The sequence below is a fragment of the Shewanella algicola genome, assembly GCF_014648035.1.
Taxonomy (GTDB): Bacteria; Pseudomonadota; Gammaproteobacteria; order Enterobacterales; family Shewanellaceae; genus Shewanella; species Shewanella algicola.
This window is the reverse complement of the sequence record NZ_BMQI01000038.1, coordinates 1-48812: the sequence shown is the minus strand read 5'-3', so window position 1 is coordinate 48812 and position 48812 is coordinate 1. Positions and strand designations below refer to the sequence as shown.

Below are 48812 nucleotides of genomic sequence, written 5' to 3'. Positions count from 1 at the left end.
TTTAGCTCCCTGATTTCAATTTGTTCGGGTGTTATTGGAGAGGCTTTAGGGCTTCCTCCTTGATGTTCCTGTTTAAGCTGACGAACCCATTTATCCATTGTAGACTTGCCAACGTTCATCGCCTGTGCGGCTTCAGTAACTGAGTAATTTTGGTCTAAAACTAACTGAGCTGATTCGAGTTTAAATTCAGCACTAAACAGTCTTCTTGTTCGTTTTTTCATAGTGTCACCTGTTAACTTATGAGGTAATGATATCACCTCTAACTAGGTGGCCAAATTCACCGTACCACTACACCGGGAGCGTCCATATATGTCTTATTTATTAGAAATTGCTAGTAATGATGAAGTTAGTGAGCAACTATAGGCTGCTCGCTAAAAAGATTAACTATATGACTCTAGGAAGTAATCAAACTTAACGAGGTTTATAGTCATATCTACCCTTTCGGATAAATGCTTCGCTGCACCTTCTTTAACTGGCCAGCACCCCTCTAATGGATTGTCAGCCTCTACACCAAGCACTTCTCTGATTTCGGGTAGAGTTAACGCAATTGATTGTTCACCAATCATTTTTTCGCCATTCTTCTCGTACCATACGACATACCACTTACTCATATTATTCACCTAAAGGAATTTCTTGATATTTCTGGATTTAATCGCATCACCTAATTGCTTGCCTGTTTGCGGGTCAAATGAACCTAGGTGCTTACCTGATTTATTGTACATTTCCAATTCGCCATGCCTCGAATCCCATTCGTAAATTTTCCCTTTTTTGTCTTTCCATCTTTCCCTAAGGCCGCCTCCACCCTGAATTGGGGTCTTAGATTTGACCCTATTAAGACCTGAAATACCGGGGATTTCTTTGGGAGCACGAATGACGTTGCTAACGTGATTTGATTGCCTAATAGTCTGGGTTGCGGCATCACCCACGGCTTCAGCGACATTGCCTAGCTTTCTAGCCTCACTAGCGAATGGTATTAGCCCAGCCCATCTCCATAAGCCAGATACATCCTCGCCAGTGAAGAAGTCTTCACCAGTTACCGCAGTATATACATCGGCTGCTATGCCAGCAGGAGTAAACCCAACCCCAATGGAAGCGGCATCATCAGCACCAAATCCTGAGTTGTCTTGGTTTTGATTTACATTGGTACTACTGTTTCCTTTATGTAAGCTAACGGTTCCTGTAGTTTTACCAACCTGCGCGGTGCCGCCACCATTACCGTCAAATGATATGGAAAAGTTCTTCTCGCCATTTGAAACTGAAGTTAATTTATAAGTATCCCCATCAGCTGTTACATAAAGATTCCCACTTTCATCTTTCTCAAGCTTCTCAAACGTCTTTCCTGATATATCCTCATCTAATTCTTCAGATATATACCCAGTCGGGTCAACCCCACTCATCGGGTTATTCAAAATATACGAATACGGATTAGCGCTCTGACTATTCTCTGGGAACTGCAAAAACGGGTCAACACTTAAAAAACGGCCGATGTTGAAATCGTAAATCCGGCCGTTCATGTGAATAAGCTCTTGCTCATTCAAATGCTCATGGTCGGTGTAGCCTTTAGTGACGCCTTGCCAGCTAGTTAACAGGTTATTACCTGCAGCAATGTCTCTTGGACGACCAAATACATCATAACCACGGTGCTGTAATACGGAACCGGTTTTGGCATCCATCAAGGTATCAACACTGCCTAAGTGGTCTCGCAGTACATGCTGGAACGGTGATTGATTACCTAAGCTGCCCACATGGGCTTTCATCTTAATGGTGTGGTCACCAATATAGGTTTTATCTACCGTACTGCTTAAGGTCACTTCACGCTCAAAACTGCCCACATAATACATGGTCGATACACACTACCACTTTGCTGTTTAACCTGTTTATAGCGGTTACCATTGGCATCGTAACTGAATGTACTTTTTACATTATTGCGGTCTACCGTTAACGGCTTGTTTTGGTCGTTATAGGTTAACGTTACGCCATCACCCGTGAGCCTGTTACCGTTATTGTCATAGGTGAAGCTTGGGTGCGATTGCGCTCAGCTGTGTTTGGCTTTTGGGGTTCAAAGGGGTTTCCCCTTGCCCGAGCTTGTATCCGACCTTTTTGGCACAAAAAGTGGGATACAAGCGTACCGGGTTTCGCTGTAGTCCCACTTAGTAAGTGGGCTGCTTTGGCTTCGCACTCACTGAGTGCGAGCCATTTTCAATACCTTTATATTTCGCTCTCTGCTGTAGCGAAATAATGACAGCTTTGACAGTGTTTGTGCCTCAACTGGCACTGTTACTGCCAATTGAAACAGATTGTTAATTTAGGTTTAAAGTTTATTTATTAACCACACCCGATCATCAAATTTGATAGTCAATTCTCTCAATATCCTTAAGCAATGCAGCAACGTTTATATCTTTGCCGTAACGACTGAAAGTGATGTTGGGATTAGCGTGTCCGACGATTTGCGCCACGATATGCTCGCTGATATCCAGTTGCTTCATTTCATCGATAAACGTGTGTCTGAGGCCGTAGGCGGTTGGGCGCTGATTCGCTAGCATGCCGATTTCGGTTTGAAGCTTGGCGAGCTGTTTGCAGTAAGTTTTTGACCAATCTTCAATGATGCCCACGGGTTTATAATCAAACAGCTGGGTATGAGTTGATTTTCTTTGCTCAACAAACGCAATAATGCCTAGCTCAAGCAAGCATTTGTGAATGGGCACATCACGTTTAGCGTTGATGTTCTTTAATCGTTGTACAGCGCCACTGTCATCAATGCTAATGCAGTGTATGCCGTCGATTAGTTTGATATCTCCAGGTTTGAGCTGGCAGGCTTCTGAAGGCCTTAAACCACCATAAAGCATTAATCGGGTGACCCATTTGAAATCGGTTGTTGAAACCTTGAATGATGAGCTGCGAAGTAGTCGTTTAAGTTCAATGTGCGTCCAGCGGTCTCTAGCTTGATTTGGTTTAGCTTTTGGTTTTTGTCCGACAGTAACGCTTTCAAAGGGGTTGTGGTTGCAATAGTTCATTAACTGACACCACTTAAAGAACTGAAATATAGCAGCTAAGTACTCTTTATTGCTTTTGTAGCTTCGGCCTTGAGTCAGTAAAGCATCTCGATAGGTCATCGCATCAGCACTGGTGATGTCATGCACACATTTATCATCAGTTTTAAACTTGGTTTTAAGAATGGATTTTGATGATACGGTATCAATAAAATGCCGAGTACGCTGCTCAAGCTGCTTGATAGACAGAGGCCTAATAGCTGATTTTTGTTTCGAGATAATAAATGCGCTTAATGCTTCGTTTAACCCAATAACAGGCTTTGCTTGCGCCACAGCGGTAGTTTCACGATGCTGAGACAATTTAGTCTCTCTAATGGGAATGGAATGAGGTTTCGGCGTGATGTTGGATGTAATATCAGGATCAGCTGCATCAAACTGAGCTCTAAGATGGTTAATGACCTCATCAACGTAGCGAATAAAGTCATTAATACGGGTTTGATGGTCAATAGACTTGATGATTTTTTTGAGTGTTCCGGCAACATCAATGTTACGGATGACTGCTTCTGCTCTGTCACGAGTCAGTAATGAGACTTTTATGTCAAAAGGGAAGCCCTTGTCGCGTAAATATTTGGCTAAACAGATACGCGTGAAGTATACGTTGTTGGGTGCTCTGCTCATGTAAAGAGCGGATACATTGTCTGAGTCAATCCTTATGGAGAGCCCCTTAAACGCCAAAAACAAAAAAAGCCGTTGATAATCAACGGCTTTTCTCGTATTTAATGTGGCGGAGGGATAGGGATTTGAACCCTAGAACGGGATAAACCGTTGCCGGTTTTCAAGACCGGTGCATTCGACCACTCTGCCATCCCTCCGAACGCGGTGAATAATAAGGGTATTCACGAAAATGTAAAGCCTTGAAGTGTGCGATGGCGCAACAAATGTGCAATATCGCTCAAAAAGGGCTGCGTTTGGGTGATTTTTACTCTTTTTATTCTTTCAATGCGTTTTAGCGTGTTGTTTCTATCGCTATTTGGCTTTGCTGTATTCTGTTTTGTTTGTGGGCAACCTCTGCTGCCAAGTTGATTCAGCTGCAGAGGTTGCGACAACAAATAGTGCTTAGTGCACTAAACCACGGCGCTTTAATAACGCGTCTGTTGAGGGTTTTTTACCAGCAAAGTCGATGTAGCTTTGCATTAGATCCTGGCTGTTACCTTTTGACAATACGGTGTCGCGGTATTTTTGGCCGTTCTCTTGGGTTAACCCACCGTTTGCCATCATGTGGGCAAACGCGTCTGCTGCAAACACTTCGGTCCACAGATAGGCGTAGTAACCAGCAGAGTAACCGCCGCCGAAGCTGTGGCTAAAGTAGGTGGTTTTATAGCGCGGTGCGATTGGGCCGTAGTCTAAACCGTGTTTTGCCAGTGCTTGTTTTTCAAAGGTAGCAACATCGGTGATTTCAGTGCCAGCAGGAATTGAGTGCCATTCCATATCAAGCAGTGCAGCGGCTAGGTATTCAACGGTGCCAAACCCTTGGTTAAAGGTGTGCGCCTTTAATACTTTAGCCAGTAACTCAGCAGGAATCGGTTCGCCTGTTTGGTAGTGCTTAGCGTAGTTTGCTAGCACTGCAGGGTCGATGCTCCAGTCTTCGTTAGCTTGTGATGGAAACTCTACAAAGTCACGTGCCGTTTTGGTACCGGCTAAGCTTGGGTAGTTAACTTGTGAGTATAAACCGTGAATGGCGTGGCCAAACTCATGGAATAGGGTACTCACTTCATCAAAGGTTAACAACGTAGGTTGGCCTTCAGCAGGTTTTGGCACGTTAAGCGCGTTGTATACAACTGGTTTAGTATTTTGTAAGAACGACTGGCTGACATATTCGTCCATCCATGCGCCACCACGCTTGCCAGGGCGCGCGTACATATCAAGGTAGAACAAGCCTAGCGAGCTGCCGTCTTTGTTAAAGATTTCATAAGCGGTGACATCTTTGTGCCATACCGGTAAGTCGGTGCGTGACTTGAAGGTAATGCCGTATAGTTTTTCCATAGCAAAAAACAGACCGTCGGTGAGAACGGTGTTCATCTCAAAGTAGGGCTTAACAAGGCTGTCGTCTAGGTCATATTTTGCTGCGCGTACTTTTTCAGCGTAGTAGGCCCAGTCCCATGGCTCTAGGGTAAAGTCTTTACCGTCTTTAACGATTTCTGCTTGAATATCGGCTGCTTCAACTTTGGCTTTTACCAGGGCTTTAGGGGCTAAGTCATCTAAAATGCCATAAACCGCTTCTGGTTTTTTAGCCATTTGATCGCCAAGCGAATAAGCTGCCCAAGTTGGGTAGCCTAATAGTTTGGCTTTTTCGGCACGTAGCTGGGCGATTTTGATGTTAATTGGGCTGTTGGTGTCCATTGCGCGGTAAGCCGAGGTTTCCCATAGCTTTTGACGTAAATCGCGGTTTTTAAGGCTAGACAGTAGCGGTTGGGTGGTAGTGTTAACTAGGGTAATTAGGTAACCGGTTTTGCCTGCTGCTTTTGCTGCCGCAGCTAATGATGCGATTGCGCTTTCTGACAAACCGTCGAGCATGGCTTTGTCTTCAACTAAAATCATGTCGTCTTTAAACGACTTTAATACATTTTGTGAAAAGCTGGTTTCAAATTTGGCAAGCTCGCCGTTTAGCTCACGCATTTGTGCTTTATCTTCTGCTGATAATTCAGCTCCTGCACGCACAAACCGTTCGTAATAGACTTCAATTAAGCGTAAATCTTCACCTTTTAATGTCGCTTTGTTTTTGTAAATGGCTTGAATGCGAGCAAACAGCTTTTCATCCAAATAGATGTTGTCCATGTGCGCGGTTAACTTAGGCACAATCTGTTCTTCAACACTGATGAAGTTGTCGTCTGAAATTAACCCAGAAAGATTGAAAAACACACGTTGAGTGCGATCTAAAATAGCGCCGGTGTTTTCAAGTGCGACAACGGTGTTGTCGAACGTTGGAGCGTCAGCATTATTGGTAATTGCCGCGATTTCAGCTTTGTGCTCTTTCATGCCTTGTTCAAAGGCAGGTAAAAAGTCACCGGCTTTAAATTTGTCAAATTGCGGTGCCATGTATTGCAATGGGCTTGGGACTAACAACGCGTTGTCGGCAGTTGCAGGTGCTTTAGTCATTGTTGTTGGTGCCTCTGCGGTATTTTTGCTCGCCTTTGCTGTGTCTGTCGCTTGCTCAGAACATGCACTCAGCATCAATGCCGCACTAACGGCAGTAGTAATAAGAGTTTTACGCATTGAATTATCCTTGGGGTTAGCCCGTTTGAAACGTTTTTAAGCCTATTTCAAATGTGGTTGTTACCGTGAAATAGTGACAATAAAAACAAAAGTAAACACCATACTACTCTACCAAGCCTATGGGTTTTGTCATAGATTAATGCGATTAACTCAAGGGATTTTTTGTAACCAAACTTACCAAGGGTGATGTTTGTTGGATTTTAGTGCTGTTTATGGTGAATTCTAGTGGCTATTTGTGAGTTTTCACGTAGTTTAAAAGATAGCAAAAGCATGATGAGGGCACTAAATGAAAGCAGGTAAGCATGATACACAACTGCTCAAGCTCGCAATGGAGATTGGGGTAGGTTACGCAAAAAAACGTGGCTTTGACGATTTTGGTAAGGGGATTTCACCTAAAGATAAAGTGGAATGTATTTATCGTTTATTAGTGCAAGATAAGCTAATACAACCATTAGCTGAAGATAAAGATGATGGCCCTAACCGTAAACATAAATTAATATTGTGGATAAGTAAGCAGTTACCTAAAGATCATGAATTATTGAATTAACATTGATGATGTTTAAAAAGCCCAGTTGAAATACTCTTTCATCTGGGCTTTTTTAGTTTATTAACGCTTGGTTTGATCACTGCCTTAGCGCGATTCAATTTCAACAATTTTTAAGCTGATGAGCTGTTGTTGCCATTGCTGTTGGTTAATTCCTTCTACCCACAAAACTGGCGATTTGCGGTGCTGGCCTTTGCGTAAATAGGTTTCTGGCATGCGGAAAATGGCTTCCCAAGCTTCTAAGGTTTCGGTTTTGATTAAGCCGCCTTGGTCATTAAAGAAACTGGCTTCAACATTGACCACCGTGACATGCTCGTCACTGCTGCTGTCAAAATCAAAGATAAGCCCCAATTCATTGTCTTTCCATTGGGTGCCAGCCAAGGTGATTTTAATACCATCTTTTGCTGTACTGCCCAATAACCCAGGCTGTGCCATAGCGGTTGCGGTTAGTCGAGTTGTGGTGTTTGCTGCTGTGGTGGCCACAGCTGTAGTCACCGCACTGGTTTGTTGGGTAGCGCTAAGGTTTGGCATCGATGCATCGACAACCTCAGTTGCGACTGCAGGAGCTTGGATTATTGCCGGCTGTGCGACCGTTTCGGTGATGATGTATTCCCAGGTGAAGTCATCTTTTAAGCGAACATTGGCGCCATTTTCTAAGGTGATCACTGCAACATCTGCAGCCATTGCCGCAGGGGCAAGCAATAAAAAGAGGGCTGATGCTATCGCATTGAGTTTGGTTTTCATCTATTCATCCTGATTTGAAAGTCGTTAATGGGGTAATTCTACGTTTTTTTAAAGGTTAACAGGAAAATATTTTAAGGCGAGATATACGTCATATTTTAAGTTTATAGCTGCGGTAAATATCAAGAAAAGTGCGTTATGACTCATAAAAAAATGCGTAATAGTGATTAAATTTGTTTGTTTATATCAGTAATTGCTTAAGGTGATTTGGCTCATAAAACGCAACATTGACATTAAAAACGGGTTTCGATTTACAGAGTAAAGAGTAGACTCACCCTTAACATGTAAAATTTATACATGAATAAACAATATTTGAGGAGTAGAGTTATGTTTTGTGTGCAATGTGAGCAAACCATTAGAACACCAGAAGGCAATGGCTGTAGTTACTCGCAAGGTATGTGCGGCAAGTTAGCATCAACGTCTGATATTCAAGATTTATTAATTTATATGCTACAGGGCTTGTCTGCTTATGCTGTTAAAGCACGTGAGTTTGGCATTGTAGACAACGACATTGACACTTTTGTGCCTAAAGCCTTTTTTGCCACGTTAACTAACGTAAACTTCGACGATGAACGTTTAATTGATTATGCCTACCAGGCACAAACGTATCGCGACCAATTAAAAGCGGCTTACATTGCTGCTTGTAAAAGCAAAGGTGTAGAGCCAGAAATGGTGAGTGGCCAAGGTGAACTATTACTGGCTACATCAAAACCTGAAATTTTAGCTCAAGCACCCATTGCACTGCTTAATCGTGGTGACATCAATGAAGACATTTTAGGCTTACGTTTATTATGCCTATATGGCTTAAAAGGCGCCGCGGCTTATATGGAGCATGCACGCGTATTAGACCAAACTGATGTCGATGTGGCTGCTGAGTTCCATAAAATTATGGCATTTTTAGGCGAAGACTCAGTCGATGCTGATAAGTTGTTTGCCACTGCAATGGAAATTGGCCAATTAAACTATCGCATTATGGCGATGTTAGATTTAGGCGAAACCACTTCATTTGGTCACCCAGAACCAACACAAGTGAATACCAAATCTGTTAAAGGTAAAGCGATTTTAGTGTCTGGTCACGACATGAAAGACTTAGAACTTATTCTTGAGCAAACTGAAGGTAAGGGCATTAACGTCTTTACCCACGGCGAAATGTTACCAGCACTTGCTTACCCAGCATTTAAAAAATACTCGCATTTAGTCGGTAACTACGGCGGCGCTTGGCAAAATCAGCAAAAAGAATTTGCCACTTTCCCTGGTGCAGTAGTGATGACCTCAAATTGTATTATCGACCCTACAGTCGGTGAATATTCTGACCGTATTTATACCCGCAGTATCGTAGGTTGGCCTGGTGTGACTCACGTTGAAGGTGATGATTTCAGCGAAGTGATTAACAAAGCCCTTGAACTTGAAGGTTTTGCTTATGATGAAATTCCACACATGATCACTATCGGTTTTGCCCGTAATGCCTTAATGGCAGCTGCACCAACCGTAGTTGAAAATGTTAAGAATGGTTCTATTAAACACTTCTTCTTAATTGGTGGTTGTGATGGCGACAAGTTAGAGCGTAATTACTTTACCGATTTAGCGAAATCAGTGCCTGACGATTCAATTATTTTGACCTTAGGTTGCGGTAAGTACAAATTCAATAAATTAGACTTTGGTGACATCAATGGCGTACCACGTTTATTAGATGTGGGCCAATGTAACGATGCTTATTCTGCTATCCAGTTAGCGTTAGCGTTAAAAGATATTTTTGAATGTGACCTTAACGATTTACCGTTGAGCTTAGTGTTATCGTGGTTTGAGCAAAAAGCCATTGTGGTGTTATTAACCTTGCTATCGCTTGGTGTGAAAAACATCCGTACCGGGCCTACTGCGCCAGCGTTTTTATCTGACAATCTAATGAGCATTTTAGAGCAGCAGTTTGGTTTACGCGGCACTACTGATGTTGCGTCAGACTTAAAAGCCATGATGAAAGTGGCATAATTAGCCATCAAATCGTGCACTTATGTTAATCATATTTGCACGATAACGATTAAAGGCGATAAGGCATTGTCCTTATCGCCTTCTGTCTTTTTTACTGCGTTAAAGGTATCAAAATGAGTAGCTCTCCCTCTGTTGGTTTTTCTTTTTCTCAAGCACTTTCTGCCCAAGCGGCTAAATCACCTACTCCTGTCAGTGAGGCTCCGCCAAAAGTTGAACCCGTTGCTCACACAACCTCAGAAGCTCTTTTGGCTGCCGATAATTGGCAACGTGGTGAGGTGCAACTGCATTGTGTTGAAAAATGGAATGAAACCCACAATGTGGTGAGTTTTCGATTCCAAGGACTCACACCGGTTAAGTTTAATTTTAAACCGGGGCAGTTTATTACCTTTAAGTTAGATATAAATGGTGAAAAAATTTACCGCAGTTACACTATTTCATCGTCACCTTCACGACCTTTTTCGTTAGTCGTTACGGTTAAAAGAATCACCGATGGCTTAGTGTCTAATTATTTAGCCGACACCTTAAATGTGGGTGATGACGTTACGGTTACTGGTCCTGATGGTATTTTTAATCTGATCGATATTGCGGCTGATAAATATTTATTTTTAAGTGCTGGTTGCGGTGTAACACCAATGCATTCTATGTCGCGCTGGCTTTGCGATACCACCACCGACAGTGATATTGCTTTTGTACACAGTGCAAAAACAGTTAATGACGTTATGTTTGCCGATTCAATGGCATCGATGGCATCACGAAGCCAAAAATTCAACCTTAATTATATGCTTAAGTCAGATGACAACAGCCAAATGCTTACAGATAAACATGCGGATACAGGCTTTGGCATTGGTCGCTTAAATTTAGAAAGCTTAACTAGATTAGTTCCAGATTATCAACAACGTACTGTATTTGTTTGTGGTCCTGAATCGTATATGGCTGACGTAAAGTTACTGTTACAAGCCGCTGATTTTGATATGAGTCAGTTTAATCAAGAAAGCTTTGGTGACAGCAGCGCAATGGGCGTGAAAGCTGCGCTGGAAAGTAATCCATCAACTGAACAGTTTATGTTGAGTATTGGCGATAAAGACATTCCATTAACGGGCGATCAAACCTTATTGGATGGCATCGAATCTGAAAAGTTACCGATGATTGCCGCGTGCCGTTCTGGTGTTTGTGGCGCGTGTAAATGTCAGGTTGTATCGGGTACGACTCAGTCGACAAGTACAATGAACTTGACCGCAGACGAAATTGCCGCTGGTTTTGTATTGGCATGTTCAACTAAAATCACCTCCGACGTAGAGTTGAAAATGTAACGACTTGTTCGCCATCGTTAAATAATAAAAAACCCTTAATAGTGGCTCTATTAAGGGATTTTTATATGGGTAAGACTAGGGTGACGATGACTTGTTAGTGGCTGACTTTATTCGAGTTAGCTGTTATCCGCAGAACCACCAGCTTTGAGTGAAATAGCATACCGATTAAAGGTAAGTTCGCCTTCTTGATACTGCGAGTGATAAACCATCCCAAGCTTAGTGGCGACATTAATTGAGCCTGTATTAGCGTCCGCCGCATCGGCATACACTATGTCTAAATCCATATGTTTTTTAGCATAATCAATACAAGCCTGATTGGCTTCTGTTGCTAAGCCTTGGCCCCAATAATCTGGATGCAAGCGATAGCCAATATCGACCGCATTAATGCGGGTTTCATTTTTAAAGCCGCAAAAACCAATCACGGTATTGGTATCTTTAGCGACGACTGCCCAGCGGCCAAAACCGTATTGTTGGTATTCAACCAACCAAATATTGCGGATGATGTTTTCGGCATCCGTTAACGTAGTGCACACACCCGCATCGCCGGTATGTCGATTCACCTCTTCAGGGGTATTAAAGTGCAATACCGCGGGGGCATCTTCAAGGGTAAATTCTCGAATAATCAACCTGGGTGTTTCGGTAATCACTTTCATTGGTTTTCCTTATTTTTATTATGCATTGGCAATGATGTCGCTAATACGCCTTACCACCTAGCGTGAGCTTGTGCTAGGTTAACATACTCAATTCCCGACATTTAAGAATAATAATATGACCCGCCTACGTCTTGCTTACCCCATATTAGCGCTTGCACTTACTGCTTCGTCACTGTCACTTAGTGCACTTGCGAATACCAAGCTAGATCAATCAGTAGCTCAAGCCCTACCTAAGCTTGAAAAGCTTTACCTGCATTTGCACCGGCATCCTGAGTTGTCGTATCAAGAAAAAGCCACCAGCGAGCGTATGGCCGCTGAGCTGAAGCAACTTGGCTTTGAGGTGACGTCTAATTTTGGCGGTTATGGTGTGGTCGGTATATTGCAAAATGGCGAAGGGCCGGTAGTGATGGTCCGTGCCGACATTGACGGCTTACCGATTATTGAACAAACCGGAAAAGACTACGCCTCAACCGTCACCACTGTTGATGCAAACAATAATACCGTGGGCATTATGCATGGCTGTGGCCACGATATTCACATGACTAGCCTTATTGGTACGGCTGAGCAATTGGTTAAACATAAAGCCGATTGGCAGGGCACTTTAATGATGGTAGCTCAGCCAGCTGAAGAGGTCGGCGGCGGCGCTAAAGCTATGCTGAAACAAGGTTTATTTAAGCAATTCCCCACGCCCGACAGCATTATTGGGTTGCATGTGAGCGCGTCAATTCCTGCCGGCAAGGTTGGCACCGTTAGCGGTTATGCATTGGCGAATGTCGATTCGGTTGATATTAGCATTAAAGGTAAAGGCGGCCATGGCGCTTATCCGCATGCTACGATTGACCCTGTTGTGCTTGCAGCGCGCACTGTACTTGCATTGCAAACCATAGTGAGTCGTGAAGTGTCGCCATTAGAACCTAATGTGGTTACGGTGGGTTCGATTCATGGTGGCTCAAAACACAATATTATTTCAGATGAAGTAAAGCTACAGCTGACATTACGCTCATATAACCCTAAGGTGCGCGAACAACAAATAGCTGCCATTAAACGCATTACCGCAGGGATAGCGACCAGTGCGGGTTTACCCGATGACCTGATGCCGGTGGTGTATGTGCACGACGATGAAACCATTCCATCAACCTATAACGACCCAACGCTCGCTGCAAAAGTAAAAGCCAGTATTGAGGCTGAGCTTGGCAGTGATAATGTGCTTATTGCCCCACCGGTAATGGCGGGCGAAGACTTTGGTTTGTATGGTCTTACACCTGAAAAGCGTCCCATTACATTGTTTTGGCTAGGCGGCGTAGACCCTAAGCAATATCAGGCCAGTGTTGACTCGGGCGATGCACTGCCCTCTTTGCATTCAAGTCAATTTGCACCAGATTACAAATTAACTATTCGTACGGGTGTTAGGGCGATGACGCGGACTGCGATGGATTTATTTAATCAAACGGCGCAATAAACTCGAAGGTTTTCATTCAAGTCCGCTTGCCTCGGTTATTTAATCAAACAGCGCAATAAACTCAAACGAGACAGTCACAATAGCGGCTATAATGACCGTTATTGTTGTGTTTAACCTAGTGAGCAATTTATGATTATTTTTAGCACCAACCTTGGCGATTTTACTGTAGAGCTGGAAATGGAACGCGCGCCAGTCACCTCAAAAAATTTTTTAAAGTATTGCCAGGATGGCTTTTATGAAGGCACGATTTTTCATCGGGTGATTAAAGGCTTTATGGTGCAGGGCGGTGGCTTAACCGCCAAAATGAAAGAAAAGCCCACCCGCGACCCGATTGCCAATGAAGCCAATAAAGGCCTAAAAAATGTGATCGGTACTTTAGCCATGGCGCGAACAGATGCACCGCATTCAGCCACAGGGCAGTTCTTTATTAATGTCGCCAATAATGATTTTCTCGATCACACTGCCACAACCAATTCAGGCTGGGGTTATGCGGTATTTGCCAAAGTGACCGCGGGAATGGATGTGATTCAGCAAATGGAGCGGGTTAAAACCACCATGATTGCAGGGCACGATGATGTACCTCGTGAGCCGATTGTGGTTGAAAAGGTGACTATTGTTGATGAGCCAACGGTTGCTTAAGTGGCGATTGCTTTAGTCGCTTAAGACATAATTACCTAAGGGATTGCTACTCGCCCAATAAAAAAGGTTCGACATTACTGTCGAACCTTTTTTTGATTAGTACTTATATCTGTTAAACAGTACGACTTAAGATCACGCCACATTAAAGTGTATAGCGGATACCAATCGCTACGCCGTCGTCTTCAGACAGTTCCATTCTGGCTTGCTGATCTTTATCGGCGCTGGTGAAATCGCTGTAATCGCGACGCGCTTCTAAATACACGACAGTTTCTGGGTTAAATACATAATGTAAACCCATTACCACAAACTGACGTTTGAACACATCGTTAGGATCGGCGTTATAGTTAGGTTGAATCACATAGTCATCGCCAGCATCTAAGATGTTGTAAGACACAAAGGTACGGATTTTGTTTTCAAACATGTATGAAAACAATGATTCAACACCCACAGCTTTATCAATTAAACGGCCAATATTATCTGTGTCGTGGTTTTCGTTGCCGTTAATGTTTGCCGAACCATAAAAACCGAATTGGTCGAAGTTACCCCAGGTAACCCCCACACCGTAAATAATGTCTTCAGCCGTTGAGGTGTTACCGTTACCAAAGGTCACATCAAATTCGCCGCGGTTCAGACCTGCGGTTAATACTAATTTGTCTGTGGCCTGGTAGGTTACTGCGCCGCCGTAGGTATAGTTGTATTCAACTTGCTGCGCTTCTACTGAACCAGACTCCCATAACGTTACACAAGCATCCTGGGTGATATCTTCATAGTCACAGGTATAAAACTCGCTGTTTTTTAACTGCACTTGTACTGCAAAGCTCACATCGCCAAAACTGTTACGGTATTGCACGGTTTTGTCACCACGACCCACACCGTTTACAGCGCCATCATCTTTGTTATAAGTGTAAACACCTGCAGTGTTACCGTCCCATACAAAACCGTAGTTTGTGCCATATACCACGTCATACCAAGCACCCCATTGCTTGCCAATCGTGAGGCTACCGTAGGTGTCATGTGACAGACCGGCATAACCTAGGCGGTTATAAAAAAACTCATCTTGAATTGATTCAAAACGATTGTTGTAAACAATGTCAGTACTACCAACTGGGTTAACCCCCCACTCTAATTTTGCATACGCTTTCCAGCCATCTTGTAGCTGACGCTCAAAGCCAAAATTAATGCGTGAAGCACCGTTAACGACTTCAGTTTCGCCTTGAGTGTTGATCACACGAGCATCAACAAAACCACCAATTTGAACGGCGTTCACATCATCTTTAAAAATTTCGGTGGCTGAAACCGAAGGTGCAATTAGTAATGTTAAAACCAATGCTGCAACTAAAGTCTTGTTCATTTTCATCTCTTGTCTTGTTGTTTGAGTAAGCACTGTTTAGTCCATTAATACATCTGTCCATTGAGGCGATGGAGAGTAGCAAATACATTGTCAAATCACATAGTGAAATATGCTAAAAAAAGGCGATATTGTTCAAAAAATGCATTCATCAATGACTTATAAAAAAACACTGTTAACAGACGGTTAACATGTGTGGGTAAATGTTAATTTGTGGTTATGTATGCATTAAATGTGAATTTTTATCTGCTTATTGAGATAAAGACGCTTTTTTGAATGTTTATTTGATGTGGATCGCTATTTTATTCTGAAAATGGCATACGCTTACTTTATAGCTCAATACGTTAAAGGTGATTTTATGCAAATGACTTTACAGTTTTTCGGAGCGACAGAAGAGGTTACTGGTTCATGCCATTTACTCACCATTGATGGCAGGCAGGTACTATTAGATTGTGGATTAATTCAAGGTGGCAAAGCCGATGAGTTGCGCAATCATGATCCTTTTCCTTTCCAAGCAGAACAGATCCATGCCGTCGTATTAAGCCATGCCCACATTGACCATTCTGGTCGATTACCTTACCTCGTAAAGCAAGGATTTACTGGCCCTATTTACACCCAACGTGCAACCGCACAGCTGTGTAGCATCATGCTGCGTGACGCTGCGATGTTGCAGGAGCGAGACACCGACAGAAAAAACAAAAAGCGGGCTAAACATGATTTAGAAGCACTCGAACCATTATTTACCGAAGAAGAGGTAAATCAGGTCATGGCTCAGTTTGTGGTAGTTGATTATGACCAACGCGTTCAAATTGCCGATTCAATTGAAATCCGTTTGTCGGATGCCGGGCATATTCTCGGTTCTGCGATAGTTGAGTTGTGGCTAGGGCAGCAGCCTGAACAGAAAAAATTGGTCTTTAGCGGTGACTTAGGCCGTGCAGGTATGCCTATTTTAGATGACCCAACCTTTATCGATAAAGCCGATTTAGTGCTAATGGAAAGCACCTATGGTAACCGTTTACACCGCAGCTGGCATGAAACGCTGGTGGAGCTTAAATCGATATTTAAAGCGACCATTAACCAAAGTCGAGGCAATATTTTAATCCCAGCTTTTTCAGTGGGTCGTGCACAAGAGTTACTGTATTTGTTCCATTTGTATGCCAAAGAGTGGGACTTATCGAGGTGGCGTATTTGTTTAGACAGCCCAATGGCCATTAAAGCTACACAGGTTTACGTCAACAATTACCCCATACTGGACGATGACTTTAAGCGCTTTACCCGGATGTCGCCCGGCAAGCATCCATTACTATCGTGTGCTGAGTTTGTAAGCAGCACAGAAGAGTCGATAGAGCTTAACGACATTCACGAAGGGTTAATTGTGATTGCGGGTAGCGGCATGTGTAATGGTGGCCGAATTCGTAACCATTTTGTGCATAATTTATGGCGTAAAGAAGCCAACATTATTATTTGTGGTTATCAAGCGTTAGGCACTCCAGGGCGCTTATTGGTGGATGGCGCAGAAGAGCTGACCATTCATGGCCAAAGTGTCAAAGTAGCTGCGAGTATTCACACCGTAGGCGGTTTGTCTGCCCATGCCGACCAGGCTGAGCTGTTACGTTGGTATCATCATTTTGAGGATTCACCTGCCATTATTTTAGTGCATGGTGAGCCCGAGTCACAAAAAGTGTTAATGGAAGCGCTTAATCAAGATGAGGCTACTCAACCCAAAAGTAGTGCTATTGCTAAGTGGAGCGATTGTTTAGATTTAACCGCATTACCAGAGTTTGTTTGGCTTAATGCCGCCAGTGAATAATCACAAGTTTAAAATGAGATAGAGATAATGGATGCTTATACCATTGCGCGTTAGTAAGTGATCTCTCAGCGAGAATTTAAAAGGGCTTAAACAAGGCGAATGACTGAATGAATAGTTGTTCTCTTTCGAAGTTATGCAACGCAGTGTAAGCCCTTTTAAAACTCGCCTGAAAGGAATGCCCCAGCGGATTTTGCTTTGCGTTCTCGCTATTTGAAAGGGAACAACCATGACTACATAGCGACGCCTTAATCAAAAACCGCTGGATGCATTCTGAGTGGTCACTTATTAATTCGGAATGGTGTTAGCCTGCGGGTTAAGCATCAATTTCATTTTGCAGCTTTTCAATGTCGTCTAAAATCCGCATAAATTTTTGGCCAAACTCTGTCACCTCATACTCTACCCGTGGCGGAATTTCGGGATAATTAATCTTATTTAAAATCCCAAATTCGAGGTTTTTCTTCAGACATTGATTGAGCACTTTAGTGCTGAGCCCATCAACCGATTTCACCATCTCACCGGGTCGATTAATATTATTGGCGAGCAGCTGATACACAGTTAACGACCATTTACAGCCGTAAATCGTTTCGACCATACGGGCCGATTTTTCGGGTGCAGTTTTACGTGGAAATATTTTTTCTTTTGTATTCATCAATATGTACCTAAAAGTACCTATGGAACTAAATTGTACTTACTATTCAACTGGATAGTTTATCAATAAGCTTATCACACTTATTCGTAACTTAGGTGTGAACAAATGGCAACTTTAACCCCAAAAACGGCATTAATTATTGGTGGCAGCAGTGGTATTGGTTTTGAAACTGCTAAGCAATTAATCACTCAAGGTGTTGCTACCATTATCGTGGGTAACAATGCGCAAAAGCTCGACGCTGCCGTTGAGCAGTTATCAGCAGTTGGCAGTGTGAGTGGTGTTCAAGCAAACTTGTACAATGCGCAAGATCTGCAACGTGTGGTTAAGATGATTGATGCAATGGATAGCAGTATTGATCATTTAGTGAATGCGGCAGGTTATTTTAATCCTAAGCCATTTTTAGAACATCAATTGAGTGATTACGACATTTACATGGAGCTTAACAAAGCGATGTTTGTGATTTCGCAAGCCGTCGCCAGAAACATGATTAAGCATGGCGGTGGTAGTATTGTTAATATTGGTTCTATGTGGGGCAAACAAGCCATTAAAGCGACTCCGTCGAGTGCTTACTCTATGGCAAAAGCCGGTTTACATGCATTGACTCAGCATATGGCGATGGAATTAGCAGAGCATAATATCCGCGTCAATGCCGTGTCGCCAGCGGTAGTGATTACCCCAATTTATGAAGCCTTTATTGAGCCTAAAGAAGTCGAAACCGCATTGGCAGGCTTTAATGCGTTCCACCCTATTGGCCGCATTGGTACGCCTGTTGATGTTGCAAACAGTGTCACGTTTTTATTGTCTCCACAAGCGGGCTGGGTGACTGGCGCAATTTGGGATGTTGATGGCGGCGTAATGGCAGGTCGTAATTAAGCTAAACCCTTAATCGGGTGACAAGTCGATTGGTAGGATCATTTTAAGCCCTTAAATTATTGATGATTTAAGGGCTTGTGTCTTTTTATTCTGATATAAAGCGATTTACTCTTTTGTTCTCACATTGGTGCGCGTTAAGCTATGCATAATTCTGTAGTGTGAAATGTGCGAGTAGCAAAATGAAGTTAGTTAAAATAGATAAAAACCAGTACCGGTCGGTAAACAATCAGGTGCAGATTGGTTTAGTGGTGATACTGGCCATATTGTCGTTGGTGTTCGGTCAGTTAATGATTTATTTCTTTGGGGTTAAGCCACTACCTGGTGCCGAGTCAACGGGGAATTTTCATCTTAACTTTACCGGTGTCATTTTAGCCTTAATGGTTTGCAGTTTATTGATCCGCAATTTACGCGAAAAACCCAAGTTTTATGAAGTGTATTACGTGTGGCAACTCAAACAGTTGCAAAACAAAATTTTCCGTAAACTCAAAGCGGTGCAACAAGCGGCTAAAGACAATAACCGTGATGCTTTGGTGATATTGAGCTTTTATTATCAAAGTTTGGCGATAGTTTACGAGTTAGATAACAACACCTTAACCATGTCTAACGTCAATAATGAGCTCGATAAACTACAGCAAGCGATTGAAGCTGCAGGGTATACGATAAATACCGACGAATTCACTCCCGAGATGCTACAAGCCTTTTAGGCTAATTTTTTCATTCCTCAAATAAGGAGCCATGATGTCAATATTGGCAGATATTCCTTTTTCGTTACTTGAACTTGCGCCAATGCGCGAAGACTCGACCATCACCGATACCCTTAAAGACAGTTTAGCGTACGCCCAGCATGCTGAGCGTTTGGGGGTGAATCGGTTTTGGTTAGCAGAGCACCACAATATGCCGGGGATTATTTGCTCGGCAACATCAATTTTGATTGGTTATATTGCAGGTGGTACTGAGCGCATTAGAGTGGGTGCTGGTGGCATTATGCTGCCTAATCATGCACCGCTGGTGGTGGCAGAGCAATTTGGCACTTTAGCCAGTTTGTATCCAGGTCGGATTGATTTGGGCCTAGGCCGAGCGCCGGGCAGCGATCCGGTAACCAGCTTAGCGCTTAATCGCGATACCCAACGGGCAGAGCATTTCCCCGATGAGGTCAGTGAGCTGCAATCATTACTCGGCCCACGTGAAGCGCGCCAAAGCGGGCAAGCTAAAGCGGTAAGGGCAATTCCGGGCGAGAATACCAATGTACCGATTTGGTTATTGGGTTCAAGTTTGTTCAGTGCGCAACTCGCGGCGCAACGTGGTTTGCCGTACGTGTTTGCGGGCCATTTTGCGCCACGATTTTTATCAGAAGCCATTGCCTTATATCGCCGTGAATTTGTCCCGTCGGCAGTGCTCGCTAAACCTTATGTGATGGTTGGGTTACCGTTAGTGGCAGCGCCTACCGATGCCGAAGCGCAGTTCCTAAGCACCACATCAAAACAACGTATTTTAGCGCTTATTCGCGGCCAGGAAATGTGGCTTAAACCGCCCATCGACAGCATGGATGGGTTGTGGAGCGAGCAAGAAAAAAGTTATGTCGATAGTTTTTTGAGTTTATCTATTTGCGGCGGCCCTGCGACCATTAAACATCGTTTAGAAGTGTTTGTTGAGCAGCTTGGCGTAGATGAAGTGATGTTTACTAACGATTTATACAGCAACGAGCACCGCTTGCGTGCACTCGATATTTTAATGAGTATTAAGGCGTAGTTACAACTCTCTAGGTATCCAACAACAAAAAACCAAGACTCGCGTCTTGGTTTTTTTGGCTAAACACACCTTACGCAGTAATTTTTTGCGTTAAATCGCTTGGCCATTAACGGTTAATCTCACATCAATGTTGCCACGTACTGCATTTGAATATGGGCAAACTTGGTGTGCGGTTTTAACCAGTTTTTCTGCTGCTTCCTGGTCTAAATCAAGTTTAACAGCAAGGGCGACTGTAAGTGCAAATCCGCCATTGTCGTTTGGACCAATGCCTACTGTTGCTGTGGTTGGTGCCGCTTTGATAGCCACTTTGCCTTGGCTAGCAACGTGTAAAATTGCGTTAGAAAAACATGCGGCATAACCTGCTGCAAATAATTGTTCTGGGTTAGTAAACTCGCCGCTGCCGCCCATTTCTTTTGGGTAGCTTAATTGTAACTCGACTTTTTTGTCGTCGGTAGAAACTTGACCATTACGGCCGGCTAATGCTGTTGCTGAAGTAGTGTATAAAGTTGACATAATAAACCTCGTATAAAAATAAGTTAATTTAAGTTATGTATAATTTAAGTTGTGCACAATCTAATTGTGTTAACTATAACCAGACTGGAATTAATTTGCAACTACATTGCGCGCAATTTAATTTAATACGTTGTGAGCAATTATATGGTCTAGCCTTATATTGGTTTGTTATTGAGACAAGTTTGTCATGCTTCTGTCACTGTTATGTCATGGTTCACTTTCAAAATAGCCAACCATTAAACCTCTTAGGCTGTGGCAAGCATGGCCGCATGTGAACAATAAAAATAAGGATATATTTATGAAACGGTTTGTGACTCGTCGTGATTTTTTGGCTATGTCGGCCAAAGGTGTCGGTGCCGTTGTGGTGTCTTACGGTTTAATGGGCTGTAATAGTGATGATGACGATGTTATTTCTGGCCAGTTTTTGCAAGGTGTTGCCAGTGGCGACCCGGCAACAGATGCTGTGATCTTATGGACGCGTGTCACTCCAGATACACAAGGCGATATTACAGTGTCATGGGAAGTTGCCACAGACAGTGACTTTACTGATTTGGTCACTAATGGCCAAACCGTCACTAATGACAGCCGTGACTATACCGTTAAAATTGATGCGGTGGGATTAATCGCGGGTCAGCAATATTTTTATCGCTTTAAAGCAGGCGAAAACGTATCTGAGATAGGTCAAACTCGCACCTTACCACAGGGCAGTGTTGGCTCGGTTAAGCTTGCGGTAATGTCATGTGCTAATTTCCCTGCTGGCTATTTTAATGTGTACGAAATGGCCGCTCAACGAGATGATTTAGATGCTGTGGTGCATTTAGGTGACTACTTATATGAATACGCTCGCGGAGAATACGCCAGCGAAAATGCTGCCGCATTAGGCCGTGAAGTCTTGCCCGAGGGAGAGCTATTTTTGTTGGCTGATTATCGTACTCGTTATAGCCAATACCGAAGCGATGCCAGTTTACAAAAGTTGCATGCTAAAGTGCCTTTTATTACGGTGTGGGATGATCACGAAGTTGCAAATGACACTTGGAAAGACGGCGCAGAAAATCATAACGATGATGAGGGGGATTTTGATGAGCGTAAAGCTGCCGCACTGCAAGCTTATTTTGAGTGGCTGCCAATCCGCCCCTGGAACGAAGGTAATCATGAAGAAATCTACAGAAGTTTTAATTTCGGCGATCTGGTTGATTTGCATATGCTCGACACTCGTGTGCTGGCTCGCGACAAGCAATTAGAATACGGCGACTACATTGACCCTGTCACAGGTTCGTTTAACAGCGACGCGTTTTTGGCTGCGGTCACCGATACCAGTCGCACGTTATTAGGGCAAACACAACTATTGTGGTTACAGCAAACCTTGTTGCAGTCTACTGCTAAATGGCAGGTATTAGGACAGCAGGTGTTAATGGGTAAAATGTTAATGCCAGCCGCCATTGCGACCCAGCAAATGAGTATTCCACAATTTGCTGAGCTTGCTGGCATTGCCCAATTGGCAGGGCGAGCACAAGCTGGGGACAGCACATTAACGGCAGAACAACTGGCGTACTTACAAGCTAATCAAGACAAGTTGACCCCAGAGGTGATGGTATTATTACAATTACCATCGATTCCGTACAATTTAGACGCGTGGGACGGTTACGCCTACGAGCGTGAAGTGATTTACGCGACCGCCAAATCGTTAAATCATAATTTAGTGGTGATTGCGGGCGACACTCATAATGCTTGGGCAAGTGAGTTAACAGACACCAACGGTAGCGTGGTGGGTGTTGAATTTGCTACCAGCTCAGTATCGTCACCTGGGCTTGAGTATTACTTAGGTTTGTCTGATGCTGAGATGCCTGCAACCGAAGCGGCTATCGTGGGCTTAATTAGTGACCTGAAATACGCTAACTTAAAAGATCGTGGTTATTTATTGCTGACTTTTACTGCTGATGAAGTCCGCAGTGATTGGCAATACGTTGATACCATTTTAGACAAAAGCTTTACGAGTTTAGATGCGCGTAATTACAGCGCAACGAGTGCTGTGGGTAATCCACAAATCTCTTAAGTCAGTTTTTGGGTTAACCAAAACAGTTCAGCCACCTTAATGGTGGCTGAATTGTTTGTCGCAAATGGTTGTTCTTGTCTCGATTAATCTATGCCTAATACGACGATTTTTAATGGGTGATTATCATCAAATGCAGGAAAATCTGGATGGCAGTCTAACCATTGGCTGGAGGTGACTTTACGGCCCTGTTTTTCAACACAACGCACTAGGCTGTCATACCATGTCTGGCGGTCAACTTTGGCGACATTGTTACAACACACGATATGGCCACCGGCTTTAGTGGCTAATACAGCAGGTTTAAATAAACCCTGGTAATCATTGACTAAATCGACAATGCCAAAGGCGCTTTTGGCAAAACGTGGCGGGTCTAAAAATACTAAATCAAATTGCATGGCTCGCAGTTTTGGGTATTTAGGCAGTTTTTGATTACGGCGTCCGCCAACCGGTAAACCCGCTAATTGACGCAGAGCCGGAAACGCATCACTTTGCACAAACTCACACACATCGGTGACCTTGTTTAACTCGGCATTTTTTTGCCCGGCCGCTAATGCAAAGGATGAAAAATCGACATTCATCACTTTACGCGCGCCGCCCATAGCGGCCGCAATACCAATGCCGCAAGTGTACGAAAACAAGTTGAGTACAGTTTTATCCTTGCTGTTATCGCACACATATTCACGCCCAATGCGCATGTCTAAAAACAACAGCGGGTCCTGGCCTTCGTGGCGTAGCTTAGAGGTAAAGTTAATGCCGTTTTCGCGGATAACTTGTTCCGTTTGTGCGTAATCCTGGGCTTCATTGCCACTCGTGTTAGCGATACGTGAGTGACTGCCTGAGCGATCGTTGTAAACAATATGAAAGTCAGCATGATCGGTCAGCACACTTGAAATCTCTGCTAGTTGCTCGTCTGATAATGTCTGGTGAAATGTTTGGATTAACCACGCATCGCCGTAACGGTCAATATTAAGGCCATTTTCACCTTCTACAGTGCCATGAAATACCCGATAACAATCGGTGTTATTTTGTTTAGCTTGCTCAAAAAAAGCAGCGCGTTTCGCTAACGCATCAGTTAAAACAGCTTGAATAGACATGGACACTCAATAATGGCGGGGCAATTTGCGCGGAGTATAGCAAACAATCACCTTGAATGTGGTAGCGAGATTATCGATAACGCTTCACTTTATTCGGGGAGATATACCTTAAAGGTTTTGTCGGCAACAATTTTGCCATTGAGCCTAAGCTTAAGCGTCATGCGCCAGTTACCGACTTTGTTATTTACTGGCGCCCAAATGCAATCACCTTGAATGTGGTAGCGAGATTATCGATAAAGCTTCACTTTATTCGGGGAGATATACCTTAAAGGTTTTATCGGCAACAATTTTGCCATTGAGCTCTAAGGTCATTCGCCAGTTACCCTGCTTATTACTCACAGGTGCCCAAATACAATCACCCAAGTAAAAGCGCCAATCATTTTCTTTGATATAAACCGTCCCATTAAACGGTGGTCGAATATGACCATTGTCGTCTGGAATATCTGGATGATATATGCAGTAAGTCAGCACCTGGTTTTTGGCTTTTTTGATCCGAGCAATAAAGCCAAACTCAGTATCGATAACGGCGGGAACGTGAACTGTGGCCTCTAAAAAACGTGGCAAGTCATCGCTCTCGTTATTCCATTGGCTGAATATGCCGCTATAAATAATGCTGACGTCGGCTTTTAGCTTACTCAAATCAGATTAACCTTTGCTGTGCTCTTTTAGGTACTTAATGGCTGCTAGCAGAGCGAAATCATAACCTTGCGCTCCTAGCCCACAAATAACCCCTAGGGCTTTGTCAGAGAAATACGAATGATGTCTAAAAGGCTCGCGCGCATGCACATTGGACAAATGCACTTCAATAAACGGAATGGCAACGCCGAGTATCGCGTCACGCAGGGCAACACTGGTGTGGGTAAATGCAGCAGGATTGATAATAATAAACTGGGCATCAGTTGCATGAATCGCATCAATCAGCTGGAATTCAGCGTTCGATTGAATGTGCTCTAAACTGATATCTGCTTGATTAGCGGCAGTGGTTAAATCGCTCACAATGGTGGTTAAGGTTTGATGACCATAATGACCCGGCTCGCGACGGCCAAGCAAATTTAGATTTGGGCCGTTAATCACTAAAACTTTGGCTGTGCTGCTCATGGTACTTCCTGTGGTGTGGGCAATAAAACGTGTGAGTCCATTCTTACTGAAGATGCGCGCGTGGTAAACCTAAAAATGTTCATCTAATGGCTAAAAATGCATTAATAGCCGGTTTTATTTTGGCGCATGGCTTTAGTGGCACCGCGTTGTTTTTTCGCTTCAATTCGGCGGGTTTGGCTGCCTTTAGTTGCTTTGGTCGCAATACGGGCCTTTTGTACAATGCCGACACTTTTTACCAACTCAATAAATTGTTCTAACGCGGTTTGACGATTAAAATCCTGGCTTCTTGATTGCTGACACTTAATGACAATCTTTCCGCTTTTGGTAATGCGGTGATCGGCCTTTGCTAATAGTTTTTGTTGATAAAATTCAGGCAATGACGATGACGCAATATCAAAGCTAAGCTGGGCCGCTGTTGATACCTTATTAACATTTTGACCGCCAGCGCCACTTGAGCGAACAAACTGCCATTCAATTTCATTGTCTTGCAATATGACTCGTTGAGTTATTTGTATCATTCGGTTGAGGTTGTCCTCTTTAATATGTTTTATCGGTTAATTATACCGTAATTAGGCTTATTTTTCAGCGTTGGGTGTTGAGCAGTCTGAGCGCTGCTTCACACGGAGATTAACTAACGCGCTGATTAATCGTTGAGTGATTACATCAATTGCAGAGTTTTGGTATTATGAGTGCCATTATTGCTTTACACGATGGCATCACCGTATAAAGCCTGTTCTATAGCCTTTAGATAAGGCTGGAGTTAGCGCTATGTTGTGTCAAATCCCCGATATTTCCAAGGGTGTTATTAGTTTGTTTGTTAGTGGCCGTTTATCTGCGCCAGATTACCGTACCCGTTTACAGCCTGCTATTCGTGCCTATCGTAAAGATTGGGACCAAGTATGTTTGTATATCGAAGCCGACGTATTGCTCGAAGGGTGGGACTTTGGTTCATTAACCGGCAGTGGTGAAGTGCAATTACCTGCTTTTGACGCGCTAGTGTTTGTTGGCGGCCCAGATTGGGTGGGTAATGCTGTACGTTTAATGGGACCATTTATGCAAGGTGAGGTTGCATGGTTTCCGTTATCGCAAAAACAAGATGCTATTGCGTGGATTGCTAAACGTTCAAAGTGTTAGTTTATGGTTTGTTGATACCGAAAAGGGTCAACAAATTCCGAATATTTATTAGAAAAGGATAGCTTATTTATGTCTTTATCAAAATTAGTTGCTGCTTCAAGCGCATTGTTATTAACCCTTAGCCTTACCGCTTGTGCACCTGAAGTAGGTAGCGATGCTTGGTGTAAGCAAATGAAAGAAAAAGAAAGCGGCGATTGGACAGCAAATGAAGCCGCTGATTACGCGAAGCACTGCGTATTTAAATAATATCGCTTAGGAGTGGATGGTTGAATCATACCGTTTTGCCTTTTATGGCTAACATAGCCAAATTATTGATTGCTTTAGTACTACTGCAATTTGTGGGTGCCAATTTAGGTGCGCATCAATTACACGCGGGTAACAGCAGCGAAGAGCAAAATAACCATCCACATCTTCAGTTTACTACCGAAGTGATAAGCCTCGTTGAGTGTGTCGATTGTGCTTGTGCACTTGACGGTTCATTACTGCATTCGGTAAATGATGATCATCAGCATGCTGACAATGTTACCGATGTTGAGCAAGTTGATGTCTGTTTAGATTGTCAGTGTCATGGTGGTCATGTGGCACTTGCTAAGCTTAACGATAATGTTGTTAGTGAACATTTTCATGACCTTTTTGCCGATACTAAACTTAACTATTTACCTCCTGAGTCTTTCCCTACTTATCGCCCTCCTATCGTTTAATCCCTTTAAAACACGTTTTTACTGTTTAGCTTCACCTCTATATTCGCTGTTATTGTGCAAATGAATGCTTTTTTGCATTCCATCATGTCGTAATATCTCGCTTGAATGACGGTGGCTAAGCCTATTTCCGTTGATATTTATTGTCGACGGTCTAGATTGTTTTTAGGATTAACCATGAAAATCAAATCAGTCCCAGCACTACCTTTATTGGCAGCATTAAATGCCAACGCTATGTTGAGCCATTTAGTGAGTCGTGCTCCGTTTAATGTTGCGCCATGTACTCAGCCCATCTCTCCGTCAAGCATTCGACAATATGACCGCACTAACTCTAGCGTTTCGCGGGCATTATTGTTCAGTGCAGCGCTATTGTTATCATTATTTGCACTGTCTAGTTCGGCTGTGCAAGCCAGCAGTGAATTAACAGAAGCCGATCATCAAGAGTCGTTGTTAACCTTAAGTGCAGAGCAGCGCCAACTCGCGGGAGTGGAAGTGGCACAGTTAAGTGCGACCGCGTTTAATTTACAGGCTGTAGCTACCGCTCAGCTGGTTGTTGATAAAGACAAAACTATCACCATAGCGCCGCAATTAGATATGCAGGTGCTTAAGCGCCATGTGGTGCCAGGGCAACAGGTGCAAAAAGGCCAACCGTTATTGACTATCGGCGGAGCGGATATTGCTGCGGCGCAAGCCGATTACGTCAATGCTGCGATGGAGTGGGATCGCATAAAGCGCATGAGCCAAGGCACCATTAGTGCCAGCCAGCGGATGCAAACCGAAGTCAACGCAGAGCTTAAACGGGCCATTTTACAGTCGGTAATGATGTCCACAAAACAGATAGCCGAGCTAGCAACATCGCCAAGTTCAATTGGTCAGTTTCAGTTATTGGCTCCCATAAATGGTCGGGTTCAGCAAGATATTGCCACGTTAGGACAAGTGTTAACCGCGGGCACACCTTTGATGCAACTGACTGATGAATCGTATTTGTGGGTAGAGGCAGAACTGACGCCATTACAAGCAGATCAAGTCAACATGGGCACCGATGTTTTGGTGCGAGTGGGAAGCCGTACTCGAGAGGGGGTCATTATTGGGCGTTCGCATGAAATTAACTCGCAAACCCGCACTGAGCAAGTATTAGTGCGTATGGCAAACTCAGGCCATGACTTACATGCTGGCGAGTTTGCCGAATTATACCTTGCAGCAAATCAAGGGGCTGATCCGCTTGGATTTATTGTGCCAGATGCGGCGTTAACACGCGGTGGTGATGGTGATTGGCAGGTGTTCATAGAGCAAGACGGTGGATTTAGTGCAGTAGAGGTTTCTGTGGTGGAGCGTCAACGCGGACTGAGTTTTATTCGTGGTTTAACACCACAAACTCGCGTTGTTGTATCTGGTGCTTTTTTCTTAGCATCTGAGCAAGCCAAATCTGGCTTTGATATCCATAACCACTAAGCGCTAAGGCATCATAATGTTATATAAATTAATTGAGATTGCCGTTGAAAAGCGGTTATTGGTGTTACTTGGATTACTGGTCACTGTGGTGGCATCGGTATTCATGTTACCTAAGTTAAATCTAGATGCGTTTCCGGATGTCACCAATGTGCAGGTGACCATTAATACTGAAGCGGAAGGTTTGGCGGCAGAAGAGGTCGAGAAGCTGATTAGCTATCCTGTCGAATCGGCAATGTATGCATTACCGGCGGTGACCGAGGTGCGTTCATTATCGCGTACGGGCTTATCGTTAGTGATTGTGGTGTTTGCCGACGGAACCGATATTTATTTTGCACGTCAGCAAGTGTTTGAACAACTGCAAGCTGCAAAAGAGTCGATTCCTGCGGGTGTCGGCATACCTGAAATTGGCCCAAACACCTCAGGTTTAGGGCAAATTTATCAATACATTTTACGGGCGGAACCCGAATCCAATATCAGCGCATCTGAGCTGCGGAGCTTAAATGACTATTTAGTGAAGCTGATCTTAATGCCTGTGAGTGGGGTGACTGAAGTGCTGTCATTTGGCGGCGAGGTGTTGCAATACCAAGTGCAAGTTGACCCCAATAAACTGCGCAGTTATGGCTTGTCGATGACCCAAGTTAGCCAAGCATTGGAAAGTAATAACCGTAATGCTGGTGGTTGGTTTATGGACCAAGGCCAAGAGCAATTAGTGGTTCGTGGTTATGGTTTGTTGCCCGCTGGCGACGCAGGTTTACAAGCCATTGCCGATATACCGTTAACCGAAATCAATGGCACGCCAATTCGAGTGGCTGACATTGCCACCGTGGCATTTGGTAGCGAAATCAGAGTAGGCGCAGTGACCATGTCGCGAAGGCAGACTGCTGATAATGGCTTGTCGTCCAATATACAAGCGCTAGGTGAAGTGGTTGCAGGCGTTGTGCTTAAACGCATGGGCGCCAATACCAAAGCCACTATTGATGACATCAATTCGCGTATTAGTTTAATTGAGCAATCCTTGCCAAAAGGCGTGTCATTTGAGGTATTTTACGACCAGGCGGATTTAGTTGATAAAGCGGTCTCGACAGTGGTTGAAGCGCTATTGATGGCCTTTGGATTTATCGTGATTATTTTGGCGTTGTTTCTGGTCAATATACGGGCGACATTGTTGGTATTACTGTCGATCCCAGTGTCAATCGGGATCGCGCTATTGATCATGTCTTACTATGGCATGTCGGCTAATTTAATGTCTTTAGGTGGTCTTGTTGTCGCGATCGGTATGCTAGTTGATGGTTCAGTGGTGATGGTCGAAAACATCTTTAAACATGTCAGCGGCGAAACTGGAAGCAACCAATCTACTGAAGCTCATGTTGGTAGTGATGTTGATAGTGAGTCAGAATCTCATACCCAAAGCATGGCGATTAGGATCATGCTAGCGGCAAAAGAAGTGTGCAGCCCTATCTTCTTTGCAACAGCGATTATCATCGTAGTATTTATGCCGTTATTTGCCCTTGAAGGTGTTGAAGGTAAGTTGTTTCAACCTATGGCTGTGAGCATTATTCTAGCGATGATGGCTGCATTAGTGGTGGCGTTATTTGCGGTGCCTGCATTGGCGGTATTTCTATTTAAACGCGGTATTGTAGTGCGTCAAAGCAAAGTGTTGGCCCCCATTGATGCAGTCTATCGACGAGTACTGACACTGGTGCTATCAAGCCCTAAATCGGTGATGTTAGCGGCAGTTGTTTTGTTTGCTGCAAGCATGCTGTTATTGCCAAAACTCGGTACCGAATTTGTGCCAGAATTAGAAGAGGGCACGATTAATTTACGGGTGACACTTGCGCCTACAGCCAGTTTGGCCACTTCGATTAATGTCGCGCCTAAAATTGAAGCCATGCTGCTGGAGTTTCCCGAGGTCGAATATGCGTTAAGTCGAATCGGGGCTCCCGAACTTGGCGGCGACCCTGAACCTGTGAGTAATATTGAAATATATATTGGTCTTAAGCCTATAGAACAATGGACATCGGCAAGCTCACGCTTTGAGCTACAGCGCTTGATGGAGCAACGGCTAGCGATATTCCCAGGATTATTGTTAACTTTCTCACAACCGATAGCGACTCGAGTCGATGAGCTGTTATCGGGCGTTAAAGCGCAGTTAGCGATTAAGATATTTGGTCCAGATTTGAGCATATTGTCGGAAAAAGGTCAGGTGTTAACCGATTTAGTCGCTGCCATTCCTGGTGCGGTTGATGTGTCGCTAGAGCAAGTCAGCGGTGAAGCTCAGTTAGTGGTGCGGCCTAAACGTGAAGTCCTTGCTCGCTATGGTATTAGCATCGATGAAGTCATGAGTTTGGTGACTCAAGGTATTGGTGGCACCAGTGCAGGCCAAGTGATTGATGGTAACGCCCGTTATGACATTAACCTGCGATTAGCAGCGCAATATCGTAATGCGCCAGATGTGATTGAAGACTTACTACTCAGTGGTGCCAATGGCGCGATTGTACGCTTGGGCGATCTCGCTGATGTGGTGATTGAAATGGCGCCGCCGAATATTCGTCGTGACGATGTACAGCGCCGAGTGGTGGTGCAAGCCAACGTATCGGGGCGTGATATGGGTTCGGTGGTCAACGATATTTATGCCATTGTGCCGCAAGCGGAGTTACCTGCGGGCTATACGGTTGTGGTGGGCGGCCAATATGAAAACCAGCAACGGGCGCAACAAAAGCTAATGTTGGTGGTGCCCATTTCTATCGCACTTATTGGTTTATTGTTGTTTTTCTCGTTTGGATCACTCAAACAGGTGGCATTGATTATGGCTAACGTGCCATTGGCATTAATCGGCGGCGTGGTGGCTTTATATGCCACTGGCACTTATTTGTCGGTGCCTAGTTCAATCGGCTTTATCACCTTGTTTGGTGTTGCGGTGTTGAATGGTGTGGTGCTGGTGGACTCGATTAACCAGCGCAGACAATCATCAGATGAAAGCCTGCACGACAGTGTTTATCAAGGCACGGTAGGACGGTTACGTCCGGTGTTAATGACGGCACTAACCTCAGCATTAGGGCTAATACCTATCTTGTTATCATCTGGTGTGGGCAGTGAAATTCAACAACCATTAGCGGTGGTGATCATTGGCGGCTTGTTTAGCTCAACGGCATTGACTTTACTGGTGTTGCCGACGGTTTATCAGTGGTTTTATAACGATAAACGCTCATCGACGTAACGATCAATATAAAGCCTGTTAGTTAGATAAAAGTTCAATCTTAAGCCTAATCATCTGATTAGGCTTTTTCATTTTTATTCGTAAATTGCTTAAAAATAAACCTTGCTTATTTAAGATTACAATTGTAATTTAAATGGGAGGATTACAAGTGTAATCCATTTTTGTTCTAACAAGTTCTAACAACAAATGAGCGGTATCACATGAAAGAAATCAGCAATAGTGAATTAGTCGTGTTGCAGCAGCTTTGGCAGCAGTCGCCATTGACCTCAAGTGAGATTGTGGATGCTTTAGAGCATAGTCACGATATGCATGAAAAAACGGTTAAAACCTTGCTCAATCGCCTAGTTAAAAAACAAGCTGTGAGCTTTGAAAAACAAGGGCGGGTTTACCATTACTCGCCGTTAATTGCCGAGCAAGACTATACGCTGAAAGAATCTCTGTCGTTTGTTGAGCGTATGTTTGCAGGCAAGTTAACCCCACTAGTGGCTGGTTTTGCTCAAAAAAATAAGTTGTCTGCTGACGATGTTGCTGAACTGCAAACCTTACTTGATGACTGGAAAAAGGAGCAAAAGTGATGATTAATTGGTTTATGGAACAAACCATTTCACTGAGCGTAGTGTGTATGGTGTTATTGGTTTCGCACCGCCTTTTACTGTCTAAACTAGGTGCACATTACACCTATTTTATGTGGATCATAGTACCCGTTTTCGTGTTTGCCGACGTATTACAAATACTATTACCCTCGATGTTTAACGGATTTTCCAGCAATAATACGTCGATATTAATGCACCAATACTATGTGTTTGCGACCGACACGGTTGCATTGTCGGCAGGCTTATTTGACCAGTTATACCTGCCATATCTCTACGGTATCGTCGTGACAGTAATAGTCGCTAATATCGTGATGGAATACGGTTGGTTACAGCAACTCATTCAGCGTGGACGTCAGCTAGATATTCCTTCAGTAAAGCTTAACGTATTAGTCCATCCAGATATCGAATCACCAATGCTAGCAGGAATAATTACTCCCAGTATTCTAGTGCCAACGAGCTTTACATTACTCGATGAAAGCCAGCAGCAGGCCATTCTTCAACACGAGGTTTATCACTATCAACGTGGTGATGTGTGGAGCAATATTTTGGCTTATGGTTTGACGGTGCTGTTTTGGTTTAATCCATTGATGTGGTTGGCATACCGTCGATTTAGGCAAGATCAAGAATTGTCTTGTGATGCGCAAGTGACAGCCCGCATGGAAGCCCATTCTAAAATTGCCTATAGCAACACGTTATTGGCCTATTCACAACATGCTCCATTAGGCATGTTACATACCCATTATGGGGATAAAACTATCTTAAAAGAGAGAATTTTACAGATGAAAAAACAACATGGAAAAAGCACCTTAGTATTGATTGGTATGACATTAGCTATCGGTGTGAGTGCCTTTATGTTCAATCAACAAGTCCATGCCGGTGGTCAAGTGAGTATTGCCAATACAACGAGCGACATGGCGTTACCCGTCATTAGAATTGAGCCTACTTATCCGGTTAATGCAGCTAAAGAAGGAGTAAATGGTTATGTACAAATGTCGTTTGATATTAACCCAACAGGCAATGTAGATAATGTGAATGTGATTAAGGCTTCACCTAAAGGGGTGTTTGATACTTCGGCTGTTGAAGCCCTTAAGCAATGGAAGTATCAACCTTCGGCAACTGGGTTTAAAGACCTACAAGTACAGTTAGATTATGTTATCCATCAGCCTGAGAAATCAGTTGAGAGAATCACGGTAAAATAACGAACAACAAAAATACTGAAAATGATTCAATGCCTCATTGCTATGGGGCATTGAATCATTTTTATAGTTCAGGCTTTTTAGGTTGTAAGTTTAACTTCAATTTATTCGCCAGCGGCTCAATGGCCGCACCTTGAACAATGACCGAAATCAGCACGATAAAAAACACCATGTGGATCATTTCTCGCGAGCCTTCAACCCCTGCTGCGGCGGGGATGAGCGCAAATACAATTGGGGTAGCGCCTTTAAGGCCTATTGCAGACACAAACAAGCGTTTGCGCCAATTAGCTTGCCTAAAAGGCAGGTAACATAATTGCACCGCAAGCGGTCTGGCGACCACAATCAGTAAAATGGCGGGCAAAAGGGATGCAAAAAATACTGGCGCAAGTTGCTGTGGGAAGATTTGTAAGCCTAAAATAATAAACATTAACGACTGTGCTAACCAAGATATACCATTAAAAAAATGCTTACTGACTTCAGCGCCCTTCTTTAAATAGTTACCAATGATGACGCCTGCTATGTATACCGCAATTAACTCGTTACCACCAAAAATCTCAGTGCTGGAAACGGTAATGGCAAATGTCGCCAGAATAAACACCGGGATAAGTCCAAATTCTGGCAGTTTGATGTTGTTTAGTGCCCAAACCGATAATTTACCCATAATGAGGCCAATAACCGCGCCGACACCAATTTGCTGACCTAGGCTTGTGGCGATAGACATTGCGGTTGGGGTACCGTTTGCACTGTTGATAATAAAGTCGGTTAGCATGATAACCATGAGCAAGGCAATGGGGTCGTTGGTGGCCGATTCGAACTCTAAAATAGTGCCAGTACCGTGTTTTAATTTAAGCTTTTTAGACTCTAAAATGGAAAACACCGCTGCCGCATCGGTTGATGACACAACCGCTGCAAACAGCATGCAAGTAATGAGGTAAAAATCGAGTAACGCATTCAAAATAAAGCCAAAAATTATCGTGGTAAAGATGACGCCCGCGCTCGACAACATGCCGCCTTCTTTCCAGGCAAAGCGAATATGTTTCATCGGGGTATTGAGGCCGCCCACAAAGACGATAGTGTTTAGCGCGACAGTACCAATAGTAGATGTGAGCTGAAGGTTGTCGTAAACAAAGCCAAATTCACCATTACCAAAAGCTAAGCCTACACCCATAAAAATCAATAATGACGGTAAGCCCAGCGTTTTCGATGGGTGATGGAGTAAAATGCCGATAGCAATAAGGATCGATATTCCTAAAATAATAATATCTGTTGGCATATTGGCGCTCCTTTGCTACTGAAATTGTACTTTATGGCTACTTTAACACTAAATGAGCCTAAAACGATTTTATGAGCATTTATTAATATTTATTTATACTGATATAGTGGGTTGGTATTCAGCTTTTACTCAAGTTAGTGTTAGGTTGCGACAATACACTGCCGCCTGTTCAAGCGATTGTTTGTCCATTAACGTAATTGTGTCTGAAGCGCCGTTATGTATTGTTTTCTAACACTTTTGTTACATCGCTTCAGTGGTAAAATAGATCAACTGCTGCATTTAGTGAAATCAATATGGCCATATTAATCAGCCTTTGGGGTGTGAGTATCTGTTGTTTTGGGCTGTATATGTTGTTTAAGCCTGAGGCATTTTCAAGCGCAATCGTCACCTTTAGCCATCAACGCTACTTTCATTATTTTGAAATCATTTCGCGTTTAGTGATTGGCGCATTGCTGTTATTAGGCGCGCCTTATACTCGCTACCCATTGGTGTTTGAGTTTATAGGCAACTTGCTGCTTTTAGTGGCTATTTTATTGGTTTTTATGACCGAAAAACACCACGAGAAATTTGCTATTAAGGCCGCCAAGCAAGGCCTTACTTGGTTTAGGTCAGCAGGCATTGTTGCATTGTTATTAGGTATATGGACCATTTATGCTAGCTTCATTTAGCCTTACATCTATTGTTAACAACGCACACCATAAAAGCGATTTAATGGTATGTGTTGTTATTAAATTTAGCTTTTCGTTACTTTTTCATCTCTACTGTTAAAATTTTATACCGCTTAGGTTGCCCTTCAACCCGCAGTAACATCAGGTTTACATCTTACTGTCATTTTGATGACATGTTACTGTCATTTTACCGCAGTCTTTTTGTCATTTTTACTCGATACCTTGTCATCCAGCCGATTTACTCACACGCTTACATCCGTCTTCGGAGATGACAATGGAACTGAAAAATATTTTTAAACTGACTGCACTTTCTACAGCCCTTGCGGCCACTTTAGGTCTTGCTGGTTGCGGTGGTGATATCAATATAAGCACTGGCAATGATACCACAACACCAGCCACACCGACTACGCCAACAACACCAACCCAGAGCGCTCAAGAATTATCTTACAGCGGCTTTGCGACAAAAAGCGCAACCACGGTTGATGGTAAAGAAGTTTGGGTATTAAAAGGCACACTCGCGCCTTCTACAGCAGCATCAACCATTAGCACTGGTGGCCAAGATGGCGACTTAATTGTATTAGGTGATGATGTTGTATGGCAATTAGATGGCGCCGTAGTTGCGGGTGGCGACAATGAAAATTCAGTAGAGTTATCTATTTTACCGGGCACTCAAATTTTGGGTGGTAGTGATTCTTACCTAGTGATTAGCCGTGGTTCAACAATCATGGCTGAAGGTACTGCCGCTGAGCCTATCGTGTTTACCTCGGTTGAAGCCGGTTTAGGTCAAGAAGGTGAAGCGGGTCAATGGGGCGGCTTAGTATTACTGGGCAACGCGCCTGTGAATACTTGTCCTGATTTAACCAATTGTGCGGCATCATTTGAAGTCGGTAACTACAACTACGGCGGTAATGACACCGAAGATAGCTCTGGTTCAATCAAGTACGTACGCGTCGAGTTTGGTGGTTTTAAAATCAACGATACTCAGGAAATGAACGGCATCAGCTTTGCGGGTGTCGGTGCTGGCACTGAAGTTGACCATGTACAAGTGCATTTAAATAACGATGACGGCCTAGAGTTCTGGGGCGGTAACGTTTCTGTTTCAAACATCGTACTGACTGAAAACTTTGATGACTCGTTAGATTGGACTAACGGTTGGCAAGGTAGTGCGCAGCACGTTTACATTCGTTTAGCTGACAACGGGTCAAACCGTGGTATCGAAGCGGACAGTAACAGCGATGCCAATGCAACACCCATGTCACAGCCTGCATTGGCTAACATCACCATTGAAGTGGCTAACGGCACAAACAGCGGCGGTGACGATGCTGAAGGTATTTTGTTCCGTAAAGGTACCGGTGCCTTTGCTTATAACATGCTCGTTAAAGGCGATGTTGACTCTGGCGAATGTTTAGAAGTGAACGACGATGCCACCGTTAACAACGCCAATACTGCAGCGTTAACCATGCAACACAGCTTAGTGGATTGTGTTGAACCCTTTAAAGATGCCAAAGTTGATGCCGAGGCGGGTACAAGCTTAGCGCTAGATGTTGAAGCTTGGTACACCGGCCAAGAAGGCAACCTAGTGGGCGCATCTGACCTAGATGGTTACATGCCTAATTCATCATCGGTTGCATTAACTGGCGGTAAAGCTGACTTAAGCAACCTTGATGCACGTTTAGATAATGCTGAATACATTGGTGCTTTTGATGGCACAAATGACTGGACTAGCGGTTGGACGACGGCCATTCATGACGATGTTGATACCACGCCAGAAGCCTTACCTGTTATGACATCTTGTCCTGTAGGTACTACTGCATCTAACGCGGTAGCGGGTTTATATAAAGATGCGTCTGTCACCCTAATCTGTACGCTTGAAGGCAACGTGTTGAGCAACACCACCCTACTTGCTGGCCAAAATGTGATGTACAAAATTGATGGTGGCGCAGTGCTTGTTGGTGCTGATAAAACCACATCTGCAACATTAGCTATTCAAGCTGGTGCTAAATTATTTGCTACCTCTAACAGCTATATTGCCATTAGCCGCGGTTCTAAAATCATGGCTCAAGGTAGCGCTGAACATCCTATCGTGATGACGTCTGAAGAAGATGTGATTGCCGGGGCTGAAGGTGAGCGTGGTCAATGGGGCGGCTTAGTTATTCTCGGTAATGGTTTAACCAACAAATGCCCAGATAAAAATGCTTGTGATGCCTCGTTTGAAGTCGGTGACTTTCCCTATGGTGGTAACGACAACGCTGATAACAGCGGTCAAATCAGCTATGTAGTGGTTAAGTATGCTGGCTTTAAAGTGAATGACACTCAAGAAATGAACGGTATCTCATTCGCGGCAGTCGGCAGCGGTACCCAAGTTGACCATATCCAAGTGCATGCTAACGGCGACGATGGTGTTGAATTCTGGGGTGGTGCAGTTAACTTGAAATATGTCTACCTAACTGAAAACTTTGATGACAGCTTGGATTGGACTAACGGTTGGACTGGTAAAGCGCAGTTTGTCTACATCACGCATGAAGATGGCAATGCAAACCGTGGTATTGAAGGCGACAGCCATAAAGGGGCTACAGATATCCCAGTCTCTGCGCCTATGCTAGCTAACTTCACTATTTTACCGGGTACAGATATTGAAAATGCTAGCGGCGATAAAGGTGAAGGCATCTTACTTCGTGTTGCTACAGCTGGTGAGTTATACAACGTACTAGTACAAGGTCGTAAAGGTAGTACTGGCACTACAGAAACGGGTGAGTGTTTAGAGTTAGATGGCACTTATGCTGGTTTAGTGGATAACGTAAATGCCTCAACTTTGACCATGTCTCACTCAATTATCGACTGTAACGAGCCATTTAAATACAGCTCAGATAACACCACTACTGCAGATGCTGTGAATGTAGAAACCTGGTTCTTAGGCCAAGACGGTAACTCTACAGCGGCAGTGGCGATTACTGACGGCATGCCAGCAGCAAGTGATACAACGCTACTTGGTACAGGTAAAGACTTAAGTACTGATGACAGCTTCTTCGAATCAACCAACTTTATTGGGGCATTCGATGGCCAGACTGACTGGCGTCAAGGCTGGGCTTTTGAACCACAGTAATCACCTTGATTAAGTAATCTGTGACCTATTAATAGCCGCTCGCAAGGGCGGCTATCTCTGAACCGCATACAGGATAGTATAAGTATGAAAACCAAGCCGAGTTTTACCGTTAATAAATTAAGCCTTGCCATTCTCTCTGTTATTTCTGCGGCGACATTATTAACAGCTACCCCAGTATACTCGCAAGAACCAGAGCCTACTCGTGACCCAGGCGAAGTGATTCCGATTGAGCCAATTGAAGTGATTTCAGTCACAGGGCGTTTACGCAGCTCAGCGTCAGAAGCGACTGAAGAACGTCGTGAGCAAATTGCTGTAGCCGATATTATGGGCTCAGAACAAATTTCAAGAACCGGTGACGGTGACGCAGCCGCAGCGCTTCGTCGTGTGACAGGTTTAACCTTAAAAGATGGTAAATTCATATACGTACGTGGCCTTGGTGAGCGTTATTCAAGCACCTCATTAAACGGCTCGACAGTACCATCGCCAGACCCAACTCGTAACGTTGTTCCACTAGACATGTTCCCTGCATCGATTATTGAATCGTTATCGGTGCAAAAGTCAGCATCGGCCAATTCGCCAGCTGCATTTGGTGGCGGACACGTTGATATTCGTACTAAATCAATCCCGTCTGATTTCTTTTTTAAAGCCTCAGTAGGTGGCCGCTACAATACAAACGATTCAGACGACAGCTACACCTATAACGGTGGCGGTAATGATTGGACTGGTCAAGATGATGGTACTCGCAGTATGCCGAGTAGCATTAATAATACCATCGACCAATATGGTGGTATCAGCCCAATTGATATTTTCAGTGGCTCAAATGGTGCAGTAGACTTTGCCGGCGCGCAGAAAATTAACCGCGAATTATCGTTAGACATGTACCGTGACATGACCGTGTTTACTCAAAGTACAGAGCCTGCGGTTCGCGGTGATGTTGCCATTGGTGACCGTTGGGACATTAGCGACGACATCGTATTCGGTGCCTTGTCTGCGATGTCGTATAAGAGACAAGCAGAAAACTACACTAAGCGCGAAGTTGAGTTAGACGGCGACAGCAGCCAAATTCAGATTGAAAACCAAAAAGACGTAGTGGGTACCGATTCAATCGTGCAAGTGTCAGGCATGTTGAACCTAGGATTAGAGATTGGTTACAACCACAAAATCGAAACCTTCACGACCTATTTACAAGACACCTCTGATGATGTGTCGGTGGGTATTGAAGAAACCATCGACACCCTAGCCGAGCCAAACGCGCTGCAAGTGTATAATATCGATTATGAAGAGCGAACGCTGATAAGCAATCAGATTAAAGGCCATCACTTTATTGAAGATTTTAATGATGCCGAGTTTAGCTGGAAGTTCTCTGACGCACGTTCTGAGCGTTATGCACCCAATGAAGTCTCATACACATACAACGTAGTATTAGATGACAATCAAGATTTGTTGTCACGTAACCTCAATACTCAAGATGCGCCCAAATACGTTTATAGCCGCTTAAATGACGACACTCAAAACTACGGGTGGGATTTTACTTACCCCATTAACTTAGACGGTGCGGTGGTTAAGCTCACCACAGGTTATGAATACTTTGAACGCACTCGCGAAAGCTTTGCCACACGCTTAGGCTTAGATGTTGATTTAAGCCCTACCGATGTTAACGGTGACATTTTAGCTGGTGACTTTGATGAGATTTTCTCAGACAGTAACATCAGCAGCGACGTGTTAGACCTTGAGCTTAAAGACGCATCTACCGACACCGAAGATTACATCGCCGCCGAAAAAAATGATGCCGCGTTTGTTAGCATGGACATCGACTTTGACGACGTTTGGCGTGTTTATGCCGGTATTCGTTACGAAGACTTTCGCCGTGTGACACTGCCAATTGATCCTGATGGTGAGATTTCAGACGAAGGTGGCCGTTATGATCTTGAAGATTATGCCATCGCTGAAGACGGCTGGTTCCCTTCATTATCAATCACTTGGAAACAAACCTACACCACGCAATGGCGATTTGGAGCAAGTAAAACCATCGTGCGCCCAGACTTACGTGAAGTGTCGCCAGTGCGTTTTCAAGACCCAGCAACAGGCTTTGACTTTTTTGGTAATCCAGAGCTAAAAAGCTCAGACATTCTTAACTTAGACTTACGTTGGGAATACTACTCAGATTCTGGTAACAACTTCAGCGTGGGTGCATTCTACAAAGACGTTGACGCGCCGATTGAGCCAATTCAACGTATTTCAGAGGCGGGTCGTCAGCTTAAGTTTTATAACGCTCAGTCGGGTCATATTTACGGTGTTGAAACTGAGTTTTTACAAGAACTTGAGTTTTTAGGCAGTGATGGCAGCATTTGGGAAGACTTCTTTATTGCGGGTAACTTAACCCTAGGTGATTCAGAAATTGATATCGCGGCCAATGGCGAAATCGACCCAACTCACCAAACTCGTCGCATGACAGGGCACTCACAGTGGGTGGCTAACTTGCAATTAAGCTACGATTCATCAGACAGTTATCATAGCGCAACCTTGGTGTATAACGTGTTTGGCGAGCGCATTGCTTACGGTGGGCGTGGTGGGTTAGATGATGTATATGAAAAGCCATTTCATAGCCTAGACTTTACCTATACATTCTTCCCAACAACCAGCACCACGGTGAAGTTAAAAGCCAAGAATATATTAGGTGAAACCACCGAGTACGAGCAGCAAGACTACCAAGTGTATGCCAAAGATCCTGGCACAGAATACACTTTACAGTTTAGCTATGAGTATTAATGTTTTAGTAAGCTAGGGTAAAACAAGTACTGGTTTTTAGTGGTTTTTACTCATCATTTCAATTGCTAAAAACGTGCATGGCCACTTTCTTCGGAACAAAGAAAGTGGCCTTTTTCAGTCTATTTATTGTTATTTTAGCGTTTTAGAACGGTATGATTTACCAATCTTTTTCAACTCAATATTGTTAATATATCTCTACTTTTTGCCAGCGGCTGCTCGAGTAACTTATCATTATGTTTAAGCGTATTTCTGTGTTTGTATATTTAATCTTAGCGTTATCAACCAGTGCCTGCGCAATGCCTACCGGTATGAGCCAGACAGGTAGCATTACAGCACCGTCAATTGACGAAGCCAGCGGCCTAGCGGTATCACGGATTAATGATCACATATTGTGGACGCATAACGACAGCGGTGATACCGCTAGGATTTTTGCTATCGATACCCAGGGGCAGCAGTTAGCCACACTCAATATTACCGGTGTAAAGAATACCGATTGGGAAGACATTGCCTCGTTTGTTTATCAAGGCGAATCGTATTTGTTGATCGCCGATGTGGGTGATAACCTGGCAAGGCGGTCGCAGTATCAGTTACATTTGATCAAAGAGCCCGATTTAAGCCAGCTCAATGGCCAAAAAAAACTGTCGGCAACCCCGGTTTGGAGCATGACATATACGTACCCAGATGGGGCTCGAGATTGTGAGTCAGTCGCGGTAGACACTGTAAAGGGTAAAATACTGTTATTGACCAAACGTGATACACCACCCGTATTGTATGAGCTGCCTTTAATTGCACCAACGCTACAAAGTGGATCAACTATCTCATCTACTCAAATGATTAAGCAGCAAGCCCAAAGGTTAGGTGAAATCGCGCCTTTACCTACCGCGGTACTCGATTATGTCAGTATTTATACCTGGGCAGGCTTTGCCGGAAACCCCACCGCGATGGATATCTCTGCTGATGGCTTGTCGGCTGTGGTATTAACCTACACCCACGCGTTTTATTTTAGCCGCACTCAACCCGGTGATTGGTTAAGCTTGTTTTCTACAGCGCCACAACAGATTGCTCTGCCGGCAATAAAACAAGCCGAAGCGGTAGCGTTTAGCCAAGACGGCCAGAGTATTTATATTACCTCAGAGGCTATTCCTGCACCTGTATATAAAATGGATTTGAACAGTGCTGGTACGCCGCAGTAGATAACGTTATTTGCATTGTCACTTGCCCGATATTGGCCAGATATTGACCTGATATAGTCACAAACAAGGGCATAACGCTAAGCCTTCATCATCAAGTGCTTAGAGCCTGGTTTTTAAGCATTGTCTGGAGGGTTTTACTCTAACCCGTCATCCTCGAATGTTGTTATCGGGGTTCCAGTGCTTTCTTTTTAAGATATAGATGATGGCAGTAAAGCTAATGTTAAAGCGCATTTAAGCTAAGACGAACGCCTTATTTATCTTCTGGCTATTGAGTTTGATATTACTGTGTTGCCTCTTCTATCAACTTTTGCCATTGCGGGTATTCTGCAAAGCTTTGTTGTAAATCGCCCCAGGGCGTGAGTGCCTCGGCCATTGACGGCGCGTTGTTTTGGCGAGTTTGATACAAATAATAAAAGGCAGAGGCACGGTAATTAGCGGCGCAATGCACTAACACTGGTGCGTCGCCATTTTGCTGCATTAGGCTGTAAAACTGCGCTAGGTTTTCTTGGGTAGGTTTTTGCCAATCAACACTAATATTGTGATAGTTCATGCCCAGCTGAGTGACGATTTGCTGCTCATTGGCTAATGCATTTGGATTGTCGTTAGGGATAAGGTTTATCACGGTTTTAATACCCGCCTGAGCAAGTTGTTCAAATTGCAGCTCTGTCGGTAACCCCGAGGTTATCACCTGTGGGTTATTAAACTTAACCGCTTTAATATCACCCAGTTTGCTGGTGTCGATATTAGCCGTACTCTCTGTACCTAACACCTCCGCACTGAACATTCCCACGCTGAAAAATAAACTGCATATGAATATGCTGGTGGACAGTAGGTTAAAACCTTGAGATGTGTTCATGTGGCTTCCTTGGGTTGATACGTCATCGTGTGTGATGAACTTTGTAGTATTCAAGTTAACCATATCATTGTTGAGTTTGCAGATAAAAGTGACTTGCTTAAAGTGGCACCTTGAGCAAGCAAAGCCTATCGTTATTTCGCTAATATTGTATAGTCAGAACTCAGCCCTTTTTTATGTTTTTCAGCTACGGTCACCAACGTCGTGATGTAGAGGCGGAGTAATATTTTATCGCTTTACAATAATAAGATAGCAACTGTAGGATGATATTAATCAATAAGTTAAGGGGCTGGCTTTACTGAGCAAGTCCTTCAGTAAGCTGTTAGGGCTTCCAAGGAGCAATTTTGTTATGGAGAAGATTAAAGGTATATGTTTTTTTGCTCTGACATTTTTTAGTTTTTTTGGTGTGGTTGTTTTCACCCCAGCGCTTGTTTATGAAGTTTTTCAAACGTCAGATTCGAAAATTGTCGAAGCTGAAGTGATAGAGTCTTATTTTGGATATGAAGACCTTTTTGGTCGTGAAGCATGCTCTTTAGAAGTTGAACTTAAAATTTTATCGACCAATGAAAACGTCATTGTCAGAAATGCCAAGCCAGGTGATATTGCAATATGTAGCTCAAGGAAGAAGTTTGCAGCCAATTATCAGCCAGGAGATTTTACGATTGTTTTTTTGTCAAAAAATGGAGAATATTACCTTGCTTTAGGTTCATACCTCGAAGCTATGACACCAGGAATACTTAGTATCGTATGGTTTGTGTTTTTCTACTCATATATAAAAATACACCGTAAGAGGGCTTCACAAGTAAGCTCTAACTAAGAAGTTAAATCTAGTGGGGTCATATAAACTAAATTTATTCGGCCCAACTTAAACACGACCCCACTTTTGCAAACTCGGTTTGTTCTAACCAGTGCGATTTCATTACTTGACAATAATAAGATAGCAAATGTAGGGTGATAGTAATCAATAAGTTAACGGACTGACTTTACTGAGTATACCCAGAGGTAAGTCATCAAATTACAAAGGACTTGTATGAAATTCTACCCATTTTCAAATATTCAAACTAATCACTTAGGCTTGTTACTTTTTGCCGCTAGGTTGATTGCTATTTGTGGTTGTTTGGCCATTGTCGTTTCTTTACTTTCTGCTGGTTATGGTTTCTTTTTTGGCAAAACAACAGAACCCACGCAACTAGAAAGTGGACTAATGATCTTAGGGGCTGATCATTCACCCGGTTTATATGCCTTTGCTGGAGTGACCTTTAGCTTTGGTATTGTTGCATTTGTAGTTAGTGGCATACTTGCCGCGTTAATTTCTATGGAAAACAAGCTTACTGGCAATAGTAACCATTAATGACACTCATTGTGTTTAAGTGTTGTTAGGAATTGGCACAGGTCAATAATGCAAAGCAAACACCTGGATTCCGGCTTAACTGCATTACCGGAACGACGTTAAATTTAGCCTCAAGTGAACCTTGAAAGTCATTGTTAAGAGTCGCAGAGTGAATGTCAGGCTTTGCTAATAATAACGTTAGATTATTCACTCTTTGTTGTATCGAAGCGTTAAGAGTTGGCTCACAGGTTAAAAATGCAAAAAGCATAAACACCTGCATTTCGGCTTAACAGCATTAACTGCAATGCCGGAACGACGTAAGGGTTAGCCTAAAATGAAGCCCCGCAAGTCATTGCTATCAGTCGCAGAGTGAATGTCAGGGTTAACCTGTAATGAAGTTAGACGGTTTATTGATTAGCTGTGGCGAAGCGTTAAGAATTGGCCACAGGTAACAAAATTAACATGCCATATATGGCTGGTTTTAATGGGGGATGAACAGTAAAATGATGGCGGCATTGTTTTATTATTTTAACTTAATATTGTGAGCATTTAGCCCGAAAACGACGACAAGGCGCAGCAAACTGCCAGCGCCTGGCTGTGCGTTTAAGTATTGTTCAAAAGCTAGATGGCATAGTTTACTGCAGCGTAAATTTATCGGTAACATCTTGTCGAATAGGAACGCTCATAAGTGCTCAATTTAATATTTAGCGTCAATGTCTATTTTGCTTCACCTAGCGTATTAAGTAGATTAGATAACAAGCTAGAAGCACCAAAACGATAGTGTTTAGCGTTATCGGCCCAACCTTCCCCAATAATATTATTAGCCATATCTAAATATAGTTTGGCTTCTTCTGCAGTCTGAACGCCGCCAGAGGCCTTAAAACCAACGTGACTTTCAACGCCCATCTGTTTGATGACTGATAACATAATTTCAGCCGCTTCTAGCGTTGCATTGACGGGCACTTTCCCCGTAGACGTTTTGATCATATCTGCACCCGCTTTAATGGATATTTCGGAGGCTCTTTTGATTAGTTCAGGCGTTTTTAGCTCACCAGACTCGATAATCACTTTGAAGAAAATATCATTACCGCAAGCGGCTTTACATTGCTTAAGAAGCTCAAAACAAACATCCTCATTACTCGATATTAACGCGCGATATGGAAACACAACATCGACATCATCTGCGCCATAGGCAATGGCCGCTTTTGTTTCAGCAACGGCTATTTCAACATCATCATTTCCATGAGGAAAATTAGTCACAGTGACCACTCGAATATTGGGGGTACCTTGTGATCGCAATTGCTTTTTGGCAATAGGAATGAAACGCGGGTAGATGCATATGCCGGCGGTATTACCTGCAAAGGTTTTAGCTAGCTTACATAACTCGATAATTTTATCATCGGTATCGTTATCGCTTAAGGTTGTTAGATCCATCAAATGAAGTGCACGTAGTGCGGCTATTTTTACATTACTCATTGGTATTTCCGATACGTAGTAAAAATCTTTTCCCAAGGTCCTACTGTCCTTGGAAACAAATAAAGGAACTGCATTATAAAAGTGGAGGACTTTCGAAAATAGATACAGAAATGAAGGCTATATCTATATCAGATCTTGAGGATTAGAGCGTTCGGGTTAGAACTTGGGTTCGTTATTTCGAAGTTACTCATTTTTTGATGCATTCACCACCATACATTCACTGATTATTTGTCCTAATGTTATTATTGCTTGTACTGTTTTATCATTCAGTGCAAAGGACGCATTCAATCTCATACAATGGTTGTAGTGTTCGGTTACGCTAAACATTTTTCCCGGCGCAATGCTGATGTTTTGCTTTATAGCTGCATGAAAAACATCCACAGAATCGATTCCAAGCGGAAGTTCTACCCAAATAAAATAACCTCCTTGCTGACTCGTTATATTAACTCCTGCAGGTAAGTACTTAGTAAGCAAACACTCCATCTGTCTCTTACGTTCATGCAGTTTTTTTCTCAACTGCTTTAAATGGGTTTCGTAATTACACTTACTTAAATAGTCTGTTAGCGCTAATTGAATGGGTGCGCTTGTTGCTAGCGTGCTCATTAATTGCAACTTTTGCATCTCCAACGCACGCTTCCCTGCTGCTACCCAACCTATTCTGAACCCCGAAACCAAAGATTTTGAAAAAGAAGAACAAAGCATTACGTTTCCAGTTTGATCAAACTGTTTGACTGGCATAACCGGATAGCCTTCTTGATAAAGCTCTCCATAGACATCATCTTCAATTAAAGCCACTTTATAACGATTAAGCAGATCATTTAACGACTGCTTTTTCTCTAATGTTAGTGTAAAACCCAGTGGGTTCTGATGATTGCTCATCAACCAACACGCCTTTACATCATGGGATTGAAGTGCCTTTTCCAAAGCATCGAGATCAATTCCTGCTATAGTATCGGTTCTTACCGACAAGGCCTTTAATCCCAGCCGCTCTAATGATTGAAGCGCACCATAAAACGTGGGAGATTCAACCACCACCCAATCACCCGGTTTGGTGCACACTTGCAAGCTGAGATTTAACGCTTCGAGTGCGCCGGCGGTAATCACAATCTCCTCAGGCGATATGTTAACTCCTTTCGTCGCATACCGTTTAGCAAGGATCGTTCTTAACTCTTCATTACCAGGCGGTAAATTGTCGAATGTACTAGAAATTGGTAGATTTCGGGCGGCAGACATTAGCGAACGATTAACTTGTTGGCGTGGATACAAACTAGGATCTGGATACGCGAAACCAAAATTAACCATATACGGATTACGACCTGCTTGCAGTACTTCAAACACAAAGTCGTTAATATCAACTTTTTCAGTTAACGACACTGCAATATGCCGATGAGTTTCAGTTTCTTTTAATTCAGGTGTCACACGATAGCCTGAACGCGCTTGAGAAACCACATAACCTTGAGACTCCAAGACTTGGTAAGCATGTAAAACTGTCATCAAACTTAGACCACTATGTTCAGACTGTTTTCTAAGCGACGGTAATTTATCGCCCGCACGCCAGACTCCAGATTTTATCTGACGTTTGAGTTGATAAACCAGATCTTCATACTTTGCCAATTCGAATTCACCATAACAATTAATACCTTCTAAATCATAACACTGATAAAAACCATCTGTTATATATTTAGACTTAATTTCTGTGCCTACTTATACCCTTGGCCATCCATTAATATGCCATCTTCTAAAATGAATAAGGCTAGTTTATGTTTGAGCTCGATGCTTTGTTATTAGCACGGATACAGTTTGCTTTTACAATATCTTTCCACATTATTTTTCCAGCGATAACCATTGGGCTGGCCAGCTACCTTGCTGTATTAGAGGGGTTAAGCCTCAAAACACGCAATCCTGACTACAAAGTACTCTACCTTTTTTGGTCAAAGATTTTTGCTGTAAACTTTGGTATGGGTGTTGTTTCAGGCCTTGTTATGGCCTATCAATTTGGAACCAATTGGAGTGGTTTTTCATCTTTTGCCGGTAGTATTACTGGGCCGCTACTCACCTATGAAGTGCTGACTGCTTTTTTCTTAGAAGCTGGTTTTCTTGGGGTTATGCTCTTTGGCTGGCAACGAGTAGGCGATAAGCTACACTTTTTTGCTACCTGTATGGTCGCTCTGGGGACCATACTCTCCACTTTTTGGATCCTCGCCTCTAACAGTTGGATGCAAACCCCAACTGGTTACGAGATTATCAATGGTCAAGTTGTCCCAACCGATTGGTTTGCTGTCATTTTTAATCCTTCATTTCCATACAGATTAGTTCATATGGGGGTTGCAGCATTTCTCAGCACAGCTTTATTTGTCGGTGCTTGCGCAGCCTGGCATCTGCTCAAGGGCAATAAAACTGGCCCTGTAAAGAAAATGTTTTCGATGGCAATGTGGATGTTAGTTCTAGTCGCACCGATACAAGCCTATATAGGGGACATTCATGGCCTTAATACACTAGAGCATCAACCTGCAAAAATTGCAGCTATAGAAGGACATTGGGATAACTCTGACGGCGGCCCAAGTCCATTGATTCTGTTTGGATTCCCGAATATGGAAAAAGAGCGTACAGACTTCGCGCTTGAAATACCCGTACTTGGCAGCTTAATACTCAAACACAGTTTGGTAGAACCCATTCCAGCATTGAAAGACTTTCCAAAAGACGAAAGACCTAACTCACTAATTATATTTTGGTCTTTTAGAATTATGGTATTACTTGGAATACTCATGATTTTACAGGGCTTGTGCAGTCTTGGTCTGCGTAAAAAACAGCGACTTTATAATACAGGTTGGTATCTAAAGTTCTCCCTTTTAATGGGGCCAGCTGGGTTAATTGCTATACTCGCGGGTTGGTTTACTACCGAAGTAGGGCGTCAGCCTTGGATTGTATACGGACTGATGAAAACTAAAGATGCAGTATCGGCCCATAGTGACTTACAAATGAGTATCAGCCTTCTATGTTTCTTCATTGTTTACATGTTCTGGTCTAATTCCATCGGACACTTAATTTTGAGACAGTATGTTAATAAATTAAGAGGTC

General features: G+C 43.4%; 44 protein-coding genes and 1 tRNA gene. 24 read left to right on the top strand and 21 right to left on the bottom strand.

Features of this window, described 5'->3' with window-relative positions; translation table 11 throughout:
* The 6 genes from IEY42_RS15560 to IEY42_RS15535 all read right to left on the bottom strand — a co-directional run.
* On the bottom strand, nt 1-221 hold a 221-nt coding region (locus IEY42_RS15560), incomplete at its 3' end, for a transposase (protein WP_188926095.1).
* Between the two features lie 159 nt (nt 222-380).
* Nucleotides 381-611, bottom strand: a complete 231-nt coding sequence (locus IEY42_RS15555; protein WP_124732312.1) for a DUF7683 domain-containing protein — start codon at nt 609-611, stop codon at nt 381-383.
* Nucleotides 612-620: 9 nt separating this feature from the next.
* Complete coding sequence (locus IEY42_RS15550; RefSeq protein WP_188926094.1) at nt 621-1841, bottom strand: colicin E3/pyocin S6 family cytotoxin; 1221 nt, start codon at nt 1839-1841, stop codon at nt 621-623.
* A 501-nt stretch (nt 1842-2342) separates the two neighbouring features.
* On the bottom strand, nt 2343-3668 hold the full coding sequence (locus IEY42_RS15545) for a tyrosine-type recombinase/integrase (RefSeq protein ID WP_188926093.1): 1326 nt from the start codon (nt 3666-3668) through the stop codon (nt 2343-2345).
* A 104-nt stretch (nt 3669-3772) separates the two neighbouring features.
* Nucleotides 3773-3862, bottom strand: a tRNA-Ser gene (locus tag IEY42_RS15540).
* 244 nt (nt 3863-4106) lie between these two features.
* The gene (locus IEY42_RS15535; protein WP_188926092.1) at nt 4107-6263 is read right to left on the bottom strand and encodes a M3 family metallopeptidase; all 2157 of its coding nucleotides are present in this window, start codon (nt 6261-6263) and stop codon (nt 4107-4109) included.
* Between the two features lie 286 nt (nt 6264-6549).
* Between IEY42_RS15535 and IEY42_RS15530 the strand changes: the two genes are divergently transcribed.
* Nucleotides 6550-6810 (top strand): DUF5062 family protein, encoded by a 261-nt coding sequence (locus IEY42_RS15530; RefSeq protein ID WP_188926091.1) that lies wholly within the window; start codon nt 6550-6552, stop codon nt 6808-6810.
* Nucleotides 6811-6894: 84 nt separating this feature from the next.
* Here the strand turns inward: IEY42_RS15530 and IEY42_RS15525 are convergent, their stop codons facing one another.
* Nucleotides 6895-7551: a DUF3157 family protein gene (locus IEY42_RS15525; protein ID WP_188926090.1), complete on the bottom strand. Its 657-nt coding sequence runs from the start codon at nt 7549-7551 to the stop codon at nt 6895-6897.
* 324 nt (nt 7552-7875) lie between these two features.
* Between IEY42_RS15525 and hcp the strand changes: the two genes are divergently transcribed.
* On the top strand, nt 7876-9534 hold the full coding sequence (hcp, locus tag IEY42_RS15520) for a hydroxylamine reductase (protein ID WP_188926089.1): 1659 nt from the start codon (nt 7876-7878) through the stop codon (nt 9532-9534).
* A gap of 113 nt (nt 9535-9647) precedes the next feature.
* Entirely contained in the window at nt 9648-10844 is a 1197-nt protein-coding gene (locus IEY42_RS15515; protein ID WP_188926088.1) for an FAD-binding oxidoreductase, read from the top strand.
* 116 nt (nt 10845-10960) lie between these two features.
* On the opposite strand, the gene IEY42_RS15510 is transcribed toward IEY42_RS15515, so the two are convergent.
* Entirely contained in the window at nt 10961-11497 is a 537-nt protein-coding gene (locus IEY42_RS15510; RefSeq protein WP_188926087.1) for a GNAT family N-acetyltransferase, read from the bottom strand.
* Between the two features lie 115 nt (nt 11498-11612).
* On the opposite strand from IEY42_RS15510, the gene IEY42_RS15505 reads away from it, so the two are divergent.
* Both IEY42_RS15505 and IEY42_RS15500 read left to right on the top strand, forming a co-directional pair.
* Complete coding sequence (locus IEY42_RS15505; protein ID WP_188926086.1) at nt 11613-12956, top strand: M20 metallopeptidase family protein; 1344 nt, start codon at nt 11613-11615, stop codon at nt 12954-12956.
* Nucleotides 12957-13085: 129 nt separating this feature from the next.
* Nucleotides 13086-13595: a peptidylprolyl isomerase gene (locus IEY42_RS15500; RefSeq protein ID WP_188918390.1), complete on the top strand. Its 510-nt coding sequence runs from the start codon at nt 13086-13088 to the stop codon at nt 13593-13595.
* A 142-nt stretch (nt 13596-13737) separates the two neighbouring features.
* Here the strand turns inward: IEY42_RS15500 and IEY42_RS15495 are convergent, their stop codons facing one another.
* Nucleotides 13738-14946: a porin gene (locus tag IEY42_RS15495; RefSeq protein ID WP_188926085.1), complete on the bottom strand. Its 1209-nt coding sequence runs from the start codon at nt 14944-14946 to the stop codon at nt 13738-13740.
* A 355-nt stretch (nt 14947-15301) separates the two neighbouring features.
* Here IEY42_RS15495 and IEY42_RS15490 point away from each other — a divergent pair, with 355 nt between their 5' ends.
* Nucleotides 15302-16753 carry an MBL fold metallo-hydrolase RNA specificity domain-containing protein gene (locus tag IEY42_RS15490; protein WP_188926084.1) on the top strand — a complete coding sequence of 484 codons (1452 nt, stop codon included), beginning with the start codon at nt 15302-15304 and terminating at the stop codon, nt 16751-16753.
* A 313-nt stretch (nt 16754-17066) separates the two neighbouring features.
* On the opposite strand, the gene IEY42_RS15485 is transcribed toward IEY42_RS15490, so the two are convergent.
* On the bottom strand, nt 17067-17402 hold the full coding sequence (locus tag IEY42_RS15485) for a winged helix-turn-helix transcriptional regulator (protein ID WP_160055997.1): 336 nt from the start codon (nt 17400-17402) through the stop codon (nt 17067-17069).
* Between the two features lie 105 nt (nt 17403-17507).
* Between IEY42_RS15485 and IEY42_RS15480 the strand changes: the two genes are divergently transcribed.
* The 3 genes from IEY42_RS15480 to IEY42_RS15470 all read left to right on the top strand — a co-directional run bounded on the left by IEY42_RS15480 (nt 17508) and on the right by IEY42_RS15470 (nt 20024).
* The gene (locus IEY42_RS15480) at nt 17508-18275 is read left to right on the top strand and encodes an SDR family NAD(P)-dependent oxidoreductase (protein ID WP_188926083.1); all 768 of its coding nucleotides are present in this window, start codon (nt 17508-17510) and stop codon (nt 18273-18275) included.
* A 179-nt stretch (nt 18276-18454) separates the two neighbouring features.
* A complete protein-coding gene (locus IEY42_RS15475; RefSeq protein WP_188926082.1) occupies nt 18455-18979 on the top strand; it encodes a DUF3087 domain-containing protein in 525 nt (174 codons plus the stop codon).
* A 34-nt stretch (nt 18980-19013) separates the two neighbouring features.
* Nucleotides 19014-20024, top strand: coding sequence for an LLM class flavin-dependent oxidoreductase (locus IEY42_RS15470; RefSeq protein WP_188926098.1), 1011 nt, complete (start codon nt 19014-19016; stop codon nt 20022-20024).
* Between the two features lie 90 nt (nt 20025-20114).
* Here IEY42_RS15470 and ohr read toward each other — a convergent pair whose 3' ends face one another.
* Nucleotides 20115-20537: an organic hydroperoxide reductase Ohr gene (gene ohr, locus IEY42_RS15465; protein ID WP_188926081.1), complete on the bottom strand. Its 423-nt coding sequence runs from the start codon at nt 20535-20537 to the stop codon at nt 20115-20117.
* 298 nt (nt 20538-20835) lie between these two features.
* On the opposite strand from ohr, the gene IEY42_RS15460 reads away from it, so the two are divergent.
* Complete coding sequence (locus IEY42_RS15460) at nt 20836-22590, top strand: alkaline phosphatase D family protein (RefSeq protein WP_188926080.1); 1755 nt, start codon at nt 20836-20838, stop codon at nt 22588-22590.
* Nucleotides 22591-22673: 83 nt separating this feature from the next.
* Here IEY42_RS15460 and IEY42_RS15455 read toward each other — a convergent pair whose 3' ends face one another.
* The 5 genes from IEY42_RS15455 to arfB form a co-directional block, all read right to left on the bottom strand.
* Nucleotides 22674-23681: a class I SAM-dependent rRNA methyltransferase gene (locus IEY42_RS15455; RefSeq protein ID WP_188926079.1), complete on the bottom strand. Its 1008-nt coding sequence runs from the start codon at nt 23679-23681 to the stop codon at nt 22674-22676.
* Nucleotides 23682-23770: 89 nt separating this feature from the next.
* Nucleotides 23771-23896: a DUF3859 domain-containing protein gene (locus IEY42_RS15450; RefSeq protein ID WP_188926097.1), complete on the bottom strand. Its 126-nt coding sequence runs from the start codon at nt 23894-23896 to the stop codon at nt 23771-23773.
* Between the two features lie 31 nt (nt 23897-23927).
* Nucleotides 23928-24320: a DUF3859 domain-containing protein gene (locus IEY42_RS15445; RefSeq protein WP_188926078.1), complete on the bottom strand. Its 393-nt coding sequence runs from the start codon at nt 24318-24320 to the stop codon at nt 23928-23930.
* A gap of 6 nt (nt 24321-24326) precedes the next feature.
* Entirely contained in the window at nt 24327-24779 is a 453-nt protein-coding gene (gene aroQ, locus IEY42_RS15440) for a type II 3-dehydroquinate dehydratase (protein WP_188926077.1), read from the bottom strand.
* Between the two features lie 101 nt (nt 24780-24880).
* Nucleotides 24881-25297, bottom strand: a complete 417-nt coding sequence (gene arfB, locus IEY42_RS15435) for an alternative ribosome rescue aminoacyl-tRNA hydrolase ArfB (RefSeq protein WP_188926076.1) — start codon at nt 25295-25297, stop codon at nt 24881-24883.
* 250 nt (nt 25298-25547) lie between these two features.
* Here arfB and IEY42_RS15430 point away from each other — a divergent pair, with 250 nt between their 5' ends.
* The 7 genes from IEY42_RS15430 (at nt 25548) to IEY42_RS15400 (ending at nt 33072) form a co-directional block, all read left to right on the top strand.
* Nucleotides 25548-25913: a SpoIIAA family protein gene (locus IEY42_RS15430; RefSeq protein WP_188918368.1), complete on the top strand. Its 366-nt coding sequence runs from the start codon at nt 25548-25550 to the stop codon at nt 25911-25913.
* A gap of 69 nt (nt 25914-25982) precedes the next feature.
* Nucleotides 25983-26159 carry a DUF3012 domain-containing protein gene (locus IEY42_RS15425; protein WP_160056019.1) on the top strand — a complete coding sequence of 59 codons (177 nt, stop codon included), beginning with the start codon at nt 25983-25985 and terminating at the stop codon, nt 26157-26159.
* Nucleotides 26160-26203: 44 nt separating this feature from the next.
* Nucleotides 26204-26614: a hypothetical protein gene (locus tag IEY42_RS15420; protein WP_160056062.1), complete on the top strand. Its 411-nt coding sequence runs from the start codon at nt 26204-26206 to the stop codon at nt 26612-26614.
* Between the two features lie 174 nt (nt 26615-26788).
* Nucleotides 26789-28063, top strand: a complete 1275-nt coding sequence (locus IEY42_RS15415; protein WP_229780102.1) for an efflux RND transporter periplasmic adaptor subunit — start codon at nt 26789-26791, stop codon at nt 28061-28063.
* Between the two features lie 16 nt (nt 28064-28079).
* Nucleotides 28080-31280, top strand: a complete 3201-nt coding sequence (locus tag IEY42_RS15410; protein WP_188926075.1) for an efflux RND transporter permease subunit — start codon at nt 28080-28082, stop codon at nt 31278-31280.
* Nucleotides 31281-31480: 200 nt separating this feature from the next.
* Entirely contained in the window at nt 31481-31855 is a 375-nt protein-coding gene (locus tag IEY42_RS15405; RefSeq protein ID WP_188926074.1) for a BlaI/MecI/CopY family transcriptional regulator, read from the top strand.
* Nucleotides 31855-33072 (top strand): M56 family metallopeptidase, encoded by a 1218-nt coding sequence (locus tag IEY42_RS15400; protein ID WP_188926073.1) that lies wholly within the window; start codon nt 31855-31857, stop codon nt 33070-33072. Before IEY42_RS15405 ends, IEY42_RS15400 begins: the two co-directional genes overlap by 1 nt.
* A gap of 61 nt (nt 33073-33133) precedes the next feature.
* On the opposite strand, the gene IEY42_RS15395 is transcribed toward IEY42_RS15400, so the two are convergent.
* Nucleotides 33134-34342, bottom strand: a complete 1209-nt coding sequence (locus IEY42_RS15395; RefSeq protein WP_188926072.1) for a potassium/proton antiporter — start codon at nt 34340-34342, stop codon at nt 33134-33136.
* Nucleotides 34343-34635: 293 nt separating this feature from the next.
* Between IEY42_RS15395 and IEY42_RS15390 the strand changes: the two genes are divergently transcribed.
* From IEY42_RS15390 to IEY42_RS15375, 4 genes are all read left to right on the top strand, one after another.
* Entirely contained in the window at nt 34636-35010 is a 375-nt protein-coding gene (locus IEY42_RS15390) for a hypothetical protein (protein WP_188926071.1), read from the top strand.
* 274 nt (nt 35011-35284) lie between these two features.
* Complete coding sequence (locus IEY42_RS15385) at nt 35285-38113, top strand: beta-helix domain-containing protein (protein WP_188926070.1); 2829 nt, start codon at nt 35285-35287, stop codon at nt 38111-38113.
* A gap of 84 nt (nt 38114-38197) precedes the next feature.
* On the top strand, nt 38198-40882 hold the full coding sequence (locus tag IEY42_RS15380) for a TonB-dependent receptor domain-containing protein (RefSeq protein WP_188926069.1): 2685 nt from the start codon (nt 38198-38200) through the stop codon (nt 40880-40882).
* 233 nt (nt 40883-41115) lie between these two features.
* Entirely contained in the window at nt 41116-42075 is a 960-nt protein-coding gene (locus tag IEY42_RS15375; RefSeq protein WP_188926068.1) for a hypothetical protein, read from the top strand.
* Nucleotides 42076-42355: 280 nt separating this feature from the next.
* On the opposite strand, the gene IEY42_RS15370 is transcribed toward IEY42_RS15375, so the two are convergent.
* Nucleotides 42356-42931, bottom strand: coding sequence for a protein tyrosine phosphatase family protein (locus IEY42_RS15370; protein ID WP_188926067.1), 576 nt, complete (start codon nt 42929-42931; stop codon nt 42356-42358).
* Nucleotides 42932-43277: 346 nt separating this feature from the next.
* Here IEY42_RS15370 and IEY42_RS15365 point away from each other — a divergent pair, with 346 nt between their 5' ends.
* Together IEY42_RS15365 and IEY42_RS15360 are read left to right on the top strand one after the other, a co-directional pair.
* A complete protein-coding gene (locus tag IEY42_RS15365; RefSeq protein ID WP_188926066.1) occupies nt 43278-43745 on the top strand; it encodes a hypothetical protein in 468 nt (155 codons plus the stop codon).
* 213 nt (nt 43746-43958) lie between these two features.
* Nucleotides 43959-44279 (top strand): hypothetical protein, encoded by a 321-nt coding sequence (locus IEY42_RS15360; protein ID WP_188926065.1) that lies wholly within the window; start codon nt 43959-43961, stop codon nt 44277-44279.
* Nucleotides 44280-44304: 25 nt separating this feature from the next.
* On the opposite strand, the gene IEY42_RS15355 is transcribed toward IEY42_RS15360, so the two are convergent.
* The 3 genes from IEY42_RS15355 to IEY42_RS15345 form a co-directional block, all read right to left on the bottom strand.
* Complete coding sequence (locus IEY42_RS15355) at nt 44305-44526, bottom strand: hypothetical protein (RefSeq protein ID WP_188926064.1); 222 nt, start codon at nt 44524-44526, stop codon at nt 44305-44307.
* Between the two features lie 449 nt (nt 44527-44975).
* Nucleotides 44976-45734 (bottom strand): deoxyribose-phosphate aldolase, encoded by a 759-nt coding sequence (gene deoC / locus IEY42_RS15350; protein ID WP_188926063.1) that lies wholly within the window; start codon nt 45732-45734, stop codon nt 44976-44978.
* Between the two features lie 183 nt (nt 45735-45917).
* Entirely contained in the window at nt 45918-47348 is a 1431-nt protein-coding gene (locus IEY42_RS15345) for an aminotransferase-like domain-containing protein (protein WP_188926062.1), read from the bottom strand.
* A 146-nt stretch (nt 47349-47494) separates the two neighbouring features.
* Between IEY42_RS15345 and IEY42_RS15340 the strand changes: the two genes are divergently transcribed.
* Nucleotides 47495-48812, top strand: a 1318-nt coding sequence (locus IEY42_RS15340) for a cytochrome ubiquinol oxidase subunit I (RefSeq protein WP_188926061.1), incomplete at its 3' end; no start/stop codon positions are given.

Bases quoted from the DNA above. Each gene is read 5' to 3' on its own strand.
- IEY42_RS15375 (WP_188926068.1), top strand. From the start codon at position 41,116: ATGTTTAAGCGTATTTCTGTGTTTGTATATTTAATCTTAGCGTTATCA.
- IEY42_RS15490 (WP_188926084.1), top strand. From the start codon at position 15,302: ATGCAAATGACTTTACAGTTTTTCGGAGCGACAGAAGAGGTTACTGGT.
- IEY42_RS15500 (WP_188918390.1), top strand. From the start codon at position 13,086: ATGATTATTTTTAGCACCAACCTTGGCGATTTTACTGTAGAGCTGGAA.
- IEY42_RS15510 (WP_188926087.1), bottom strand. From the start codon at position 11,497: ATGAAAGTGATTACCGAAACACCCAGGTTGATTATTCGAGAATTTACC.
- IEY42_RS15470 (WP_188926098.1), top strand. From the start codon at position 19,014: ATGTCAATATTGGCAGATATTCCTTTTTCGTTACTTGAACTTGCGCCA.
- IEY42_RS15360 (WP_188926065.1), top strand. From the start codon at position 43,959: ATGAAATTCTACCCATTTTCAAATATTCAAACTAATCACTTAGGCTTG.
- IEY42_RS15535 (WP_188926092.1), bottom strand. From the start codon at position 6,263: ATGCGTAAAACTCTTATTACTACTGCCGTTAGTGCGGCATTGATGCTG.
- IEY42_RS15550 (WP_188926094.1), bottom strand. From the start codon at position 1,841: ATGTATTATGTGGGCAGTTTTGAGCGTGAAGTGACCTTAAGCAGTACG.
- IEY42_RS15370 (WP_188926067.1), bottom strand. From the start codon at position 42,931: ATGAACACATCTCAAGGTTTTAACCTACTGTCCACCAGCATATTCATA.
- IEY42_RS15420 (WP_160056062.1), top strand. From the start codon at position 26,204: ATGGCTAACATAGCCAAATTATTGATTGCTTTAGTACTACTGCAATTT.
- IEY42_RS15515 (WP_188926088.1), top strand. From the start codon at position 9,648: ATGAGTAGCTCTCCCTCTGTTGGTTTTTCTTTTTCTCAAGCACTTTCT.
- IEY42_RS15395 (WP_188926072.1), bottom strand. From the start codon at position 34,342: ATGCCAACAGATATTATTATTTTAGGAATATCGATCCTTATTGCTATC.
- ohr (WP_188926081.1), bottom strand. From the start codon at position 20,537: ATGTCAACTTTATACACTACTTCAGCAACAGCATTAGCCGGCCGTAAT.
- IEY42_RS15425 (WP_160056019.1), top strand. From the start codon at position 25,983: ATGTCTTTATCAAAATTAGTTGCTGCTTCAAGCGCATTGTTATTAACC.
- IEY42_RS15430 (WP_188918368.1), top strand. From the start codon at position 25,548: ATGTTGTGTCAAATCCCCGATATTTCCAAGGGTGTTATTAGTTTGTTT.
- IEY42_RS15495 (WP_188926085.1), bottom strand. From the start codon at position 14,946: ATGAACAAGACTTTAGTTGCAGCATTGGTTTTAACATTACTAATTGCA.
- IEY42_RS15530 (WP_188926091.1), top strand. From the start codon at position 6,550: ATGAAAGCAGGTAAGCATGATACACAACTGCTCAAGCTCGCAATGGAG.
- hcp (WP_188926089.1), top strand. From the start codon at position 7,876: ATGTTTTGTGTGCAATGTGAGCAAACCATTAGAACACCAGAAGGCAAT.
- IEY42_RS15505 (WP_188926086.1), top strand. From the start codon at position 11,613: ATGACCCGCCTACGTCTTGCTTACCCCATATTAGCGCTTGCACTTACT.
- aroQ (WP_188926077.1), bottom strand. From the start codon at position 24,779: ATGAGCAGCACAGCCAAAGTTTTAGTGATTAACGGCCCAAATCTAAAT.
- IEY42_RS15405 (WP_188926074.1), top strand. From the start codon at position 31,481: ATGAAAGAAATCAGCAATAGTGAATTAGTCGTGTTGCAGCAGCTTTGG.
- IEY42_RS15475 (WP_188926082.1), top strand. From the start codon at position 18,455: ATGAAGTTAGTTAAAATAGATAAAAACCAGTACCGGTCGGTAAACAAT.
- IEY42_RS15400 (WP_188926073.1), top strand. From the start codon at position 31,855: ATGATTAATTGGTTTATGGAACAAACCATTTCACTGAGCGTAGTGTGT.
- IEY42_RS15415 (WP_229780102.1), top strand. From the start codon at position 26,789: ATGAAAATCAAATCAGTCCCAGCACTACCTTTATTGGCAGCATTAAAT.
- IEY42_RS15390 (WP_188926071.1), top strand. From the start codon at position 34,636: ATGGCCATATTAATCAGCCTTTGGGGTGTGAGTATCTGTTGTTTTGGG.
- IEY42_RS15410 (WP_188926075.1), top strand. From the start codon at position 28,080: ATGTTATATAAATTAATTGAGATTGCCGTTGAAAAGCGGTTATTGGTG.
- deoC (WP_188926063.1), bottom strand. From the start codon at position 45,734: ATGAGTAATGTAAAAATAGCCGCACTACGTGCACTTCATTTGATGGAT.
- IEY42_RS15455 (WP_188926079.1), bottom strand. From the start codon at position 23,681: ATGTCTATTCAAGCTGTTTTAACTGATGCGTTAGCGAAACGCGCTGCT.
- IEY42_RS15525 (WP_188926090.1), bottom strand. From the start codon at position 7,551: ATGAAAACCAAACTCAATGCGATAGCATCAGCCCTCTTTTTATTGCTT.
- arfB (WP_188926076.1), bottom strand. From the start codon at position 25,297: ATGATACAAATAACTCAACGAGTCATATTGCAAGACAATGAAATTGAA.
- IEY42_RS15380 (WP_188926069.1), top strand. From the start codon at position 38,198: ATGAAAACCAAGCCGAGTTTTACCGTTAATAAATTAAGCCTTGCCATT.
- IEY42_RS15355 (WP_188926064.1), bottom strand. From the start codon at position 44,526: ATGCTTTTTGCATTTTTAACCTGTGAGCCAACTCTTAACGCTTCGATA.
- IEY42_RS15485 (WP_160055997.1), bottom strand. From the start codon at position 17,402: ATGAATACAAAAGAAAAAATATTTCCACGTAAAACTGCACCCGAAAAA.
- IEY42_RS15480 (WP_188926083.1), top strand. From the start codon at position 17,508: ATGGCAACTTTAACCCCAAAAACGGCATTAATTATTGGTGGCAGCAGT.
- IEY42_RS15460 (WP_188926080.1), top strand. From the start codon at position 20,836: ATGAAACGGTTTGTGACTCGTCGTGATTTTTTGGCTATGTCGGCCAAA.
- IEY42_RS15555 (WP_124732312.1), bottom strand. From the start codon at position 611: ATGAGTAAGTGGTATGTCGTATGGTACGAGAAGAATGGCGAAAAAATG.
- IEY42_RS15365 (WP_188926066.1), top strand. From the start codon at position 43,278: ATGGAGAAGATTAAAGGTATATGTTTTTTTGCTCTGACATTTTTTAGT.
- IEY42_RS15385 (WP_188926070.1), top strand. From the start codon at position 35,285: ATGGAACTGAAAAATATTTTTAAACTGACTGCACTTTCTACAGCCCTT.
- IEY42_RS15545 (WP_188926093.1), bottom strand. From the start codon at position 3,668: ATGAGCAGAGCACCCAACAACGTATACTTCACGCGTATCTGTTTAGCC.